This window comes from Paenalcaligenes sp. DL 309 (assembly GCF_057475285.1).
Genome location: NZ_JBYBKW010000005.1, coordinates 57,672 through 114,061 on the forward strand (window position 1 = coordinate 57,672; position 56,390 = coordinate 114,061).

The 56,390-nt window shown below is 46.0% G+C and carries 62 protein-coding genes and 1 tRNA gene (1 of these 63 only partly in view); 30 read left to right on the top strand and 33 right to left on the bottom strand.

Annotated elements, in window-relative coordinates; genetic code table 11:
- Positions 1-74 precede the first annotated feature (74 nt).
- The 9 genes from cheA to flhF all read left to right on the top strand — a co-directional run bounded on the left by cheA (position 75) and on the right by flhF (position 11,538).
- Positions 75-2,180: a chemotaxis protein CheA gene (cheA, locus tag AC2UZJ_RS07960; protein WP_486949613.1), complete on the top strand. Its 2,106-nt coding sequence runs from the start codon at positions 75-77 to the stop codon at positions 2,178-2,180.
- Positions 2,181-2,204: 24 nt separating this feature from the next.
- Positions 2,205-2,711 (top strand): chemotaxis protein CheW, encoded by a 507-nt coding sequence (locus AC2UZJ_RS07965; RefSeq protein ID WP_486949614.1) that lies wholly within the window; start codon positions 2,205-2,207, stop codon positions 2,709-2,711.
- 61 nt (positions 2,712-2,772) lie between these two features.
- On the top strand, positions 2,773-3,618 hold the full coding sequence (locus tag AC2UZJ_RS07970; RefSeq protein ID WP_486949615.1) for a CheR family methyltransferase: 846 nt from the start codon (positions 2,773-2,775) through the stop codon (positions 3,616-3,618).
- Positions 3,619-3,654: 36 nt separating this feature from the next.
- Positions 3,655-4,710, top strand: coding sequence for a protein-glutamate methylesterase/protein-glutamine glutaminase (locus AC2UZJ_RS07975; RefSeq protein WP_486949616.1), 1,056 nt, complete (start codon positions 3,655-3,657; stop codon positions 4,708-4,710).
- A 44-nt stretch (positions 4,711-4,754) separates the two neighbouring features.
- The gene (gene cheY, locus AC2UZJ_RS07980; protein WP_486949617.1) at positions 4,755-5,144 is read left to right on the top strand and encodes a chemotaxis response regulator CheY; all 390 of its coding nucleotides are present in this window, start codon (positions 4,755-4,757) and stop codon (positions 5,142-5,144) included.
- 27 nt (positions 5,145-5,171) lie between these two features.
- On the top strand, positions 5,172-5,822 hold the full coding sequence (gene cheZ / locus AC2UZJ_RS07985; RefSeq protein WP_486949618.1) for a protein phosphatase CheZ: 651 nt from the start codon (positions 5,172-5,174) through the stop codon (positions 5,820-5,822).
- Positions 5,823-5,830: 8 nt separating this feature from the next.
- The gene (flhB, locus tag AC2UZJ_RS07990) at positions 5,831-6,988 is read left to right on the top strand and encodes a flagellar biosynthesis protein FlhB (protein WP_486949619.1); all 1,158 of its coding nucleotides are present in this window, start codon (positions 5,831-5,833) and stop codon (positions 6,986-6,988) included.
- Between the two features lie 2 nt (positions 6,989-6,990).
- Complete coding sequence (flhA, locus tag AC2UZJ_RS07995) at positions 6,991-9,105, top strand: flagellar biosynthesis protein FlhA (protein ID WP_486949620.1); 2,115 nt, start codon at positions 6,991-6,993, stop codon at positions 9,103-9,105.
- A 3-nt stretch (positions 9,106-9,108) separates the two neighbouring features.
- Positions 9,109-11,538, top strand: coding sequence for a flagellar biosynthesis GTPase FlhF (flhF, locus tag AC2UZJ_RS08000; RefSeq protein WP_486949621.1), 2,430 nt, complete (start codon positions 9,109-9,111; stop codon positions 11,536-11,538).
- Between the two features lie 46 nt (positions 11,539-11,584).
- On the opposite strand, the gene AC2UZJ_RS08005 is transcribed toward flhF, so the two are convergent.
- From AC2UZJ_RS08005 to flgA, 3 genes are all read right to left on the bottom strand, one after another.
- Positions 11,585-12,061 carry a flagella synthesis protein FlgN gene (locus AC2UZJ_RS08005; RefSeq protein ID WP_486949622.1) on the bottom strand — a complete coding sequence of 159 codons (477 nt, stop codon included), beginning with the start codon at positions 12,059-12,061 and terminating at the stop codon, positions 11,585-11,587.
- Between the two features lie 6 nt (positions 12,062-12,067).
- The gene (flgM, locus tag AC2UZJ_RS08010) at positions 12,068-12,349 is read right to left on the bottom strand and encodes a flagellar biosynthesis anti-sigma factor FlgM (protein ID WP_486949623.1); all 282 of its coding nucleotides are present in this window, start codon (positions 12,347-12,349) and stop codon (positions 12,068-12,070) included.
- Positions 12,350-12,449: 100 nt separating this feature from the next.
- The gene (gene flgA, locus AC2UZJ_RS08015; protein WP_486949624.1) at positions 12,450-13,151 is read right to left on the bottom strand and encodes a flagellar basal body P-ring formation chaperone FlgA; all 702 of its coding nucleotides are present in this window, start codon (positions 13,149-13,151) and stop codon (positions 12,450-12,452) included.
- A gap of 173 nt (positions 13,152-13,324) precedes the next feature.
- On the opposite strand from flgA, the gene flgB reads away from it, so the two are divergent.
- The 13 genes from flgB (at position 13,325) to AC2UZJ_RS08080 (ending at position 25,186) form a co-directional block, all read left to right on the top strand.
- Positions 13,325-13,741: a flagellar basal body rod protein FlgB gene (flgB, locus tag AC2UZJ_RS08020; RefSeq protein ID WP_486949625.1), complete on the top strand. Its 417-nt coding sequence runs from the start codon at positions 13,325-13,327 to the stop codon at positions 13,739-13,741.
- A gap of 5 nt (positions 13,742-13,746) precedes the next feature.
- A complete protein-coding gene (flgC, locus tag AC2UZJ_RS08025) occupies positions 13,747-14,163 on the top strand; it encodes a flagellar basal body rod protein FlgC (RefSeq protein WP_486949626.1) in 417 nt (138 codons plus the stop codon).
- A 2-nt stretch (positions 14,164-14,165) separates the two neighbouring features.
- Positions 14,166-14,867 (top strand): flagellar hook capping FlgD N-terminal domain-containing protein, encoded by a 702-nt coding sequence (locus tag AC2UZJ_RS08030; RefSeq protein ID WP_486949627.1) that lies wholly within the window; start codon positions 14,166-14,168, stop codon positions 14,865-14,867.
- Positions 14,868-14,900: 33 nt separating this feature from the next.
- Positions 14,901-16,145, top strand: a complete 1,245-nt coding sequence (gene flgE / locus AC2UZJ_RS08035) for a flagellar hook protein FlgE (RefSeq protein WP_486949628.1) — start codon at positions 14,901-14,903, stop codon at positions 16,143-16,145.
- A gap of 20 nt (positions 16,146-16,165) precedes the next feature.
- Positions 16,166-16,912 (top strand): flagellar basal-body rod protein FlgF, encoded by a 747-nt coding sequence (flgF, locus tag AC2UZJ_RS08040; protein ID WP_486949629.1) that lies wholly within the window; start codon positions 16,166-16,168, stop codon positions 16,910-16,912.
- A 15-nt stretch (positions 16,913-16,927) separates the two neighbouring features.
- Positions 16,928-17,713, top strand: a complete 786-nt coding sequence (flgG, locus tag AC2UZJ_RS08045) for a flagellar basal-body rod protein FlgG (RefSeq protein WP_486949630.1) — start codon at positions 16,928-16,930, stop codon at positions 17,711-17,713.
- 19 nt (positions 17,714-17,732) lie between these two features.
- On the top strand, positions 17,733-18,419 hold the full coding sequence (locus AC2UZJ_RS08050) for a flagellar basal body L-ring protein FlgH (protein WP_486949631.1): 687 nt from the start codon (positions 17,733-17,735) through the stop codon (positions 18,417-18,419).
- Positions 18,420-18,450: 31 nt separating this feature from the next.
- Entirely contained in the window at positions 18,451-19,584 is a 1,134-nt protein-coding gene (locus AC2UZJ_RS08055) for a flagellar basal body P-ring protein FlgI (protein WP_486949783.1), read from the top strand.
- Positions 19,585-19,594: 10 nt separating this feature from the next.
- Complete coding sequence (flgJ, locus tag AC2UZJ_RS08060) at positions 19,595-20,560, top strand: flagellar assembly peptidoglycan hydrolase FlgJ (RefSeq protein WP_486949632.1); 966 nt, start codon at positions 19,595-19,597, stop codon at positions 20,558-20,560.
- A gap of 73 nt (positions 20,561-20,633) precedes the next feature.
- The gene (gene flgK, locus AC2UZJ_RS08065; protein WP_486949633.1) at positions 20,634-22,292 is read left to right on the top strand and encodes a flagellar hook-associated protein FlgK; all 1,659 of its coding nucleotides are present in this window, start codon (positions 20,634-20,636) and stop codon (positions 22,290-22,292) included.
- A 20-nt stretch (positions 22,293-22,312) separates the two neighbouring features.
- Complete coding sequence (flgL, locus tag AC2UZJ_RS08070) at positions 22,313-23,221, top strand: flagellar hook-associated protein FlgL (RefSeq protein WP_486949634.1); 909 nt, start codon at positions 22,313-22,315, stop codon at positions 23,219-23,221.
- Positions 23,222-23,296: 75 nt separating this feature from the next.
- Positions 23,297-24,814 (top strand): methyl-accepting chemotaxis protein, encoded by a 1,518-nt coding sequence (locus tag AC2UZJ_RS08075; protein WP_486949635.1) that lies wholly within the window; start codon positions 23,297-23,299, stop codon positions 24,812-24,814.
- Positions 24,815-25,186, top strand: a complete 372-nt coding sequence (locus AC2UZJ_RS08080) for a hypothetical protein (RefSeq protein ID WP_486949636.1) — start codon at positions 24,815-24,817, stop codon at positions 25,184-25,186.
- Here the strand turns inward: AC2UZJ_RS08080 and fliR are convergent.
- From fliR to AC2UZJ_RS08180, 20 genes are all read right to left on the bottom strand, one after another.
- Positions 25,183-25,971: a flagellar biosynthetic protein FliR gene (gene fliR, locus AC2UZJ_RS08085; RefSeq protein WP_486949637.1), complete on the bottom strand. Its 789-nt coding sequence runs from the start codon at positions 25,969-25,971 to the stop codon at positions 25,183-25,185. The two genes, AC2UZJ_RS08080 and fliR, sit on opposite strands and share 4 nt — an antisense overlap.
- A 14-nt stretch (positions 25,972-25,985) precedes the next feature.
- Complete coding sequence (gene fliQ / locus AC2UZJ_RS08090) at positions 25,986-26,255, bottom strand: flagellar biosynthesis protein FliQ (protein WP_486949638.1); 270 nt, start codon at positions 26,253-26,255, stop codon at positions 25,986-25,988.
- A gap of 43 nt (positions 26,256-26,298) precedes the next feature.
- Positions 26,299-27,060, bottom strand: a complete 762-nt coding sequence (gene fliP / locus AC2UZJ_RS08095; protein WP_486949639.1) for a flagellar type III secretion system pore protein FliP — start codon at positions 27,058-27,060, stop codon at positions 26,299-26,301.
- Entirely contained in the window at positions 27,041-27,379 is a 339-nt protein-coding gene (gene fliO / locus AC2UZJ_RS08100) for a flagellar biosynthetic protein FliO (protein ID WP_486949640.1), read from the bottom strand. Before fliO ends, fliP begins: the two co-directional genes overlap by 20 nt.
- A 13-nt stretch (positions 27,380-27,392) precedes the next feature.
- The gene (fliN, locus tag AC2UZJ_RS08105) at positions 27,393-28,004 is read right to left on the bottom strand and encodes a flagellar motor switch protein FliN (protein ID WP_486949641.1); all 612 of its coding nucleotides are present in this window, start codon (positions 28,002-28,004) and stop codon (positions 27,393-27,395) included.
- Positions 27,988-29,010 (bottom strand): flagellar motor switch protein FliM, encoded by a 1,023-nt coding sequence (gene fliM / locus AC2UZJ_RS08110; RefSeq protein ID WP_486949642.1) that lies wholly within the window; start codon positions 29,008-29,010, stop codon positions 27,988-27,990. The genes fliN and fliM overlap by 17 nt, the downstream gene beginning before the upstream one ends.
- A complete protein-coding gene (locus AC2UZJ_RS08115; protein ID WP_486949643.1) occupies positions 29,011-29,655 on the bottom strand; it encodes a flagellar basal body-associated FliL family protein in 645 nt (214 codons plus the stop codon).
- Between the two features lie 98 nt (positions 29,656-29,753).
- Positions 29,754-30,980: a flagellar hook-length control protein FliK gene (locus AC2UZJ_RS08120; protein ID WP_486949644.1), complete on the bottom strand. Its 1,227-nt coding sequence runs from the start codon at positions 30,978-30,980 to the stop codon at positions 29,754-29,756.
- Between the two features lie 12 nt (positions 30,981-30,992).
- The gene (fliJ, locus tag AC2UZJ_RS08125; protein ID WP_486949645.1) at positions 30,993-31,442 is read right to left on the bottom strand and encodes a flagellar export protein FliJ; all 450 of its coding nucleotides are present in this window, start codon (positions 31,440-31,442) and stop codon (positions 30,993-30,995) included.
- Between the two features lie 4 nt (positions 31,443-31,446).
- Complete coding sequence (gene fliI, locus AC2UZJ_RS08130) at positions 31,447-32,886, bottom strand: flagellar protein export ATPase FliI (protein WP_486949646.1); 1,440 nt, start codon at positions 32,884-32,886, stop codon at positions 31,447-31,449.
- An 18-nt stretch (positions 32,887-32,904) separates the two neighbouring features.
- Entirely contained in the window at positions 32,905-33,672 is a 768-nt protein-coding gene (gene fliH, locus AC2UZJ_RS08135; protein ID WP_486949647.1) for a flagellar assembly protein FliH, read from the bottom strand.
- Complete coding sequence (fliG, locus tag AC2UZJ_RS08140; protein WP_486949648.1) at positions 33,665-34,663, bottom strand: flagellar motor switch protein FliG; 999 nt, start codon at positions 34,661-34,663, stop codon at positions 33,665-33,667. Before fliG ends, fliH begins: the two co-directional genes overlap by 8 nt.
- Positions 34,656-36,383 carry a flagellar basal-body MS-ring/collar protein FliF gene (gene fliF, locus AC2UZJ_RS08145; RefSeq protein ID WP_486949649.1) on the bottom strand — a complete coding sequence of 576 codons (1,728 nt, stop codon included), beginning with the start codon at positions 36,381-36,383 and terminating at the stop codon, positions 34,656-34,658. The genes fliG and fliF overlap by 8 nt, the downstream gene beginning before the upstream one ends.
- Positions 36,384-36,519: 136 nt before the next feature.
- Positions 36,520-36,867: a flagellar hook-basal body complex protein FliE gene (gene fliE / locus AC2UZJ_RS08150; protein WP_486949650.1), complete on the bottom strand. Its 348-nt coding sequence runs from the start codon at positions 36,865-36,867 to the stop codon at positions 36,520-36,522.
- Between the two features lie 2 nt (positions 36,868-36,869).
- Positions 36,870-37,178, bottom strand: a complete 309-nt coding sequence (locus AC2UZJ_RS08155; RefSeq protein WP_486949784.1) for an EscU/YscU/HrcU family type III secretion system export apparatus switch protein — start codon at positions 37,176-37,178, stop codon at positions 36,870-36,872.
- Positions 37,168-38,247, bottom strand: coding sequence for a flagellar hook-length control protein FliK (fliK, locus tag AC2UZJ_RS08160; protein WP_486949651.1), 1,080 nt, complete (start codon positions 38,245-38,247; stop codon positions 37,168-37,170). Before fliK ends, AC2UZJ_RS08155 begins: the two co-directional genes overlap by 11 nt.
- Entirely contained in the window at positions 38,244-38,570 is a 327-nt protein-coding gene (locus tag AC2UZJ_RS08165; protein ID WP_486949652.1) for a flagellar protein FliT, read from the bottom strand. The genes fliK and AC2UZJ_RS08165 overlap by 4 nt, the downstream gene beginning before the upstream one ends.
- A 2-nt stretch (positions 38,571-38,572) precedes the next feature.
- Positions 38,573-38,986 carry a flagellar export chaperone FliS gene (gene fliS / locus AC2UZJ_RS08170; protein ID WP_486949653.1) on the bottom strand — a complete coding sequence of 138 codons (414 nt, stop codon included), beginning with the start codon at positions 38,984-38,986 and terminating at the stop codon, positions 38,573-38,575.
- A 3-nt stretch (positions 38,987-38,989) separates the two neighbouring features.
- Positions 38,990-40,384 (bottom strand): flagellar filament capping protein FliD, encoded by a 1,395-nt coding sequence (gene fliD, locus AC2UZJ_RS08175; RefSeq protein ID WP_486949654.1) that lies wholly within the window; start codon positions 40,382-40,384, stop codon positions 38,990-38,992.
- Positions 40,385-40,432: 48 nt separating this feature from the next.
- Positions 40,433-40,843 carry a flagellar protein FlaG gene (locus tag AC2UZJ_RS08180; protein ID WP_486949655.1) on the bottom strand — a complete coding sequence of 137 codons (411 nt, stop codon included), beginning with the start codon at positions 40,841-40,843 and terminating at the stop codon, positions 40,433-40,435.
- A gap of 192 nt (positions 40,844-41,035) precedes the next feature.
- Between AC2UZJ_RS08180 and AC2UZJ_RS08185 the strand changes: the two genes are divergently transcribed.
- Positions 41,036-41,800, top strand: coding sequence for an RNA polymerase sigma factor FliA (locus AC2UZJ_RS08185; RefSeq protein WP_486949656.1), 765 nt, complete (start codon positions 41,036-41,038; stop codon positions 41,798-41,800).
- A gap of 40 nt (positions 41,801-41,840) precedes the next feature.
- Here AC2UZJ_RS08185 and AC2UZJ_RS08190 read toward each other — a convergent pair whose 3' ends face one another.
- The 6 genes from AC2UZJ_RS08190 to AC2UZJ_RS08215 all read right to left on the bottom strand — a co-directional run bounded on the left by AC2UZJ_RS08190 (position 41,841) and on the right by AC2UZJ_RS08215 (position 49,172).
- Positions 41,841-42,080, bottom strand: coding sequence for a type II toxin-antitoxin system Phd/YefM family antitoxin (locus AC2UZJ_RS08190; protein WP_486949657.1), 240 nt, complete (start codon positions 42,078-42,080; stop codon positions 41,841-41,843).
- Positions 42,081-42,164: 84 nt separating this feature from the next.
- Positions 42,165-43,004, bottom strand: a complete 840-nt coding sequence (locus AC2UZJ_RS08195) for a flagellin N-terminal helical domain-containing protein (RefSeq protein WP_486949658.1) — start codon at positions 43,002-43,004, stop codon at positions 42,165-42,167.
- Positions 43,005-43,097: 93 nt separating this feature from the next.
- Positions 43,098-43,334 carry a BrnA antitoxin family protein gene (locus AC2UZJ_RS08200; RefSeq protein WP_486949785.1) on the bottom strand — a complete coding sequence of 79 codons (237 nt, stop codon included), beginning with the start codon at positions 43,332-43,334 and terminating at the stop codon, positions 43,098-43,100.
- Between the two features lie 39 nt (positions 43,335-43,373).
- Complete coding sequence (locus AC2UZJ_RS08205; protein WP_486949659.1) at positions 43,374-44,744, bottom strand: UDP-glucose dehydrogenase family protein; 1,371 nt, start codon at positions 44,742-44,744, stop codon at positions 43,374-43,376.
- A 2-nt stretch (positions 44,745-44,746) separates the two neighbouring features.
- Positions 44,747-48,100 carry an O-linked N-acetylglucosamine transferase, SPINDLY family protein gene (locus tag AC2UZJ_RS08210; RefSeq protein ID WP_486949660.1) on the bottom strand — a complete coding sequence of 1,118 codons (3,354 nt, stop codon included), beginning with the start codon at positions 48,098-48,100 and terminating at the stop codon, positions 44,747-44,749.
- 199 nt (positions 48,101-48,299) lie between these two features.
- Positions 48,300-49,172 (bottom strand): flagellin N-terminal helical domain-containing protein, encoded by an 873-nt coding sequence (locus tag AC2UZJ_RS08215; protein WP_486949661.1) that lies wholly within the window; start codon positions 49,170-49,172, stop codon positions 48,300-48,302.
- 507 nt (positions 49,173-49,679) lie between these two features.
- Here AC2UZJ_RS08215 and AC2UZJ_RS08220 point away from each other — a divergent pair.
- Entirely contained in the window at positions 49,680-49,937 is a 258-nt protein-coding gene (locus AC2UZJ_RS08220) for an AbrB/MazE/SpoVT family DNA-binding domain-containing protein (protein WP_486949662.1), read from the top strand.
- Positions 49,937-50,332, top strand: coding sequence for a type II toxin-antitoxin system VapC family toxin (locus tag AC2UZJ_RS08225; protein WP_486949663.1), 396 nt, complete (start codon positions 49,937-49,939; stop codon positions 50,330-50,332). Before AC2UZJ_RS08220 ends, AC2UZJ_RS08225 begins: the two co-directional genes overlap by 1 nt.
- Positions 50,333-50,403: 71 nt before the next feature.
- Here AC2UZJ_RS08225 and AC2UZJ_RS08230 read toward each other — a convergent pair whose 3' ends face one another.
- Together AC2UZJ_RS08230 and AC2UZJ_RS08235 are read right to left on the bottom strand one after the other, a co-directional pair.
- Positions 50,404-50,547, bottom strand: a complete 144-nt coding sequence (locus AC2UZJ_RS08230) for a hypothetical protein (protein ID WP_486949664.1) — start codon at positions 50,545-50,547, stop codon at positions 50,404-50,406.
- Between the two features lie 161 nt (positions 50,548-50,708).
- Positions 50,709-52,349, bottom strand: a complete 1,641-nt coding sequence (locus AC2UZJ_RS08235; protein ID WP_486949665.1) for a methyl-accepting chemotaxis protein — start codon at positions 52,347-52,349, stop codon at positions 50,709-50,711.
- 202 nt (positions 52,350-52,551) lie between these two features.
- On the opposite strand from AC2UZJ_RS08235, the gene AC2UZJ_RS08240 reads away from it, so the two are divergent.
- The 5 genes from AC2UZJ_RS08240 (at position 52,552) to AC2UZJ_RS08260 (ending at position 56,068) form a co-directional block, all read left to right on the top strand.
- Positions 52,552-53,490 (top strand): NUDIX hydrolase, encoded by a 939-nt coding sequence (locus tag AC2UZJ_RS08240; protein ID WP_486949666.1) that lies wholly within the window; start codon positions 52,552-52,554, stop codon positions 53,488-53,490.
- A 110-nt stretch (positions 53,491-53,600) separates the two neighbouring features.
- Entirely contained in the window at positions 53,601-54,455 is an 855-nt protein-coding gene (gene nadC / locus AC2UZJ_RS08245) for a carboxylating nicotinate-nucleotide diphosphorylase (RefSeq protein WP_486949667.1), read from the top strand.
- On the top strand, positions 54,452-55,462 hold the full coding sequence (locus AC2UZJ_RS08250) for a tripartite tricarboxylate transporter substrate binding protein (RefSeq protein ID WP_486949668.1): 1,011 nt from the start codon (positions 54,452-54,454) through the stop codon (positions 55,460-55,462). The genes nadC and AC2UZJ_RS08250 overlap by 4 nt, the downstream gene beginning before the upstream one ends.
- 51 nt (positions 55,463-55,513) lie before the next feature.
- Positions 55,514-55,590 (top strand) — tRNA-Met (locus tag AC2UZJ_RS08255).
- A 175-nt stretch (positions 55,591-55,765) separates the two neighbouring features.
- Positions 55,766-56,068: a DUF4298 domain-containing protein gene (locus AC2UZJ_RS08260; protein ID WP_486949669.1), complete on the top strand. Its 303-nt coding sequence runs from the start codon at positions 55,766-55,768 to the stop codon at positions 56,066-56,068.
- Positions 56,069-56,117: 49 nt separating this feature from the next.
- Here the strand turns inward: AC2UZJ_RS08260 and AC2UZJ_RS08265 are convergent, their stop codons facing one another.
- Together AC2UZJ_RS08265 and AC2UZJ_RS08270 are read right to left on the bottom strand one after the other, a co-directional pair.
- A complete protein-coding gene (locus AC2UZJ_RS08265) occupies positions 56,118-56,315 on the bottom strand; it encodes a hypothetical protein (protein WP_486949670.1) in 198 nt (65 codons plus the stop codon).
- Positions 56,312-56,390, bottom strand: the 3' portion of a protein-coding gene (locus AC2UZJ_RS08270) for a hypothetical protein (RefSeq protein WP_486949671.1). 251 nt of this gene lie beyond the right edge of the window; the window shows 79 of its 330 coding nt (coding positions 252-330); the start codon falls outside the window, past its right edge; its stop codon occupies positions 56,312-56,314. Before AC2UZJ_RS08270 ends, AC2UZJ_RS08265 begins: the two co-directional genes overlap by 4 nt.

Sequence of the window (56,390 nt, forward strand, 5' to 3'; positions counted from 1 at the left end):
AGGCAATATAAATGTGTAAATGTTAGATTTACTACAAATTGTAATGTAATAACCCCGTTGCGAAGGAAGCATCTATGAGTTCCGGCGTTGATTTAAGTCAGTTTTACGATACCTTTTTTGACGAAGCAGATGAGCTGCTTGCCGATATGGAACGGCTCTTGTTAGAGCTAGACATAGATGACCCAGACGGCGATATGCTCAATGCTATTTTCCGTGCTGCACACTCCATTAAAGGGGGCGCTGCTACTTTTGGTACCTTTTCGCACTTAGCAGATACCACTCACTTACTTGAAAATCTACTCGATTTTATTCGTGATGGTGAAATGGCGCTAAATCAAAGCTTAATTGATTTGTTTTTAGAAACCAAAGATATTTTAAGTGACCAGGTTTTAGCGTATCGTGCAGATGAAGCACCCGACGCAGAGGCCTATGAGCGCATTTGTACGCAATTGCGTACTATTACTGATGCGCACATAAAAGGGGATGATGCTGCAAGTGTGGCGGAAGTGGTTGCTATTTCACCGCCTGATTTACTCATTGCGCCTAAAGAAGAGACAGAGACTACAACGGCTGATAACGCGGCTCCAAAAGCGTTGCGATTAACCGTCTCTAATGCCTCGGATAAAGATTTAGCCGTGCTACGCGATGAGATGGCCTTGATGGGCGATATTCTTCATGAGAAGAAAGAGGGGCAGAGTCTAAGTCTGTGGTTAGATACCACCGTTTCTGCTGATGATTTGGAGGCGGTTTGTTGTTTTGTGGTTAATGAGGATCAGCTGGAGTTGGTCTATGAGGCCGTGCCTGGTCAAGAAACAGAACACCCACTAGCACCGGTAAAAGAGCCTGTTGGTATGGAGCCGTCGGCTGCCAAAGAGACGCTTAAAGTCACAGAAGAACCCGTTACTAAAACAGAGCCTGAGCCTGCATCACAGGAAAAGGCTGCAACCAAAAAGAAGGCGGCCCGCCCAGCCAGTGCAGGTAGAGCGGAATCTACCACGTTGCGGGTAGACGTAGAGAAAATTGATCAGATCATTAATCTGGTTGGGGAGCTCGTTATTACTCAAGCCATGCTTGTGCAAACGGCCTCCACCCTAGACCCTGTTATTCACGATAGACTGCTCAATGGCATAGAACAGCTAGAGCGTAATGCCCGTGATTTGCAAGAGTCTGTGATGTCTATTCGCATGATGCCTATGGATTATGTGTTTAGCCGTTTCCCGCGTGTGGTGCGTGAAAATGCGGCGCGTATGAATAAAGAAATACGCTTGGTTACTAAAGGAGCGGCCACGGAGCTTGATAAAAGTTTAATTGAGCGCATTATTGATCCTCTAACGCATTTAGTGCGTAACAGTATTGATCACGGCATTGAAATGCCAGATAAACGCGAGGCTACCGGTAAAGATCGAGAAGGCATACTCACTTTGTCTGCTCAACACCAAGGTGGGCATATTGTGATAGAAGTTAAAGACGATGGTGGTGGTTTAAATCGTGAGAAAATTCTCAAAAAAGCCTTGGCTAATGGGCTAACTACAAATGAAAATATTCCAGATGAAGAGCTGTGGCAGCTGTTGTTTGCGCCCGGCTTTTCTACGGCTGAAGAAGTGACTGCTATTTCTGGTCGTGGAGTAGGCATGGACGTAGTACGCCGAAACATTCAAAGTATGGGTGGCCATGTGCAAATGTCTTCACGTGAAGGGCTAGGTACCACCACGCGTATTGTTTTACCTTTAACGTTGGCTATTTTAGATGGTATGTCTGTGCAGGTAGGTGAAGAAACCTTTATTTTACCGCTCAGCCACGTAACTGAATCTATGCAGCCTACTGAAGAACAGATGCGTAGCATGACAGTAGACGATCACGTTATGTACGTACGTGGTGAGTACTTGTCAGTGGTTTCATTAGGCGAGGTTTTTTCTGTAGATGGCTATGAAAAAGACTTAAAAAAAGCCATTGCTGTGGTCTTACAAGCTGAAGACATGCGTTTTGCTCTTGTTGTAGATCACTTAATTGGTCAGCATCAAGTAGTAGTGAAAAATCTAGAAGCAAATTATCGAAAAATCCCCGGCATTTCTGCTGCCACTATTTTAGGTGATGGTAGTGTGGCCTTAATTGTAGATGTGTTTGCTTTACATCGTTTAACCCGTGAGCGCAGCCCCGCAGCGGCCGCCGCGCTTAGCTAATTCCTATACGGAGTGAATGTATCCATGAGTCAAAACCTAGCAGTAGGCGTAGAGAGAAATGAAAGCAGTGGCAAAGAATACCTAGTCTTCATACTCGCTGAGCAAGAATACGGTATTGATATTCTAAAAGTACAAGAAATTCGCGGCTATGAGGCCCAAACAGTGACGCGCATTGCGAATGTACCGCCTTTTATTAAAGGGGTTACCAACTTACGCGGTGTTATTGTTCCTATTGTGGATTTACGCATTAAGTTTAATTTAAATGAAATCTCGTATGACCATCAAACCGTAGTGGTTATTTTAAACTTAGAGTCCCGAGTGGTGGGTGTGGTTGTGGATGGTGTTTCAGATGTTTTGATGTTGCAAAATAGTCAAATTAGTGATGCGCCGCAATTTGGCAGCTCTGTATTGTCTACTGAGTATCTAACGGGTATAGGCACTTTAGATGAGCGTATGTTGATCTTGGTTGATATAGAAAGATTAATGACTAGTGAAGAGATGGAATTAGTCGATAATGCCATTGAGATGTAAGGCTTCAAATAGCCTAGATAATTATACTTATGGAGCGCTAGAGTAAGTGCTAGCAGGTTTTATGACAAAGTCATCCGAATCCTTTGTTTATTCATTGCCGGGGGTACCGGCAATGACACCGCATGACTTTGATCGAGCAACACGCTTAATCAGAGCTCGTACAGGTATTGTGTTGGGTAACCACAAAGAAGATATGGTTGCGCGTAATCTGGGGCTCTATACTAAAAAGTTAGGCTTACAGCAGGTGAGTGAGTATTTAGATCACTTGGAATACAATAACGCCTCCTCGGAGTGGGAGCGTTTTATTAATATTTTCACCATTAACCACACCGCTTTTTTTAGAGAGCAGCACCATTTTGAAATATTGGCAGAGTTTGTCAAAGGTAGGCAGAAACCGATTTCAGTTTGGAGTAGTGCTTGCTCTACGGGTGAAGAAGCTTACTCCATCGCCATCACTCTAAAAGAAAGTATTGCTGTGCCTGAAAACGGCGTACAGGTTTTAGCTACCGATATTGATACAGTGGCTGTGGAGCGTGCACGTCAAGGGGTTTACACCCTAGACCGAGTGCAGCCAGTATTACCGCCCTTATTAAAAAAATATTTTTATAGAGGAACCGGTAGTTTTAATGGCATGGCCCGAGTCAAGCCCGGTTTACAAAACATGGTGGAGTTTGATGTGGTTAATCTTATTTCGGGTGAAGGTTGGCCGCGAGGGCGTACCTTTGATGCGATTTTTTGTCGAAACACGATGATTTATTTTGACAAGCCAACACAAATACAGCTATTAGAGCGTTTCGCCACAATGTTAAAGCCGGGCGGCTTACTTTTTGTGGGGCATTCCGAGAACTTCTCCCACATGACAACGGCCTTTAAGTTACAAGGTCAAACTGTCTATGAGCGTGTCTAAGTTAGCTTCGTTATTTATTAATTTTATATTGTTGTCATGAAGAAAATACGTGTTTTATGTGTGGATGATTCTGCCTTAGTCCGCAGTTTAATGGTGGAGATTATTAATAGCCATGTAGATATGGAAGTGGTAGCGGTAGCGCCTGATCCCATAGTGGCTCGAGATTTAATTAAAGAATATAATCCTGATGTACTTACCTTAGATGTAGAGATGCCGCGCATGGATGGCTTGGATTTTCTTGAGCGCCTTATGCGTTTACGCCCTATGCCGGTGGTGATGGTATCTTCTTTGACCGAACGCAACTCCGACATCACCTTACGTGCTTTAGAATTAGGGGCCGTGGATTTTGTCACTAAACCACGTTTAGGTTTACGTGATGGACTGATGGAGTATTCGGACTTAATTGCTGATAAAATACGAGCGGCAGCTATGTCTAGACCCCGCCGCCGTACAGCAGAGGCTACAAAAGTGGCCCCGAAGACCTTAACGCGCAGTTTTTCTACCACTGAAAAGTTAATTATGATTGGCGCCTCTACGGGTGGTACAGAAGCCATTAGGCAGGTGTTAGAGCCATTGCCATCAAACAGCCCTGCGATCATGATTACGCAGCATATGCCGGCTGGTTTCACCAGCTCTTTTGTGCAACGCCTGGATTCTCTATGTCAAGTGAAGGTGCATGAGGCTGTGCATGGCCAGCGTGTGATGCCAGGAAATGTGTATTTAGCCCCTGGGGGCATAGCACATATGAAATTAGCTCGTTCTGGCGCTAATTATGTGGTGGAGTTAGAAGACAGTGAGCCGGTAAACCGTCACAAGCCTTCAGTTGATGTGTTGTTTAACTCTGCTGCAGAACTCGCAGGACGAAACGCCGTAGGCGTATTATTAACAGGTATGGGTAAAGATGGTGCTCAAGGTATGCTCGCTATGAGAAATGCAGGCGCAGCAACTTTTGCCCAAGATGAGGCAAGTTGTGTGGTATTTGGTATGCCGCGTGAAGCCTTATTGATTGGAGCCACAGATGAAGCCGTACCATTATCAGAAATGAGTGAACGCATTCTCGCGAGTGTTGGATCTTACGGTCATCGTGTATAACAGCGTGATTCAACACCTATAAATTGTTCTTGGAGAGTATTTGAGTGGCCAATAAAAATTTAAAAATTTTAGTTGTAGATGATTTTCCTACTATGCGTCGTATTATCCGAAATCTATTAAAAGATTTAGGATACGAAAACGTCGATGAAGCAGAAGATGGTGCCATGGGCTTAGAGAAACTACGTAATGGCAGTTTTGATTTTGTGGTGTCTGACTGGAATATGCCCAATCTTGACGGCTTAGAAATGCTTAAACAAATTCGAGCTGATGACAGCTTAGCTAAGTTGCCTGTGCTGATGGTTACAGCAGAAGCTAAAAAAGAAAACATCATTGCTGCAGCGCAAGCTGGGGCCAGTGGATATGTGGTTAAACCCTTTACTGCCGCTACACTTGAAGAAAAATTAAACCAAATTTTTGAGAAAATGGGCTCTTAATTTTTAATCTGTTAAGGAGTTAAAAAGATGGATGCCTTCGATCAAACGGCAAAGGATAAACATAACGAACAGTCTTTAGATGTGGTGCAGCGCATTGCACGTCTAACGCGTATGTTACGTGAGAGTATGCGTGAATTAGGCCTGGATCACGCCATTAAAGACGCGGCTCAATCTATCCCAGATGCTCGTGATCGTTTGCGCTATGTAGGGAGAATGACAGAGCAAGCAGCAAACCGGGTTTTAAATGCCGCAGAGTTAGCACAGCCTTTACAAGAAGAAATGGCGGCTGATGCGCAATCATTACAGCAGCGTTGGAGCCATTTAGTAGCGCATGAGGAAAAGGCTATTGCAGCTACGCAGCAAGCGGAGCTTGTTGCAGACACTCGTCAGTTCTTACAAGATATCTCTAGCAAGACGCAACAAACACAAGATAGCCTCATGGAAATCATTATGGCCCAAGACTTCCAAGACTTAACCGGTCAAGTGGTACAGGGTATGCTGGGCGTAATTGGCACCCTAGAAACCGAGTTGGTTCAGGTGCTATTAGATAGTGTGCCAATAGAAAAACGTGAGGAAACAGAAACTTTACTCAATGGCCCAGCTATTGATAGCAGTGCAGATAATGTATTGACAGATCAAGACGAGGTGGATGATTTGTTATCTGGTCTTGGGTTCTAAGTTTATAAATGTCTGAAAGTGATGTAGAAAAAACGGAACCCGCCTCACCTCGGCGGCTTGAAAAAGCCAAAGAAGACGGTGAGGCGCCGCGGTCACGAGAGCTCAACACCTTTATGCTTTTAGCCTTAGGTGTGGCAACGCTATGGGGTATTAGTCAAGGTTTATATACAGCGCTTAAAGGTGTAATTCAACGCAGTATGTGGTTTGACCCCCCTTTAGCTAGAGACGATACCCTTATCGTAAACACTTTAATATTATCTGCTCAGCAAGCGTTTGCCGCCATGTTACCGCTTTATGTGGTGCTAGTGGCGGTGGCTATTTTCTCCTCTGTAGCTTTAGGAGGACTACTCATATCCGGTAAACCTTTACAACCAAAATTTGATAAGCTAAACCCGCTTAAAGGGATTAAGCGTATGTTTTCAGCACAAACATTGGTTGAGCTCTTAAAAGCTTTAGGCAAAGCGTTTTTAATTGGCACGGTATCTGTGCTGGTTATGTGGCATTATCGAGGCGAGATGATTGGTTTAATGTTTCTCTCGCCCACGGAAGCCATGGTCAAAGGGTTGGGTTTGGTGGCCCTATGCTGCGCTTTGATTATATCTAGTCTTTTGCTGATTGTGGCTATAGACGTACCTTGGCAGATTTATAGTCATCATAAAAAACTGCGCATGTCTAAGCAGGATTTAAAAGATGAACACAAACAAAGTGATGGTGATCCTCACGTTAAAGGGCGTATACGATCACAGCAACGCGCTATGGCGCAAGGGCGTATGATGTCTGCCGTGCCAGATGCCGATGTGGTCATCACTAACCCCACGCATTATGCAGTGGCATTAAGCTATGCCGAAGGTGTGGCATCAGCGCCCCAAGTGGTAGCTAAAGGTCAAGACTTAACGGCGCTGCGCATTAAAGATGTGGCGACTGAACATAGGGTACCGCTTTTTGAAGCACCCGCTTTAGCTAGAGCCTTAAATCATCATGTAGAAATTGGGCATGAAATACCAACTGAACTGTATGCAGCGGTAGCAGAGGTCTTAGCTTGGGTTTATCAATTACGTAATTGGGAACAAGGGCAAGGCACCATGCCTGAAACACCTACGCAGTTACCGGTTCCGGCTGAGATGGACCCGCAAGAAAAGATCGTAACAATGGGCAGACAGCATTAAGTATGAATAATTTTTTAGCGTTTTTACGATCATCAGGTGGAGATCAGGCCAAACTGTTAGTTGGGCCTGTGCTTATTTTGATGATCTTGTCCATGATGGTGTTGCCGCTGCCGCCATTTTTATTGGACTTACTCTTTACCTTTAATATCGCTGTTTCCATTATGGTGCTGTTGGTAGCGATGTTTACGCGTAAACCTCTGGATTTTGCGGCTTTTCCGTCAATATTACTGTTTTCCACCTTATTGCGCTTGGGCTTAAATGTGGCTTCCACACGAGTGGTACTGCTTAAAGGGCATGAGGGGCCAGATGCGGCAGGGCAGGTGATTGAAGCCTTTGGTCATTTTTTGATTGGTGGTAATTTTGCCGTTGGTTTAATTGTATTTTTCATTTTGATTATCATTAACTTTATGGTGATCACCAAGGGTGCTGGGCGTATTGCAGAGGTAGGAGCGCGTTTTACCCTTGATGCCATGCCCGGTAAGCAAATGGCCATTGATGCGGATTTAAACTCGGGCTTGATTGGTGAGGATGAAGCTCGTAGACGTCGTACCGAAGTGGCGCAAGAGGCTGACTTCTACGGCTCCATGGACGGTGCAAGTAAATTTGTACGCGGTGATGCGATTGCTGGCTTATTGATTATGGCCATTAACGTAATTGGCGGTTTAATCGTGGGGATGGGCCAGTACGGTTTGTCTTTTGGCGATGCAGGTCGTATATACACAGTGCTTACTATCGGTGATGGTTTAGTGGCTCAAATTCCTGCGCTGATTATTTCTACGGCAGCAGGGGTGGTGGTGTCACGTGTGGCGGTAGCAGATGATGACGTAGGCACCCAGATGGTAGGGCAGTTATTTGCTAACCCTAGTGTGATGTTTTTAAGTGCAGGTATTTTAGGTGCTATGGGGTTAATTCCTAACATGCCGCATGTGGCCTTTTTAACGCTAGCCGCTGCTATGGCTTCTATTGGTTGGTACGCTCTCAAGCGCCAACAAGATGAGATTCTCGCTGCCGAGCAGGCTCCTGAGGATTTAGTGATAGACCCCGCTGAGGCCGCGGCGGCTGAAGCCAGTTGGGATGACGTGACTTTGGTTGATCCTTTAGGTTTAGAGGTGGGGTATAGATTAATTTCTTTAGTTGATCATGCTCAAAGCGGTGAGCTACTGCACCGTATTCGCAGCTTACGTAAAAAATATGCTCAAGACATAGGATTTTTACCCCCCGTGGTACATATACGCGATAATCTTGAATTAAAGCCTAATAATTACCGTATTTTGCTGCATGGTGTAGAAGTGGGGCACGGTGCAGCCATGCCCAGCCAATGGTTAGCGATTGATCCGGGTGGCGTATCTATGAAACTACCCGGTGCCGCTACCACAGATCCAGCTTTTGGCTTGCCAGCATACTGGATTGATGTGAGTTTGCGTGAGCAAGCACAAATTGCCGGTTATACGGTGGTAGATGCTAGTACAGTCATTGCCACCCATTTAAATCATTTATTACACCGTTTTGGCTCACAATTGCTTGGCCGCCAAGAGGTACAACAGTTATTGGATCGAGTTTCCCGAGATTTACCACGTTTGGTAGAAGATTTGGTGCCTAAAGTGGTGAGTATAGGCATATTACATAATGTATTACGTGGTTTACTCGAAGAAGAAGTACCTATACGTGATATGCGCACTATCTTAGAGGCTTTAGCTGAGCAAGCGCCCCTAGTGCAGCAGCAAATTCAAGCCGGCACGCAGTTAAATGAAGGGGCGGAACTGTTAGCGCAGGTGCGTTTAGCCTTGGGTAGAGCGATTACTCAGCAATGGTTCCCGGGAGATAGTGAAATGCGCGTTATTAGTTTAGATGGCCGTTTAGAAAATGTACTCACACAGGCGTTGACCACCAGTGGTGCTTTAGAGCCCGGGTTGGCAGAAAGTTTATTAACTGAGGCCGCGCGGGCGGTTGAGCAACAGGAAGCGGTAGGCGATCCGGCAGTATTAGTAGTAAGTCCGGTGTTACGCCCCTCTTTATCACGCTTTTTACGTCAACAGCTGCCACAGTTGGGTGTGTTGTCTACCCAAGAAGTTCCTGAAGAGCGTATGATGCGTGTTACCGCTGTTATAGGTAGTTAATCCATGAGCATAAGTCGTTTTGTAGGTGCCACTAGCCGTGAGGCCATGCGTCAAGTGCGTATGGCCCTTGGGCCCGATGCCCTGATCATCTCAAATAAACGCATTAATGGGGGAGTAGAAATCTTAGCCACCGATTCTACCGATGAAGCGGCTGCCCATGCGATGGCGGCATCTAAAACCACTGTCGCGTCTAACCCAGCGGTATCATCCTCTACCACCAGCTCAGGCTCACGCCCGCCCATGACGCCTCCTCCGAGGCCGCCTTCTTCCACGCAAGAAGTGATGAGTGCCATTCAATCGCTCAAAGGCTCCTTAGAAGGGCGCATTGAAGAGGTGATGTGGAGCAATCAATTACGCGTCAATTCTGAGCTGTTGAGCCTATTTCAAAATCTTTTGGCCTATGGGTTTAGCATGGCCTTATTACGTGCCATGTTAAAGCGATTACCTGCTGGCTTGTCGTTACGCGCTGCTATGCAGTGGGTGCGTAAAGAGTTAGATACGCATTTACCGGTCTTAAAAAGTGAAGATCATCTATGGCAACCCGGTTTAGCTTTGGCATTAGTGGGCCCCACTGGCGTGGGTAAAACCACTACTATTGCTAAACTAGCTGCCCGCGCTGTGCGTAAGTTTAGTTCTGAAAATGTGGTTTTAGTGACTACAGACACGTATCGAATAGGTGCGCATGAGCAGTTAAAAATTTATGCAGACCTGCTGCACATCAAAATTCATGTGGTACAAAAGCCCCAAGAGCTACGCCAAGTTATTTTAGGCTTGCGAGCTGATCAAGTGATCTTAATTGATAACGTAGGAGTGAGTCAGCGCGATAAATACGTGCAAGATCAGTCCATGATGTTAGCCAGTGCCGGGCGTCGAATCCAGCGATTGTTAGTCGTCAATGCCGCCAGTCATGGTGACACCTTAGATGAGGTGGCTCGTATGTATCGCAAAGACGCGGGTACGTCTTTAACGGGCTGCATTATTAGTAAAGTGGATGAAGCCAGCCGTTTAGGGGCAGCTTTAGATATTGCCTTGCGCTATCAGCTGCCCATTCATTACGTGTCTGATGGTCAGCGCGTGCCTGAAGATTTGCGCTACCTCAATGCCAGTCAACTGGTCGATATGGCACTTTCCAAAAGTCCAAATAACCGCGCTTTGTTTGCACCCACTACCGCTGATTTAGCCGCATTGATTTCGGCTAATGAGGTGCAAGAGCAAGCAAAAACTAAAACACAAAACACAAGCAGTCATACGCAGATGCTGCAACAAATCATCGCGCTAAGTAATAGTTCAAACGAGGTCGTGGATTTAGACCAGTTACGCCATGTGGCGGGTTTAATTGATGAGGCCGCTTTTGCTTCAGCGGCTTTTGACTTGTGGCGTGATAGCAAGAAAAAGCATCAGTTGCCGGATTTACCTGAACGTGCGGCCACTCAGTTACGCGATAGTGTTTTAGAGGCGAATAGTGTTGCAGCAGGGCAGCCCGTAGTAGTGCATCACATTAAGCAACGTCTGAGTACTGAAAAAGCGCAGCTTTATGCCTCAGTAGTAGGTGCTGGAACGGGTGAACTCTTAGCTATGCCTTTATTGCAGCTAAAAGAGCAAAGCGCTTGGTATACCAATAGTGGTATTAATCAGCGTGTAGATATAGAGAAAAAAACCAAAGCTACCACTCATGGTGTTTCCGGTCGCTTTGAACTTGAGCATGCATTGCACTGGGTACAAGAAAAAAGCCCACCCAGTGCAGTAGTGCACTGGGTAGAAGAACATAACAATGAGCTGTGGCAGCAGTGGCAGTACAACAAAACCAATGTGATGGTTTTAGTCGCCCCCTCTACGCGCTGTTGGCATGTGGATGGTCATAGCACACCGGCTGCAATAGTTAAGCAGCTTAATTTTTACGCTCTTAATCATCATAAAATGTCACTGCCTTATCGTAGAGTGATGGATAAAATGTATGCAGAACAGCGTTTTTGGTATGCCCAAACCCCTATAGAGTTACGCGTACGTGGTGGGGAAGTAGTGCGCTTACAGCTCTATGCCTTACAGGTTTTAGATGCCAAAAATCTCACTGAGATTAAAACCCATTATGCATTTTGCTTAGTAGATAGCTTGCTGGAAACTAGCCCCGAACAAATGGCAAGGTGGTTTTTGCAGCACACAGAAGCTAAGCGCGTATTGCGTTTTGTAGGACGCGCTTATCACCATCAGGCTTTACAGAATTTTGTAAAGCAACAACGTTTAGATAGGGAGCTGGGGTTGGAGTTAGCAGCGTTATTTGGTGCTGCGGCGTGGGAATTAGAGCAAGAGACGGCGCTGGATGCAGTTAATACCTTGTTACTCGCTTTGTCAGGGGACGGCGCTTTACGTCAAACGCAAGTAACAGCTTCGTTGTTAAAATTATTTAATTTAAAAGACTTATTGCAACAACATTGAAACAAAAGTATTACAATGGGTTAACGTTTTTTAATACAGGTAAAAGCTAAGCGCGGTTAATACCACGGCGTACACTGGCTGCAGAGCGAGTAAGGCCTTTAGCGTCATAGACTTGCGAGCCTGAGCCTGCCGGGTTGGCTTCACTTAAGGCTTCTAAGGCCTCTACGCTGTATTTCAAATAAGTTTGAATTAATAGGCCGTTTTCATCGTTGAGTACTCGGGCTTTTTCAGCGGTATCAAGTAGATTTTGGATAGGTTCATGCAGCGTTTCGTATTGTGTTTGTGCGGCTAATAAACCGTCTCTACCTACAGGTAGCTGTAAGTTGCTTAGGGCATGATCGCGTTGCTCGGCAATTTGGCTCAGTTGCTCGGCATACTGATTTTTTAGCTCAGTTAAATCAAATAAGTCATCGTTACTGTAGCTGTCTAGAAGTAAAGCATGCTCTTTTTCTAATGAGAAGAGAAAATGCTCCATGAGCTCAAGTTCAGCTTGTAGTAGAGGACGTAAATCAGTAAACAGCATAAGAGATTACTTTAAAAGTTCGCGAGTGCTCGCAATGAGATTATCAGCAATACGATCCGTATTGATTTCCATGGTGCCATTAGCAATGGCTTCACGTAACGCTTGTACGCGGCTCATGTCTATATCGCCCGCACTCGATTGTACTTGCTGTAAATGGCGCGCGGTAGAGCTAAGCGCAACGGCGGAGCTGCTAGGTTTTGGATTACCCGACGTGCTTTGCTCTTGTGGGTTTTTCTGCTGCGAACGTTCGAGTTGAGGAAGGGTGTAAGTATTAGGAGTTATTTTCATGTGAGCCTCTGAGCTGAGTGTTTAGTTCTACATAACTCGGTTACGGCAAACCTAGATAATTCTTTAGGGCGGTAAAAAGAAACAGTTTGTTTGATGCAGATCAAAACACTTGTACTGTTTGTGCATCAAGTACCGTGCCACTAATGATTTTACCTGAACTAACACGTACTTGTATTTGGCTACCGGGTGCGCCGCTTTGTAAGGCGGTGCCTTCTCCAGAAGCGGTAAAGCCAGTGCCGTAAGCCACGGTGCGCACGGCTTGGCCACGCTCTATAGATTGTGGATCCCGTAGGGTATTAGCCCGAATGGTATTGCCTGATTTTACGCGTTGTTTTGTGATATAGCCCACGATAAGGCTAGGGTCAGTTATTACATTCGCGGGTAGACGTAGCAAATCGCCTTCACGCGGCACTAAATCGTCTAGGCTAATAGCATGCCCCACGTCTAAGGTACGGTTACTTACGTAATAGTAGCCGTTAATGGCTATCTCCGCCTTTACGCGTAAAGTCCAGGGCTCAGGCGCTTGGCAGCGCACAGAGACAGTCATCCTAGAGCGTAGCTTGGCGCCTGAGGGCAAATAGGGTTGTAATTGCTCACAAGCGGTTTGGTTACGGATACTGGGCTCGCTTACATGTATAGAGGCTGTGCCTGGATAAAGGCTGGCTTGGGCATGTAAAAACTCTTCTACTACACTAACAATTTGTGTTGGGTTTTGTAGGGATTGGGCTTGTAGCGGATTGTATAGAGATAGGCTACTTATCAAGCTTATTAGTAGTAATACGAAGAATCGTGGTTTTATCATAAGTCCCAGAATAAATAGTTAGGGAATGGTTAAGGTTTACTTGTTGTAATCGTAGTTTAACTTGAGATATCTCAGGTTACTATGACAGTAGTTTGGGGTAGAGTGTTTTACATAGGTATTAGTAAGCTTTACCAGTTCTTGTGAAGTGTAAAATTTGTTATTATGTTTTAACTATGATTGATCGACTAAACAACCATTTTGCTTTTCAGCAAACCGCCTTGGCCTTACGTCAAGAGCGTCAAGAGGTGCTAGCTGCAAATATTGCCAACGCTGACACCCCCAATTACAAGGCGCGTGACTTTGATTTCTCTAAAGCCTTAGAAAATGCCATGGGGGGTGGCACTAAGCCTACCGTAGGCCCTACCCACCTTACTCTCACCGCAGCCCGTCATATACCAGGGGTGGCTTTTCCTGCCCCAGACACCAAGCTGTTATATAGGCAGCCACTGCAACCTTCTTTAGATGGTAATACCGTAGATATGGATATAGAACGCATGGCTTTTGCTGAAAACACCATGCAGTATCAAACCGGTCTATCACTTATCTCTCAGCGCATTAAGGGCTTAACGGCTGCTTTACAGCAAGGTTAATAGTAATGAGTTATTCCATTTTTCAAATTGCGGGTTCTGCATTGACTGCGCAGTCTCAGCGCATGAACGTTAGTGCAAGTAATATCGCTAACGCCGATAGCGCTGCTGGCCCAGATGGTCAGCCGTATAAGGCGCGTCACGTTGTGTTTCAAGTGACTCCTTTAGCGAATCCAGCCGCACAAGCTGCAGGTATAGGTGGTGTGCGCGTGGCGTCAGTACAACAAGATAATTCGCCCGGTAAGTTGCAGTACGATCCCCATCACCCGTTGGCAAATGAAGCGGGCTATGTATTAATGCCAAATGTGGATGTGGTCGCTGAAACTGTCAATATGATATCGGCATCTCGTTCCTATCAGGCAAATGTTGAAGTGGTTAATACAACTAAAAATCTGATGATGCGTACGCTCAATATAGGTCAATAATTATGCCTACATCTATAAACAATAACGGCGTCAATCCCAATCCGGTTGGTGGCGCCTTAGCCTCTGCTCGTAATACTGATTTGTTGGGTGATACTCAAGATCGGTTTTTGACTATGCTTATCACACAGCTTAAAAACCAAGATCCCATGAATCCCATGGAAAATGAGCAAATCACCAGCCAGCTTGCGCAGCTCTCCACCGTGCAGGGTATACAACAGCTAAACGATACCTTACTGGCGCTCTCAGGGCAGATGGATATGTCTCAATCCATGCAAGCGGCGGGTCTTATTGGTAAAGATGTGTTGGTTCCCGGGTCTAAGATCGCTTTAGGTTCAGATTCCAGTAATCCAGAAATCAAAACAGCCACGCCCTTTGGTATTGATCTAATGGCTGCTGCTACCGATGTGAATGTCAAAATTATGGATGGTAGTGGGCGAGTGGTGCGTGATATGAAGGTAGAGGTCACTGAGCCCGGGGTGTATTCCTTGAACTGGGATGGTCGGGATAATAATGGCGTAGTGCTGCCTGATGGTGCGTACAGTGTGGAGGCTATGGCGAGTATTGGTGAGAATAACTCGCCTGTGGCCATAGAGGCTTTGCGCTCAGGAAAAGTGGATAGCGTGGCGTATACCACCCAAGGTTTACGTTTGAATTTAGGTCTAGCTGGTGATTATTCCTTGCTAGATATTCGCAAAATAATGTAATAGATTTTTGAATTTGGTTGAGAGAGGTTAATTATGGGTTTCGGACAAGGTTTAAGCGGCCTTCGGGCAGCTTCAGAGAATTTAGATGTGATTGGCAATAACATCTCAAACTCTAAGACGGTAGGTTTTAAGGCGTCTACTATTGCTTTTGCTGACGTATATGCGAATTCGCGTGTGGGTTTAGGGGTACAGGTAGCGGAGATCAATCAGCGTTTCACTACGGGTAATATTAGTACTACGGGTAATCAGTTTGATATGGCCATTGATGGCGCCACGGGTTTGTTTCGTTTAACGGATCAAACAGGTGCCGTTATGTATTCGCGTAATGGTCAGTTCCATGCGGATAAGGATTTTAATATTGTGAATGCCCAGGGGCAGCGGTTGACGGGTTATAAGGCTGATAATGAGGGTAATATCACTAATGAGCTTGTTGAAGTTAAGGTGCCAGTGGGTAACATTGCGCCTCAGGCTACAACTGAAGCAACTGTAAAAGCTAACTTTGATTCGCGTAAATCGGTTATTACAGATGCAACGGCTACAAACGTGACAGAGACAGATAAGCACACACACTCTTTACCTATGACGGTTTATGACTCATTAGGCAATTCACACCAAGTAACGCAGTATTTTGTGAAAACTGCAGCTACAGCTACAGAGAGCACATGGAAAGTTTTTAATAAGTTTGATAATAGAGATCCAGTGGAAGGAGCAACACTGACATTTGATCAGAGCGGAACCTTGATAACCCCTACGGATCCTGTTGATTATGATGTTACAGGCATAGGTGCTGCAGATACGAGTGTAACGCCTAATATTCCAGCTAGCTCTCCTGCTGCAGACTTAAAAATAAAGATAAATTACGCTGGCTCCACTCAGTTCGGTGGTGATTTCTCACCTAAGTTTACCCAAAACGGTTACACCACGGGTGATTACAGCAGCATGTCTATTGCCAGTAATGGCGACATTGTAGCTAACTACACCAATGGCGAAACGAAAATAATGGGCGCGATTGCCCTTGCTAACTTTAACAACCTCAATGGTTTACAGCCCATAGGTGGTAATGCGTGGATAGAAACGGCGGCTTCGGGGCAGCCTGTGTTGGGGCAGCCGGGCACAAACGGTCTAGCTACCCTTAAAGGCCAATCCGTAGAAGAATCCAACGTAGACATGAGTGAAGAACTGGTGAATATGATCATCGCGCAACGTACCTATCAAGCCAACGCGCAGACCATTAAAACGCAAGACCAGATCCTACAAACCCTCATCACATTACGTTAATTCGTTACAGGTAAGCCGCTATGGATCGCATTATTTACACCGCCATGAACGGCGCTCAGCAGCTGCTCCAGCAGCAGTCTGCCGTGGCAAACAACTTGGCAAACGTCAACACCACAGGCTTCAGAGAGCAGCTGGCGATACAGCGCGCTGTGCCCATGCAGGGCGGGGCGCTGTTTCCTACGCGGGTATCTACCGTAGAAGTCACGCCGGGCACTAGCCATAAAGAAGGACCGCTTGCTGAGACAGGTAATCCTTTAGATGTGGCGATTGATGGTAGAGGTTGGTTTGCCGTAGAAACGCCGGGGGGCGAGGCCTATACGCGCGCCGGTGATTTCAGCATCAATGCAGATAATATGCTGGTGACCAAACAAGGTTATCCAGTGCTCTCGGTAGAAGGCGGGCCTATAGAGCTGCCCGATCGCGGTGCGGTCACCTTTTCTACCGATGGCCAGATATCAGTCATTGGCGCCGGTGATAACCCGCGTGATATTCAAAACGTGGGCCAGTTGCGTTTGGTTAACCCAGATGAAAATGTCTTGCAGCGTGGCGATGACGGTTGGTATCGCTTAGCAGAGGGTGCAGTGGCGCTACCTGATCCCACCATTAATATTGCTCCAGGTTTTGTAGAAAAAAGTAATGTGAATGCCGCAGAAGCCATGGTCGCCATGATCAATAACTCGCGTCATTTTGAAATGCAGATGAAAGTCATCACCGATGCCAGTTCGCGTGAAGAAAAGGCCAACAGCATTCTGGCTACTAACAGTTAATACTAAAGGTTTTATATGATTCGCTCGCTTTGGATTGCTAAAACAGGCCTAGAAGCCCAGCAAACAAACTTAGACGTCATCTCCAATAACTTGGCTAACGTGAACACCGCGGGTTTCAAACGTAGCCGCCCTGTTTTTGAAGATTTAATGTATCAAACCATCCGCCAGCCTGGTGCTCAGGTGGGTGATGCAAACCAGCTGCCCACCGGCTTACAGCTAGGTACCGGTGTGCGCACAGCAGCCACCGAGCGTATTCATAGCCAAGGCGCCTTAAATAACACCGGTAACTCCTTAGATGTGGCTATTCAAGGACGTGGGTATTTTGAGGTGGAAATGCCAGATGGCACCTTGGCCTACACGCGCAACGGTCAGCTGCAGTTAGACCAAAACGGCCAACTAGTAACTGCCGGCGGTTACCCTTTACAGCCCCCCATTAATATCCCTGAGAACGCCCTACAGATTGAAGTGGCCCGTGACGGTACGGTATCGGTCACACAGCCTGGGGCAGTGGGAGAAAGTATTGAAGTAGGGCAGTTGCAATTAGCCACTTTTGTAAACACCAGTGGCTTACAAAGCATGGGTGAAAACCTTTATGTGGAAACCGACTCTTCAGGCCCCGCAAACTTACTGCAGCCTAGCATGGACGGGGCCGGCTTAATTCTCCAAGAATACACTGAAACCTCTAATGTGAATGTGGCCGAAGAGTTAGTGAATATGATTACTGCCCAACGTGCCTATGAGATGAACAGCAAAGCCGTACAAACCTCTGATCAGATGCTGGGTCGTCTAACGCAGATCTAAGATAAAGGCATAAATAGTTATGTGGTCTAGTTTGTATAGAATCATTGCGCTAGCTATGGTGAGTTTTTTGGGGGCATGCGCCATGGTGCCTCCTGAGCCGGTAGTGGTAGGCCCTTTAACCGCCCCTCCGCCGGCACCCATGCCACCACAGGCGGTGGCCAATGGGGCCATTTATCAGCCTACGGCTTATGGTAATTATCCGTTGTTTGAAGACCGCAGACCACGTAACGTGGGTGATATTGTCACCATTATGATTCAAGAGAAAACCAACGCCGCCAAAAACGTCTCTACCGATACCAATCGTAGTGGTGAGGCGGGCATGGATATTGGTTTAGCGCCCTCTATTTTGCCCGGTGAGTTTGGCTCTAGACAAAACTTTGGTGCCACAGGGAATAATTCTTCGCAGGGCACCGGTAGCAGTCGCGCTGATAATATGTTCTCCGGCACGTTAACCACCACCGTAATAGGGGTGATGCCCAACGGTAATTTACAGGTAGCAGGTGAAAAACAAATCGCCATTAACCGGGGCAGTGAGTACATTCGCTTTTCGGGTGTGGTAGACCCACGTTCTATCACTGGCTCAGGCACTGTAGCGTCTACGCAGGTAGCCGATGCGCGTATTGAGTACCGTAGCCGTGGAGTGATGGATGAAGTGCAAACCATGGGGTGGCTACAGCGCTTTTTCCTTAATGTGGCTCCTTTTTAGTGTAAATAATTAAATTATTAAATAGTTAATGATGAAAAATAACCGCATCGCTAGTACTGCTGGCGCTTTTTTTAAGGCTGCTGCTATTTCTTTGCTACTACTTGCCGCACCGCTGGCACAGGCTGAACGCATCAAAGATTTAGCCTCCATCCAAGGCGTGCGTGAAAATCAACTATTGGGTTACGGCTTGGTAGTGGGTTTAGACGGTAGTGGTGATCAAGTACGTCAAGCGCCTTTTACCCAACAAAGCTTGACCAATATGCTGTCACAGTTGGGCATTACGATTCCCCAAGGTAGTAATATGCAGTTAAAAAACGTGGCAGCGGTGATGGTGACTGCGCGTTTACCGGCGTTCGCGCGTCCAGGTCAGAGTTTAGATGTGGTGGTGTCTTCGTTGGGGAATGCTAAAAGTTTACGAGGCGGAACGTTATTGATGACTCCTCTTAAAGGAGCGAATGGGCAGGTGTACGCTATGGCCCAAGGTAACCTCTTAGTGGGTGGGGCTGGAGCGGAATCGGGAGGCTCCAGTGTGCAGGTTAATCAGCTAAATGGGGGGACTATTCCACGTGGTGCCATTGTAGAGCAAGGTGTGCCTACCACCTATATTTATGATGGCGCGCTGACTTTAGAGCTAAATAGTACTGACTTTGGTACGGCACAAAATATGGCGGCTGCTATTAATCAACGTTTTGGCACCGGCACTGCCATAGTAGAAGACGGACGAGTAATTCGAGTTAATACACCTATGGATCAAGCCGCACAGGCTGCATTTCTTTCACAAGTGGAAAACTTACAAGTTAAGGTGCCACCGGCACGCGCTAGAGTGGTGATTAATGCGCGTACGGGTTCTGTGGTGATGAATCGCACAGTGACTATTGATGAAGCGGCTATTGCTTACGGTAATTTATCGGTCACTATTAGCAAAGATGCCGATGTGAACCAGCCCGATACGCCCTTTGCCGGGGGCCAAACCGTGGTTACTGATCGCACCGATATTGAGCTACGCAGTGAAGGGGGTAGCTTACAACGTGTGTCTACTAGTGCAAATTTAGCTGATGTGGTGCGTGCTTTGAACTCCTTAGGTGCCACCCCTCAGGATTTGCTGTCTATTTTACAAAACCTAAAAAGTGCAGGCGCATTACGTGCCGATTTAGAAGTGATTTAAAAGGTGACTTATGCCTACGCATTTTTATCCCCGTCCTGGCGTTAGTCAGCCCGTATCTATTTTTGACTCCTCCCAGCTAGCTACCTTACGTAAAGGTGTAACGGGTGATCAGGCGAATAATCCTGAGGCGCAACGCGAAGTAGCCCAGCAATTTGAAGCCTTATTTATTCAACAGTTACTAAAAAAAGCACGAGAAATGGCGAGCGGTAATGGCTTATTTGATAGCGATGCCGTGCGTATGACGCAAAGTATTGCTGATGAGCAAATGGCATTGAATTTGTCCAAACCTGGTTTTGGTTTAGCGGATGCCCTCATGGCGCAAATGCAGCAGTCGCAAGGGCTACCTTCGCAAAAAAATATGAATGTAGACAGCACACGCGTAGCGCATTTGCGTTCTGGCGTGGGGCCCGAGGCGCGTATTATAGATGCGTCTTCTTTAACCGCATTAATTAAAAAACTTAGCGGCTCAGGGGTTATAGATAGAGTGGCCAACGCAGTGCGTGGTGCGCCGCAGCATATTTCTGAGTTTGTAAATAAAATGCGTGATGCGGTGCAGGTGGCATCAGAAGAAACCGGTGTGCCGGCCAAGCTTATTATGAGCCAAGCGGCGTTGGAATCGGGCTGGGGTAAGCGTGAAATCCTCTTAGATAATGGCCAAACCAGTCATAACTTATTTGGTATTAAAGCCACTGGTGGCTGGAAAGGTAAGGTCACTCATATTATGACCTCCGAGTTTGTGGATGGGAGAATGGTGAAAATGAAGCAGCCCTTTAGGGCCTATGACTCGTATGCTGATTCTCTCACTGATTACGCCCGTCTCATAAGTACTAGCCCACGCTATGAGTCGGTGCTACGAGCCTCCACAGCAGAAGAAGCCGCACGCCGCGTACAAGAGGCGGGTTATGCCACCGATCCTAACTACGCCGATAAGCTGATATCCATTATGGCTTATTTCGATCCCGGTGCCTTGCCCTAAAAAAACTAAAGAATCTCAGCAATGTGTCGTTAAAGTACAGACACAATTGATTAGAAAATAAACGGAACACATCATGAATTTATATGGCCTTGGATTATCGGCATTAAATAATGCGCAAAACAACCTAACAACCACAGGGCATAACATCAGTAACGCAGACGTAGAAGGTTACAATCGCCAAACGGTGTTGTCCGAAACCCGCGGTGCTAAAGCCACCGGTGCGGGCTATATTGGGCGTGGTGTGCAGGCCGTTACCGTGCAGCGGGCTTATGATAGTTTTTTGCATAATCAATTGGTGCAATCCCAAAGTAAAGGCGAGGCTTTGGTGACGTATGGTAATGAAATTAAGCAATTAAACGATTTATTTGCTGACCGCACCGTAGGGATTAGTCCTGCCATTCAAAAATTTTTTGATAGTGTGAATGCGGTGGCGTCTACGCCGGCAGATCCGGCTGCGCGCCAAGAGATGATTGGCCGTGCAGATAGTTTGGCCACGCAGATTAATGAGGCAAATCGCTTCATTGATAATCAGCGCAGCGATATTAATACGCAGTTAGACACAGTGGTGTCTCAAGTTAATAGCTACATTGAACGTATTGACGACATGAACCAACAAATCACTAAAGCACGAGCTTCCGGCACGGGTAATCACGCGCCTAATGATTTACTTGATCAGCGTGATCAGCTGGTGAGTGAGCTGAATCAGTTGGTTGATGTAAAGGTCTTAGAGCAAGACGGTAATTTTAGTATTACGCTAGGTTCGGGACAGGTGCTATTAGGCGGCCCTACCATCTATCCTTTAGCCTCAAGACCCTCAAACGATGACCCCACCCGTAACGTCATTAATGTGACTACGGGCTTCAATAATGGTGAACCCATTTATAACGAAGTATCCGATCTTTCCTTTAAGGGTGGTAAGTTAGGCGGTTTATTGCAATACCGTTCTGATACCTTAGATCAAGCGCAAAACTCCTTAGGGCGTTTGGCTGCAAGTATCGCTTCGGAATTTAATGCCGTGCATAAAGAGGGTTATGATTTAGCCGGCAATGAGGGCAAAGATTTCTTTTCCTTTGCGCTTGATAACCCCATTGCCGCGAGTTCAAACCAAGGGAGTGCGGAGTTTCAAGTTACCTTAAATGATGCCAACCACTTAACAGGAGGTGAGTATGAAATTCGTGCTAAATCGCCTGATAGTTTTGAAATTCGCACTCTCCCAAATGGTGGCTTTAATGACTTTACGCCAGGTGATAGCATTGGTGGCGTTACTGTTTCTGTGCCCGTGGGTGCTGCGGTTGCAGGCGATACATGGCGGCTAGCCCCCACCCGCAATACAGCAGGCAGTTTTAGTGTAGAAATAACAGATCCTGCTAAGATTGCGGCGGCAGGGGGTGAGAATGGGGTGTCGCTGGGTACCGCTAACGGTGATAACGCCTTGAAACTAGCTCAGCTACAAACGAGCAAAACTATGGGTAATGGCAGTTTGAACTTTAACGATGGTTATTCACAAATTGTGAACCGCGTAGCCGTTAATTCGCAGCAAAACAGCACTGCTGCTAAAGCACAAGTGAACCTGATTCAACAAAACTATGCGGCTCAACAATCCGTATCTGGTGTAGACCTAAACGAAGAGTATTTGAACTTAGAGCGTTATACCGATCAGTTCCGTGCGGCCTCCCGAATGATTGATGTGGCTTCTTCCATTTTTGACACCATACTAGGCCTACGCGCTTAAATAATAAGGAATTAAAAATTATGATGCGAATTAGTACCGCCTTTTATTTCCAAACTGGGCTTAACTCGTTAAATAGACAGCAGGGCGATTTAGTCCATGTATTTCAACAGTTGGGTAGTGGCAAGCGTATGATTACGGCAGCGGATGATCCACTGGCTGCCGCCCAAGCCCTACGTCTTGGGCAATCTCAATCTATGAATGCGCGTTTTTCTGAAAACCGTGAAGTGGCCATGCGTGCTTTGGGTGAAGAAGAAAATGCATTGATGTCATTAATTCCGCAGGTTAATGAAGTCAAAACACGCCTCATAGAAGTTTCTAACGGCACCTTATCATCAGAAGATCGTAAAACCATTGCAAATGTTTTAACCGAAATGAAAGAGTCCATTCAAGGACTGATGAACGCACAAGATGGGAATGGTCAATATTTGTTTAGCGGCTCTGTTGGCGACGAACCACCCTTTGTAGTAGAAGGGGGGAAGTATACATATAAAGGCAATGAGCAGCCACGAAATATCCAGGCTGATCAAACCCGCCAAATTGATAGCGCCGATAATGGTCAAAAGCTATTTGGCGGTGATGATAATATTCTCAATGTAATGCAGAATGTCATCACTGCTCTAAACAGTGATGACCCCGCCACCGATTATCAGGAAGTGGTTAATGATGGCATGCGAGCAGTTGACACAACCTATAACCAAATTCTCACGGTACGCGCTTCTGTAGGGGCACGTATGAATGAAATCGAAGCCATAGAAGATTCAGGACAAATGCAAAAATTGCATTTAACCTCTGAAATTTCTCGATTAGAAGACTTAGATTTTTATAGCGCGGCCTCGCAGTTAGAATTACGCCGTGCCGGCTTAGAAGCGGCTTCCATTGCCTTTCAGAAAATTCAAGCTACTAGCTTATTTGCCATGAATTCACGCTAATTAATTGATAATTACCTTTAATTTGATTGGCCTTTTAAACCTGCTCCTTTTCTTTTGTGTATATGAGAGTCTTACATGTTGAATAACGTGAAATTAAGAACAGCAATTGCTGTGCTGTTAGTGCTGTTTTTGATATCTATTGTAGCTAATGCGGTATTAAGCCTTATTAGCTTGCGTAGTATGATGACGGAGCTGCATGCGCTAGCGAGTCAAAATGACGCGTTAAATTCAGTGGCTAGACTCACTGAGCAGCATTACTCCAACACAGTTATTCTGGCTATTATTTCTACAGTTCTAGCCATTGCTTTAGTGGTGGTAACGTATTCAATCATAACTAAAGGAATCTTAGGGCCGTTGCGTAGTTTGTCGAATCACTTTAATGCCATTGCGGGTGGAGATTTAACGCAGCATGTAGAAGATCAAGGCAGCAATGAGATTGGCCAAGTGTTTGAGTCTTTACGCCAAATGCAAAACACCTTAGCTAAAACATTTGGGCAAATACAGCAAAGTGTACGTCAGATTAGTGATGGCTCTGAAAACATGAGTAGCGGTAATAACAGTCTAAGTTCACGCATTGACGAACAAGCCGCTGCTTTGCAGCAAACGGCTGCTAGTATGGAGCAGTTATCCGGTACGGTGCGTCAAAACGCAGACAATGCCCATCAGGCTAATCAGCTAGCTACTACGGCTTCTACCGTGGCTCAGCGTGGTGGTAAGGTAGTGGGTGAGGTGGTAAATACCATGCAAGAAATCTCAAACAGCTCCACTAAAATTGCTGAAATCGTGGGTGTTATTGATAGTATTGCCTTCCAAACAAACATCTTAGCTTTGAATGCCGCCGTTGAAGCGGCGCGGGCCGGTGAACAAGGACGGGGCTTTGCGGTGGTAGCTTCTGAGGTGCGAGCCTTGGCGCAACGCAGTGCTCAAGCAGCACGTGAAATTACCGATCTAATCGAAGATTCAGGTGAAAAGGTCAAAGAGGGTTCAGGCCAAGTAGAGCGTGCAGGTGTCACCATGCATGAAATTGTGGATTCCGTAAAGCGGGTTACAGACATTATGGGTGAGATCAGTGCGGCGACTATTGAGCAGTCCAGTGGCATTGACCAAATCAACATGGCGGTAAATCAGTTGGATTCTACCACCCTACAAAATGCAGAGATGGTAACAGAAAGCGCCAAAGCCGCTGCTGACATGAATCATCAAGTGCAGCAACTTAATCGCATCCTCAGTGGCTTTCAGGCAGATGCAAATGTGATTGATAGTACGGCACGCCCTGTTTCCCAACCATTAAGACCAGCCACCGTCCCAACCAGAAAAGTGGCTTCTAGCCACACAGCCACTAAACCGCGGGCAGCATTAGGCAGTGCGCAGCCAAGCCCAACCGCTCGGGCCGCGCATAAAACAAAAACCGCAACCCCCGTAAGTAAAACCTCAACAGCCAACAGCCCAACCGCAGCATCTAGAAAAAAAGCTGCGGATATTCCTGGTATGAATGTGACGTCTAGTGGGGGTAAAGATGCGCCGTTATTACGCCCTGACTTAAGTAATAAAAAATCCACCACTTCTGCTGAAGACGATTGGGTGGAGTTTTAAGTGCAAATAAACCTTTTACTAGGCCGTTTACGGTATGCGTTGCTGGCTGGGTTCTTATTGTTAGTAAGTGCTTGTTATAGCACAGGCAATAATTTCAGCTCAGCTGGCTTGAATAAATTGCAGCCTGGCATTTCTACTTTTCATGAAGTGGTACAACTTTTAGAAGCCGATCCGGTTAATACTTATTACCGCACAGATGGCACGTATATGGCTCGTTGGGCGCATGTGAATAGTTTATTACCTGATGCGATTTATATGGATAGAGAGCTATGGCTTGATTTTGATGCGCAAAACTACTTTATTCGCGTTGTTAAACGCCATAATGTTTCGTTGCCCGTTGAATCCAAACCAGATCGTGATATTAACTATTAATTGCCCGCAAAGCCGTGCATGAGACGAGCCATATTTTCATAGCCGGTTTCCATAAGTTGTACTAAAAATGGCGTCATTTGAGGCACCACAATAATTAAAAGAATCAGCCCCGTGCTCAAAGTAATAGGAAAACCCACCGCAAAAATCGTAATTTGTTGAGCAGTGCGGTTGAGAATACCAAAGGCTAAGTTCATGGTGAGCAAAACTATGATTAAGGGTAAGGCTAAAAGCAAGCCCGATAAGAAAATATCTTTACTGGCATCCATAATCACGCCCCAGCCATCTGCATGCAGGGTAGCGGGAGCAATAGGAAACATTTCAAAGGTATAAATAAAGGCTTGCAGCATCACTAAATGGCCATTCACAGCCAAAAAAATCAGCATAGTCACTATATTCAATAGACGAGAGATAACGGCGGTATTAGAGCCTGAAGACGGGTCAAAGAAGGAAGCAAAAGATAGCCCCATTTGAAAGCCAATGAATTCTCCTGCCACCAGCACAACAGCAAACACCAAACGCATAACAAAGCCTAATGCTATGCCTATAAGTATTTGTTGTAAGGCCAGCCAAAGCGCCTCCCAAGAGCCTGTAGGTATAAAAGGCATAGGGGGCAGCGTAGGCGCAATGGCTAAGGAAATAACCACCGCCGCGCCCACCTTCATCTGCGGTGTGATGCTGGATTCGCTAAATAGGGGGGCGGTGGCAAATAAACCTAAAACACGAAATAGCGGCCAAATAAAGGCATTAATCCAGCCATAGAGTTGATCAGCGGTAAATTCGATCATTTACATTTGTAAAACTACATGACCAAATCAGGAATGCCGATAAATAGGCTCTGCATATAATCAATCATAGTGGTGAGCAGCCAAGGGCCTAGTATGACCAATACAATGGCTACCCCTAAGAGTTTAGGAATAAAAGTGAGGGTCATTTCATTGACTTGGGTGGCAGCTTGGAAGATACTCACGGTTAATCCAATCACTAAGGAAGTCAGTAAGGTTGGACCTGCCATGCTTAGGGCTATACGCAGCGCCACATGCGTCATGCTCATAACGGTATCTGGAGTCATAATAAATACCTAGTAATGATGATTATTTGATTTGCTAGTGTTGTTATTGATAAAAACTACGCGCTAAAGAGCCAAGTAATAAATGCCAGCCATCTGCTAATACAAATAGCATCAGTTTAAAGGGCAGGGAAATGGTAACCGGTGGCACCATCATCATCCCGAGCGCCATCATGGTGCTGGCGACGACTAAATCAATGATTAAAAAGGGAATGAAGATGGTAAAGCCAATTTGAAAGGCGGTTTTTAGTTCACTGGTAACAAAAGCGGGTACTAGTATACGTAAAGGTAGATCTTCTGGTGTTTGTACCTCAGTGACGTTTGCCATATCGGCAAATAGCATCAGATCGGTTTCACGGGTTTGATGCAGCATAAAGGTCTTTAGCGGTTTTGCGCCCGCACCTAAGGCCTCTTGTAAGTTAATTTCATTTTTTGCTAACGGTTCGTAGGCTTGCTCATAGACCTCATCAAACACCGGTGACATGGCAAAAAAAGTAAGAAATAAGGCAATGCCAATGAGCACCGGGTTAGGTGGTGAGGTGTTCGTTCCCATCGCATTACGTAGCAAACCCAGCACAATAATAATACGCGTAAACCCCGTCATCATCATTAGCATAGCGGGTAGAAACGACATCATGGTGAGCAACACCAAGGTTTCTACCGATAAAGACCACGTTTGCCCCCCATCGGCATTGGGATTGCTAGTAATAGAGGGCATACCCAATTGCTGCGCTTGTACCCCTAGCGGCAGCCAGAGTACTAACAGCAAAAGCAGCCAAAAGAAGGGCTTAAGACGCGTTGTTTTCACTCGCTTCAGTAGTCTCAGTTGATGATGTTTTAGGGAGCAAGGCTTGTTGTAGTGTGGATGCAAAAGCAGCATCTTCGGGTAAGGTTTGCAACAGGTTGATTTGATGCTGCGTAATACCAAGCACCATGCGTTTTTTTTCTACCTCAACCACCACAATACTATTGCGTCCACCTAAAGACTGGGAGGCGATGATTTCTATGGTGGCTTGGCCGCGGTTACGTAATAAACCACTGCGGCGTGCTAACCACGCTGCAGCAAAGATTAAAACAATAACTAAAACTAAACTAAGTGATAGCCGAAGCAGGTCAAGCTGTTGCATTGCTAGTCATTAATTAACGGCGGCTGTTGAGGCGCTGGATACGATCAGAAGGCGTGACGATATCAGTAATACGAATACCGTATTTTTCTTCTACCACCACCACCTCACCTTGAGCAATCAGATAGCCATTAACGTAAATATCCATGGGTTCACCCGCTAAACCATCCAGTTCAACCACAGAACCTTGACCCAGTTGCAAGATGTTTTTTAGTGTTAGTCGTGTGCGGCCTAGCTCTACAGACAGTTGGACGGGAATGTCCATAATCATGTCTATATCACTCGTGCTACCGTCTTTGCCTTCGTCGAAAGGTTTAAAAAGACTGGTGTCTGCAGTGGCCTGAGGCTGAGCAACAGCTGGTTCTTCTGCTGTTTCGGAAGCTGTGGTATCAGCGCTATCATCTATGCTGCCTGCTGTTTGCTCTGCTAGGGCGGCGGCCCAGTCATCATCTAAATCACTCAAACCTTCGGCTTGGGTGCCAGAACGGCTTTCAGAAGATTCAGAGGTTTCAGTTTCAGCTGCTTTTTCAGCTGCTTCACCGGCCTGTTGCTCTGCCATGGCGGCAGCCCAATCGGCTTCGAAGTCGTCGCTGTCTTGTGGTTCGTTAGCTTTATTCGGATCTGTCATGGGGTTTAGCCTTGTGGAAATCGTGTTCTTTACTAGCGAGAAATTTATTGACGCGCAGGGCGTACTTGTGATTAAAGGTGCCGTAAGAGCCCTCTAAAATCGGAACGCCATCAACATGGGCTGTGATTTTCTCAGGAATCTCTACGGGAAGTACATCATTAACTTTTAAATTAAGCAGCTCACGTACTGAGCTATTAATCTTGACAAAATCAGCAATTAAATCCACTTCTGCACTACGTACTTGACGTGAAAGCTGCTGGGACCAGCGTTGATCGATGGCGTCACCACTGGTGTCTTGTAGGGGCCGTATAAGTAAATCACGTACTGGCTCAATCATGGAGTAGGGCAAACAAATGTTTAAATTGCCGCCTTGTGCACCAAATTCTATATTAAATGAGGTCACTACTACCAGCTCATTGCCAGTACTAATGCTGGCAAATTTCGTATGCATTTCAGAGCGTATATATTCAGCCTCAATCTTATATACGGGCTCCCAAGAAGAGCAATAGCTCTCTAGCGTAAGCTCGAGTAAGCGTAAAATGATGCGTTGCTCAGTGGTGGTGAAATCTCTACCTTCAATCCGCGTATTATATCGACCATGTCCGCCAAATAAACTGTCTATAATTAAAAAGACAAGGTTGGGGTCAAACGTAAAGAGAGAAATACCCCGTAGCGGCTTCAGATGCACCATATTTAAGTTACTCGGAACGGGTAAATTGCGTTCAAAGTCACTGTATTTGAGGATATTAATAGAGCCTACGGTGATGTCTGCGTTGCGGCGCATAAAGCTCAGCATAGTACTACGCATACGGCGTGCAAAGCGCTCATTAATGAGCTCCAACGTTTGCATACGGTTACGAATGACGCGATCGGGCGAGGCCAAATCATAAGGGCGCACACCATCAGCATCTACCGTCTCTTTGCTTTTATCGCTAGACTCATCGCCAGAAACGCCTGCTAAGAGGGCATCGACTTCGTCTTGAGAGAGAAAACTTTGATACGACATTTATTGAATCACAAAAGCAGTAAATAGCACATTTTGTATGCGTGGGGTGGTGGAAGGGCCACCATAAGGGCTACTTAATACATGAATAAGCGAATCCACCAGCTGCTCGCGCCCCTCTGGGGTTTGTACATGGGCCGGGTGCTGTTCAGAAAGCGTCTTTAATATTCTATCTCTTACCACCGGGTTATATTCTTTTAAAAGACTAACGGAGCTTTCATCCAAAAGTTGTAAGGTAATGGCAACGTGTAAAATTCGCGATCTAGCACCGCCCTCACTAATGGTGACGGTAAAAGGAGCCAGATTTGTAAAAATAGGCCGCTCAGCAGGGGCAGGTTCAGGTGTAGGCTTTTCTACCTCATGGGCCACAGGCGCAGCAGGCTGTGCGGCTAGTTCTCCATTTGTCTCTTCTTCGGCTGTGTCTATGTTTAAGAGGGTATCTAGGCCGAGTAAATTTGCTCCAGCCGGCCAAGTGTAATACAAGGTAGCGCCTACGCTGGCTGCTATCACAATAAGTATGAGCAAAAGCATGCGTATTAAGCGCTTAAATTTAGAAGGTTTACGCTTGCGACGTGGAGGGGTTTCCTCAGAAGTAGGGGTCGCATTACGAGCCGTCTTGCGGCGGCGAGCGTTAGTAGATGTAGCCATAATAATAAACTGCAGCCCTACACAAAAAGGGTAACTAGATTAAAAAATAACGGTAGCAATCAGAGTAAATCCGTGTCATGTAACAAAGTATTTGCTTATTAAGCAAAGGTGTCAATTATAGCATCGGGATCCGTGTTTTGCTTTGTATTTGCTGTGAGTAAGGCGTCGGTCTCAGGAGCTTGGTCTAGGCCATGCAAGCGGAAGCTTTCAGAGTTTTCTCCTTTATTTTGCTCAGATTGTTGTTCCGACTGAGCAAAAAAGTGTTGATCACTCACATTCGCTTCACCTAAACTCAAACCCGACTGCGCTAATTGCTGCTGTAACTGAGGAATAGAAAGCTCAATCGTTTGCCTAGTTTGGGCGTGAGCCGCAAAAATCATCGCATTGGCTACGCCTTCATTAATAGAGAGCATAATACGCAACGGCCCTAACTCAGGGGGATCTAAGCGGATCTCAGCCGTTTGTAAACCGGGTTGGTTATTTTGTCCCGCTTGCTGACTCATTTGCACCATTACACGGCCGAAATCAGCGCCCCATTGGGCGGTTTGGCTTAAGGGCGTGGTAATTTGTGCACTATACGTGGGATTAAATGAATTGGCACCCAAAGTTGCGTTATTTTGGGCCGTATGGCTTTGAGCAGATAAGCCACTTAGTTCTGAAAGTAAGGGGCTGCTTGCGTTAGAGACAGTTGTTTTTGCCCCTTCAGTAGCGGCATGCAATGCTGATTGAAAATTGTTTAGGTTGAAGGTATTTGCGGTTTTCTTTTCAGCAGCGCTAGAGTTGTTTAGATCAAAGCGTACATCAAAGCGATTATCCGGTTTTTTGTCTTTATCGAGGCTAAAGCGTGAAGACTGGGCGGCGTCTTGGTGTAGGCTGGCCAAAGCCGCCTGAGCAGAGCGTATGGCTTTGGATTCATTGGCAATAAACAGTGTGCTACTGATGAAGTCAGCCGCGTTTTTAACGTCTTGTTTTGTTGCTAGCAATGCATCGGTATTAGCAGGCTGCGATTGGCGCAGCAGGGCGAGTAACTCTTTAGGATCATCCGTGCTTTTAAACTGCTGTAAGAGTTTATTCAATTGGTCAGAATCCACTCCCAAGTCTTTTAACTGGGCTAAGAGCTCTTTTTGTGCTTGCGGATCTAGGCCTAGTGCGGCCAGCATATCAAGCAATTCGGGGTCTAAGGCATCTGCTTGTTGACCTAATAACTCTGCAAAAGACGCACCCACACCTGCACCATGCGCGTCTGCGGCTTTAGTTTGCAGGGCTCCTATGCCAGACTTGGCGGGTGCGGCATGAGATAAAACGGTTAGCAGCTGTGCGTTCATGTATAAACCTAATTAATTAATATGATGTAAGCGATAATGCATGGCAGCAGAAAGCTCATCGTTATCGCGTTGCTCTTGGCGCGCTAGGCGCTGGGCTTGTTCGGCATCACGGCGATCCTGCAAGGTTTGGTATGCGTTAAGACGCTGCTTAGCCTCTAGCCATTGTTTTTTCTGGGCTTCAATCTTGGGTGTGAACTGCTCTATGACGGCGCTTTGCTGAGTGATGGCTTTATCTAGGGTGCCAATGAAGCGGTAAAAATTATGGTAATTAGCCACTGAAACGCCATTTTTACTGGTTTCAAGTAAGCGTGCCGTGTAATCCTCACGGTATTGCTTGAGCATAGTGAGCTGTTCAGAGGCTTTAGCTTGCTCTGAGTTTAGCTTGCCTAAGCGTTGTTCTTCTTGATCTACATCGTTAGTTGTTAACTCAATGAGCATTTTTATGGAAGCGTTATTAGGCATGGGGCTAGGCTCCTAAAATAGCGTTTAACTCATTGACGGACTGATCAAAACTAACCGGTGTTTCTACCGCTTGGCGCAAATACGATTCTAACCACGGATGCCGCTCTATGGCTTCATCAATAGCCGCATCATTGCCACGCTGATACGCTCCTACCGCAATTAAATCACGATTACGCTGGTAGATAGACATAATTTGCTTAAATTTATGGACTCGCTTGACGTGCTCAGGGCTTACCACCGCAGACATCACTCTAGAGATAGAAGCTTCTACATCAATAGCGGGGTAGTGCCCAGACTGAGCTAATGCCCTTGATAATACCACGTGACCATCTAATATGGCACGCGACGCGTCCGCAATAGGATCTTGTTGATCATCGCCTTCGGTGAGTACGGTATAAAAAGCCGTAATCGATCCTGAAGCACTGCCATCGTCAGTAATGGCGCCATTACCGGCCCGTTCTACTAAGGCAGGCAGCTTATTAAATACAGAAGGGGGATAACCTTTAGTGGCTGGGGGCTCTCCCACAGCTAGAGCAATCTCACGCTGTGCCATGGCATAGCGCGTGAGAGAATCCATAATGAGCAACACATGTTTACCTTGGTCGCGGAAATGCTCAGCAATGCGGGTGGCGTATACCGCACCTTGTAGTCGGAGTAGGGGAGAAACATCCGCGGGAGCTGCCACCACTACCGAGCGTTTTAAACCCATTTCCCCTAAGTTGTCTTCTATAAACTCTTTAACCTCACGACCACGCTCACCAATTAAGCCCACCACGATCACATCGGCCTCAGTGTAGCGAGCCATCATGCCTAAAAGCACACTTTTACCCACCCCAGAGCCCGCAAATAAGCCCATACGTTGGCCGCGTCCCACGGTAAGCAACCCATTGATAGCCCGCACTCCAACGTCCATGTGACGGGTGACAGGGATGCGTTCCATGGGGTTAATAAAGGTGGCATTTAAACTGGCTTTAGGGCCAATGCTTAGGGAACCTAGACCATCTAGCTCAGCCCCTGAAGCGTCCACCACACGGCCCAGTAGGTGATCACCTATGGGCAGTTGTTGTGCTAAGGCCGGAGGCTGTGGCTCTTGCACTTGTGCCTTTTTATTAAGAGTCACAGGCTCTTCGGTCAGTGGTTCTACGGGCAGCACCAAGGCCCCTGAGCGCAAGCCCATGGTTTCATGGTAGGGCATTAAAAATAAGGTGTCACCTTCAAAACCTACCACTTCGGCATCGGCCCATATGCCCAAGCCTTCAGATAACTGAATACGGCAAGAAGCCCCTAGTGGCAGCCGTAAGCCGGTGGCTTCCAGTACTAAGCCGGTGGCTTTGGTAATACGCCCACTGCGTGCAATGGCATCACTGCTTTGTATGCGCAGGCCGGCTGTTTGCAGCTGTGCTAGCCATTGAGCAGTCGGGGAGGCAGGAGCAAAAGGCTTCATAAAAGGTAGATGATAAATTTAGAGAGCGTTTTTGGCCGCGGCCGCCACGGAAGGCCCTAGTCGGGATAGCGTGCGGCGCCAGCGTGTTTCTAAGGTGGCGTCAATATGGCCCAGTGCTGATTTTATTTCTAAACCACCTGCACGAATGCTTTCATCGGTTTTAAGACGCCAGGCGTTGTGCTTTAAATCTTCGGCTAAGTGTTGCTCCACTAAAGGAAGGTCTTCGGGGTGCAGCAACAAAGTCACCGCTTGATCCCTTTGCTCTACATCTTTGAGCGTTTCTTTGACTAAAGGCAGTAGCTGTTCAGGGTAGTGTTTGAGCTCAGTGTGTAACACATGTTGAGCAATATCTACCGCTAAGGCTAATAGAGCTTGGCCTACGTCTTCATGCAGCTGATTAAGCGCGCTACCACTGCTGGTGGCGAGTTCAGCTAAACGAGTGGCCTCGGCTTGGGACTTTTCTGATCCCTCTTCATAGCCGGTTTTGTAGCCTTCGTCATAGCCTTGTTTATGGCCTTTGGCATGACCTTCTTCAAAGCCTGTTTTAAGCCCTTCGCTGCGGCCCGATTCTACGCCTTGTTGATGCCCGGCAGCATAGCCTTCGGCTTTGGCTTGCTGTAGCGCCAACTCTTTAAGCTCCGCAATTTCCGCCAATAGGGCTGCCGCGTCGACTTCTTCAGGCGTGGGTTTAGGTGCGTGGGGATCATCCGGAGTAAAATCAAAGGGCTCCATCTGCCAACGCTGCCAATGCTTGTCGGCATATGGCGAGTTGTCTTGATCAGACATACTCATCACTTCCTAGGCCTGTTAAGGTGATTTGATCCGACTCGGCTAAGCGGCGGGCCACTTCCACCACGGATTTTTGCTCTTCTTCAACTCGCGAGATGCGTATAGGCCCTTGGGCCTCTATGTCTTCGCGCAGCATATCAGCCGCACGGTTTGACATGTTTTTGAAGAATTTCTCACGTAATTCTTCCGCCGCTCCTTTGAGTGCCACAGTAAGGGTAGTGGTTTCCACTTCTTTAAGAATGAGCTGTATGGCGGAGTCTTCCAAATCCAGTAAGTTGTCGAAGACAAACATTTCTTCTACGATGCGTTCGGTGAGATCGGCATCCATACTGCGTAAACTGCTAACAATGGCTTCTTCGTTGGCGGTATTCATGTAATTGAGCATCTCAGCAGCGGTACGTGGGCCGCCCATTTTGCTGCGTTTGGCGCTTTGACCTGTGAGCATGGCGTTTAATACTTCGGTGAGCTCATGCAGCGCATTAGGCTGTACGCCGCCAAAAGTGGCAATGCGCAGCACCACGTCATCACGTAACCGCTCGTTTAGCTCTACTAAAATATCGGCCGCTCTATCGCGTTCTAAGTGCACTAAAATGGTAGCAATAATCTGCGGGTGTTCATCCGCAATCAGTTCAGCCACACTGGAAGCATCTAACCAGTTAAGAGCATCAATGCCGCTACCAGCTCCCCCATCTGAGTCTAAGATGTCTTCAATAATACCGGCGGCACGGTCTGAGCCCAGCGCTTTAGTGAGCACCGAACGTATGTAATCATTGGAATCTAAGGTAACGGCCATGAATTGGTCGGCTTCTTCGCGGAAGTCTTCCAGTACTTGGTCCATATCATTACGGGTGAGTTGTTTGAGGTCAGCCATAGCGGCGCCTAACTCTTGCACCTCTTTGGGGTTGAGGAATTTAAACACTTCCGAGGCGGCATCTTCGCCTAGTGCCATCATTAAAATAGCGCTATCACGTAGACTTTGCTTACTCATTCTCTTCCTCCTCTTCATCCGCTTCTTTGTTTATCCAAGAACGCAACACCATGGCCACGGCGCGAGGGTCTTTTTCTGCCATACTGCGGGCGGTGTTAACGTTATCCTCATATCGATTAATTTCAGCCGCGCGCTCTTTAGCAATTTGTTCACGCTCTAGGTCTTCCTCGACTTCTTCACGCACCATCAAGGCTTGAGAGCGAGCTTGTATAAGCCCCTGAATAATGGGGTTTACCACCACGCGCCAAAATACAAAGAACAGCACAGCAATTAAGAAATATTTTAACAGCGACATGGCAGTCTCTATGTAGGAGCTGTTTTTCCAAAAGGGCACGGAGTAGTCTTCTGGAGCGGTAAAGCGGCTATTGACTACACTTAGGGTATCGCCACGCGTGGCTGAATAACCCACTGCTTCCATAACGAGTGAGCGTATGTTTTCTAGCTCTTGAGGCTCTAAAGGGGTGAGTTCTTTGTCAATGTAGCGGTCATTAATAACTACAGCAACGGACAGGCGCTTAAGCTCACCCGCTGGCCCTTTCACATGACTAATGGTGCGATCCACTTCGTAATTAATGGTGCTATCAGTGCGGGCATTACCGGTAGGAGAAACCAGTCGGGCTTGGGCTTCAAGGGTGCTTAGACGGCTATCGAAATTGTTTTGGTCCTGATTTTGTTCGTTTTGATTTTCCGCTTGTGCTTGATTGGCGTTTGCCACTTGTTCTTGGGTCACAGCCACCGCATTTTCATCCACAATGGGCGCTACCGGATCGGCAGGCGGTTCATTGGTGAGCGCACCGGGTATGCCGCCGTCTGGTCTGACGCTATTTTGGATGGAAACACTACTTTGCTCACTACGTATAGAGGCTTCGCCGGGCTTTTGATTAGGTCTATAGGTTTCAGAAGTTTCTTCGCGACTGGCAAAATCCACTTCGGCACTGACCTGCGCGCGCACATTGCCAGGGCCTAGGAGCGGGTTTAATATAGTTAAAATACGCTGTACAGCACGGTGTTCTATATCGGCGGCGAAGTCACGTTGGGCAATTACCCCGCCTTCACCATCAGGGGGCGTTAACAATCTGCCATCTTGGTCAACAATTGATACATTATCCGCGTGCAAAGAGGGCACGCTGGAGGAAACCAGCCAGCGTATAGCGGCTACCTGACCTTCAGATAAGGTGCGGCCGGGGTATAAAGTAACCAGTACGGAGGCGGTGGGTTTTTGACGGTCGCGTACAAATAAAGTTTCACGCGGTATGGCCAAGTGCACGCGGGCATTTTCTACCGCATGCACTGCCATCACCGAATTCGCTAACTCACCCTCTAGCGCACGCTGGTAAGTGACTTGTTCAGTAAATTGGCTCGCACCAAAACGGGATTCATCTAAAAGCTCAAAGCCCACATTGCCGCCCCGCGGCAAACCTTGGCTAGCAAGTTGCATGCGAGCTTCGTATACATCGCCTTTAGGTACCAGAATAGCCGTGCCACTTTCAGAAAACTGATAGGGGATATTCATTTGGCCTAGGGCATTAACAATAGTGCCACCGTCTTTATCATCAAGATTAGAGAAAAGCACTTCATAGTCTGGCGTGCGCGACCACATGGCCACCACGACGATAACAGCCACAATCGCTGCAGCCGCCCCAATTTGAGCGGTGCGGGGGAGGGTGCGCATGAAGTTTAGGCCAGGGAATCGTTCAAACAGTTGGGCAGCCTGGCTCATTTAAAAAAACTCGTAAAAGATAAATAGAAATACCTAAACGGCATGCCCGAGGAATAGTCGAAAGATACATGCGGAAAACGGTAGGAATTATACAAAAACGAAGCGCAGCAAGCAAAAAGGCTACAGCATGCCTTAATTAGACGGGCATGCTGGCAATGGATTGATACGCCTGCACAAAGCGATTACGTGCCTGCACGGTGGTTTGAAATGCCAGACTCGCTTTTTGGAGGTCAATCATAACATCATTTAAAGAGGCTGTTGAGCTTCCTGCGCTAAAGGCGTTGGCTTGATTATTGGCAGCATTTTGTGTAGAGGCTAAACGATTCAAGCTGCGCTCTAGCTCAGCAGCAAAGTTACTGCCGCTAGCCGCGTTGGCTTCAGAGCTTGAGGAAAGAGGGGTGGCGTTGGCGCCAGCAGCGGCATTTTGTGCCACGTTGCGCATCTGCGCTAAAAGGGCATCCATGGAAGAAGTAGAGATAGACATGGTTACAAACTCGTAGGGAATAAACGCTCCGTATCGGAATCGTCAGACTCTAAAGCATATAACCAAGCGAGTAATTCTGCAATCACCAGATACAATTCAGGCGGTATATGTTGGTCTAAATCAACCTGCATCAACAAACCCACTAATTCTTTAGATTCATGCACATACAAATCGTGCTCTTTGGCTGTGGCAATAATAGCATCGGCCACATGGCCGTAACCCTTGGCGACTACGCGTGGGGCGTTATCGGCCGTTGGGTCATAGCGCAGAGCAATCGCACTATTTGGTGGGCGATTTTTATTATGGCTCATCATGAATCTCACTTGGAGCCACTTGTAATTGTTCTATATCTATGCCTTGCGCTTGTAAGCGCTGCACTAAAGGCTGTAAATTTATATTTAGGTGCTCAGCGGATTTGGGGGCGCGCAAATGTAAACGTAAAGCGTTTTCATTCATATATAACCGGGCCTCTACTTCCCCCAAGTTTGGCAGCTTTACACGTAACCGCGTTTGCCACGGGGTGTGATTTTCATCTTCTGGATTGAGTTCTTGGTCAGTATCGCCTTGTTCTTCTTGGCGGCGCTGGACCTCTAATTCCATAGGGGCCCCAGGCCAGGCCTCACCGCGCCACGCAAACAACTGATTCGCCAGCACTTCTAACTGCTGACGCACAATCTGTTGAGTAGAAGGATCAATACCGGATTGTTGCAAACTGGCCGCCGTTTGCGCGGCTTGTAGACTTTGTTGGGCCTGTTTGGCACCGCTGGTTTTACCGTCTGCATCGGATGCCGCCTGTAAATGGGCTTGTGCCTGTGGCTGTTGTTGTAATTGCGAAAGCGTAGTTTGCCCTTTAACTAACTGTGCTAAGTGTGATTCATAAAACATACCACTTTGCTGCACATTTTGGCTTAGCGCTTGCATAAACACACTGGCTAAGGCCGTAGGCCCGCTGGCAGCCTGCGCTAATTGGCGTGGCTGCAATAAAGGCGCTTTACCTTGTACGGGTTGATTGCCTTGCTGCGTAGACAGTAAGGCTAAAATGGTACGTGCGGTGCGCCCAAGGGTAGTGGGGGCGGATTGGGTAAAACGGCTATCGGTAATAAAACGCTGCAGCTGGCTAGCCACCCGCGGATCTTGGCGCCCAATCTCAGCGCCTTTGTCGCGTTCCCCGGCTTGAGCCGCTTTATCACCCAGCGCTCTATCGGCCTGCTGACCGCGCTGGTTTTGATTTTCTGTAGGAATTAAGCGATTTGTGGGCTGCGTTTGCCGTAAGGCATCCGGGTGCGCACCGGTGCGCGCCTGCCCAGATTGACTAATGCCTAGAACGGTGTCTAGGCGTTGGGCAAGTAAATTACCGAGGGAAGAAGGGCCCAGGCTCATTGATTCATACTAGGGCCGCAATAGGCTTGCACCACATTTTTGTGGCGCTGCGTATCACCCAATAAGCCCCCTAAGCGCTGTAGTTCAGGTGCCACTAATTCTTGGATTTGTTTATCGTTTTCAATAATGCGGCTGAGCAGCTTTTGCTGCGCTTCCGTATCGGCATCCGCCGTTGCTGGCGCAGGCAGGCTTTTGAGTTTTTCCACGGCAGCTACGTAATCCGCACTTATCGCGACTACTTGCTCCCATTGGGCATGATGCGCCTCTGCTAGCATGCGGCTAGTAAGGTCTAAGAGGAGTTCGTAGTGCTGTAGTGGCGTCATAATTACTTTTGATTGGTTGCTTCTTTCCACGTATCACCTAAAGATTGCAGCATCTCTTGGGCAATGTTTAAGCCTTTGGCATCGGAGTGCAAATTGGCTTGCATGAGGTGATAGATGATGAGGTCGTAATTGGCAATAAGTTGCGTAGCCACTTCACCGCCTTTTTCTTGATCTACCACGCTTTTAAGCCCAGTATCTACTATATCAATAGCTTTGGATATGGCCTTACCGCGCTCAGCGATATCACCATTTTCCAAATGCATTTTTGCCTTAATAACTGAAGACCTAGCACCATCGATGAGCATGGTGATGAGCTCCTCAGGGGTCGCGCTAAACACTTCAGTTTGTAAGCCTATGGTGGCGTAGGAGTCAATGGAGTGGCGTCCTACGCCGGGCCTGCGTCCGTATGTAGTCATAATTTACTTCTTGGGTGCGTTCATGTTGGCCAACATGTCTAGCTGTTGGGTAAGGTAAGTGCTCATACCGTTCATCTGGTTTACCATTACGTCTAGCTGAGTAAACTGTTTACGGTAGTTTTCCATTTTTTGATCAATGCGGTCAGACGTGCTTTCATACTGAGTCTTTAGCATGCGAATATTGCTGTTGATGCTGTCTTCGCTGTTACTAATTAAGCCGCCCGATTTAATGAACTGATTTGCCGTGCTATCTACCTTGTTAGCTAAGCCGTTGTCACCTGTTAAAAAGTTAGTTACATCATTTAAGTTGTTTTTAACGGCGGCATCTAGCTTATCTTCATCAATTTCTAATTTACCGGTTTTGTAGTCAGTGGTAATACCCAAATCTGTAAGGGTACGAATGGCACCAGAACCTTCAGCATTACCAAGAGCAACTCGCATTTGTGATTCTACGCGTCGTACTAAAGAGTCACCTGTTAATACACTGCTTTGACCTGCTTCCACATCAAAAGAGGTTTGCTTTTTGATGGTGTCTAAAAGAGCATTGTACTCTTTAACGAAGTCTTTAACGGCGTTGGTAGCTACAGAGTCATCGCGGCTCACACTGAGTTTAAACTCGGTATTCGCTTCGGTGGGCATGGCTTTGAGGTCTATGGTTACGCCTTCGATCGCGCCTTCAATTGTGTTGCTTTGGCTAGTAATAGCGATACCATTCACTTTGACGTTCGCATCTTGGGCCGCCACGCTATCATTGTAGTTAGCGGTGTTATTAGCGGCGTCATAGGCTAAAACACCATTTAAATCATCATTACCTGTAACGCTAATATTAGTAACAGCCGCTTCAGTACCGGTGTCTTTAGCGGTAAACATGAGGCGATAAGGCGTGCCGGAGCCATCATTGACCATAGTGGCCTGCACACCCAAATCTGAGTTGGCATTGACGGCTTTCATAATGCCCTCTAAAGAGGCATCATCACCTAACTCAACCTCTTGTGCATTACCGTTAATGGTAAAGCTAATGGTACCGCCACCACCACCTATGTTTTCGGTACGGCTCTCTCTACCATTTGCTACTAAAGACTGTTGAGTGGCTAGGTTATCGATTTTTACATTGTAATTACCAGCAATAGCACTGTTATCCGCTTTAATGCCAATGATATCTTTATTGGAAGAGCTGGCCTTAAGCGCGCCGAACTTTTCGGTATCGCCTAGCGCTTGAGCTGCTTTTTGTAAATCAGTGACCGAGCTTTTAATAATCCCGTAGCCCGATAAACGAGCCTCAGAGAGTTGCTGGCGCTGTTTAATTAAATTTAAGGGCTGGCTTTCAGCTTTGCGCAGATCTGTGAGTAATTGGTCTAACGGTAGGCCTGAACCTACGCCGATGGATGAAATAGCCATATAGAGCTCCTTAGCTTCTTTGTATTCTGTAATTAAATTGTAATGCGTTTACGCTTTGGTGTTAATGCTGTTGCCCTGGAATTTTGCAATCATTTTCGAAATTTGCAGAGCGGCATCAGAGGGTACGGCACGAATCACTTCGCCGGATTCGGTATCCACTAAAGACACCACTAACTTTTGGGTATCATCATCCACATCAAAACGTAAACCGGTGGACCACGCCTTCATATTTTCATTCAACTGCTCAAGCGCTGTATCTAACGAGCTTTTTTCCGGCTCGATGAGGTCCCCCATGGGCGGGCGGTGGGGCCAGCGCTGGTATTCTTGACTTTGACTGCGGCTCTCTGCGCTAGCCTGCACCTGTACTGCCGCATTTTGCTTGTGAGGCAGCGTTTCAGTATCAGAGGCTGTATTAGGCATTATTACGGGCAGGGCCTGTGGAGAAACTGGGTTTACCATGGATAGCTCCTGAGAGTAAAAAATGACAAAATCACCTACTTTGTATATGTACGGCAGTATTTACGGAAAGTTTAGTTTTCTTTGATTTACAAAGCTTATACCGACGATTAGCTATAAAAGGCGCCGCATTTGCTTACATATAAGGCATAATAGAGGTCTAATACGAATTGTGTTTTGAAGTGTTATTTGCTTATGTCACTCTCTGAAGACGCTCTGGTAGGGCAGTATGCTCCCTTAGTACGCCGTCAAGCTTTACAGCTGCTGGCACGCTTACCGTCGAACGTGGAGCTGGATGATTTAATCCAAGCTGGCATGATGGGCTTATTAGATGCCATACGCCGCTATGAGGCAATGGCAGATGCGCAGTTTGAAACCTACGCCATCACTCGCATACGCGGCTCTATGCTAGATGAGCTGCGCAGCCAAGACTGGCTCTCACGCAGTGTGCGCGCCAAAGCCCGCCAAATAGAAACCGCCATCCACACCCTACGCCAACGCCTCATGCGCCAGCCCACCGAGCAAGAGGTGGCCACCGAGATGGAGTTAGAGTTGGATGAATACCAGCTGCTCTTAGAAGATGCCAGTGGTGTGCAAGTGATTCATTATGAGGATTTAGGGCGTTATAGTGAAGACGGGCAGGGGGATGCCTTGGATTTTCTCAGCGCCACGGATGAGACGGGCGATGCCGGTAACCCACTCCATCACTTGGTGTCTCATGATTTGCGCGTCGCACTGATAGAAGCCATTGATGCGTTACCTGAGCGTGAAAAGTTACTATTTGCGTTGCAGTTTCAAGAAGATTTAAACCAAAAAGAAATTGCCGCGGTCATGGAAATCACCGAAGGCCGCGTGTCGCAATTACGTTCGCAGGCTATAGCGCGTATACGGGTGCACTTAAAGGCGGCGCATTGGCAAGGGGGGAGGCCGGATGAGACGGAGGGGCAGGTGATATTTTAGGCTTCAATAGTTAAAACTTTAGGGTATTGCAATATATTTATCACTTATCCCCTGCAAAAAGCTCAGTAATACTCTCATTATCTTGATCGATAGTATCAGGTACTTTAAATTTGCCTTCCGCCACACCCAGCCGCTTTTTAGGCTGTTTAGAGAGTGCCACTAGCTTTGCTGCAGGGTGGCCATGCCTAGCAATAATATATTCTTCTTTTTCACCAGACTCTATAGCTTCAACTAGCTGAGACAGTGATGATTTGGCTTGATGCATATTAATATGTTGCATAGTGCGAATCCTTTAACCGTGATTATTGCCATAGGTCAACTAATTATACACTGTTAGCTAAGGTTGGCTAATAGCCTAAAAACACTATCTTCCTAAACTCTGCTGCAACAACGTCAATATCAGATTCGGTGTTTGATTGGCTTGGGCTAGGGCCCACATGCCGATTTGCTGCTTCACTTGGGCGCGTAGCATATTAGAGATTTCTACGGCGTAGTCAGCGTCTTGGATGCGGCTGCGGGCAGCGGAGAGGTTGATTACCATATTATTATTGGTATTAATTACCGATTCAAACCGGTTTTGAATAGCTCCTAGATGGCTGCGTAAATCATCGACCTTTTGTAGAGCATCATCCAGTTTTTTCAAAGGATCAGCGGTGGGGGCGTTGCCGTCTTTTTCAGCTACGGTAAAGCCATCTAAGCCTAAGCTATTCTTATTAATCGTAGAAAATTCAATCTCAATGGTCTGCCCATCGTGCGCACCTACTTGAATGGCGATATTTCTAGCGCCATTACCTAATAAATTAATACCATTGAAGTGGGTTTGCTCAGAAATACGGTCTATTTCCTCTAAGCGCTGCTCAATTTCCTGCTGTATAGAGGTACGGTCTTTATTCGTATTGCTACCATTTGCCGCCTGCACCGACAGCACCCGTATACGCTGAATGTTTTCATTAATCTGATCCAGCGCCCCTTCTGCCGTTAGCGCCATAGAAATCCCATCATTGGTATTACGTGAGGCTTGTGTAAGCCCACGGATATTGGCTGTCATACGGTTCGCAATGGCGAGCCCCGCCGGATCATCTTTGGCACTGTTAATACGCAAACCCGACGACAAACGCTCAATAGCCGTCCCCAGAGCCGATTGGGTCTTCGCCAAATGGCCCTGTGCAATGAGAGCAGGGATGTTTGTGTTTAGGGTGAGCATATGCCGTTAACGGCATAATGGGCTAAGTGTTTAATAAGAATGCCCCCCGTAGATGCCCGCTATGAGCGGGCATCTACGGGGGGCTAATTAGAGTTATGAGTGCTCAACTAGCCATTCTTTTAGCGCTTCATCTATACGTGATTGCCAGCCCGCCCCTTTAGCCTTAAAAGCTTCTACCACTTCAGGTGATAGCCTAATGGTGATGCGTTCTTTAGTAGGTTTGACCTGAGGACTACGGCCGCGAATGCCGAGCTTGGTTTGTAGTGAGGAAGGCAGCACTTCTGTGGCAGGTTTTAAGCGCTGGAAGTCTTCGGCTTCTAGCTCTAGTATCTAAATCTATGCTGAAAATTCTGTGAATTTTAATATTCACTATTGGCCGAAATCTGGTTTTACAGCCAGAGTTATTGATTTAACTTCTTTTCTACCGATGGAAATATATGTGATCCCTTGTTGTGAAAGTCTGTTCGGATCGTAAAGATTACGCCCATCAAAAATTAATGGAAAGTTAAGTTCTTGCTTTATTAAGTCAAAATCAGGGGCTTTAAAAACCGACCAGTCAGTTACGATAATAAGTGCATCAGCCCCTTTTAATGCGGTTTCTTTCGTGCCACACAGAGTTAAATCATCGCGTGAACCATAGAGACGTTGAGTTTCATCCATCGCTTTTGGATCATAAGCTCTGATTGTGGCACCCTTACGCCATAATGATTCCATTAATACACGGCTTGGTGCTTCTCGCATATCATCGGTTTTTGGTTTAAAGCTAAGTCCCCAAATAGCAAAAGTTTTATTTGTGATCTCATTATCGAAGTAATCCATGATCTTTTTGTATAAGACTTGCTTTTGTAATTCGTTGCGAGACTCAACGGCCTTGAGTATTTTTGGATTAATATTAATTTCTTCCGCTGTTTGTATTAGCGCTCTAACATCTTTTGGAAAACAAGAACCTCCGTACCCAGCTCCTGCATAGATGAAGTGATAGCCTATTCTAGGGTCAGAGCCTATACCTTGTCGAACCATCTCTATATCTGCCCCTACGGTTTCAGCAATTGCAGATATTTCGTTCATAAAACTAATCTTTGTAGCAAGCATTCCGTTTGCTGCGTATTTAGTGAGTTCGGCACTGCGCGTATCCATGACAATGATTTTTTCATGGTTTCGGTTAAAAGGAGCATATAGTTCCCGCATTAATGCTTCAGACTTAGCGTTATTTGTACCGATAATAATTCGGTCGGGGCGTGTACAGTCTGCGACTGCAGAACCTTCTTTGAGAAACTCTGGGTTAGAGATCACATCAAAATCTAAAGATTCAAGTCCTCGATTAATTAACTCTTTTTTAATCGTATTTTTAACCAAGTCTGCTGTGCCTACAGGCACCGTAGACTTGTTAACGATTAAAGATGGGCGCGTGATGTGCTGACCAATCATGTGAGCAACGTCAAGTACATGGCTTAGATCAGCTGAACCATCTTCATCTGGTGGTGTACCCACAGCGATAAAGAACAGTTCTCCATGCTCAATTCCTTCTTTCATTGAAGTTGAAAAGCTTAGTCGGCCAGCGGATAGGTTTGATTGCACCATGGTATCTAGGTTTGGCTCATAGATGGGAATGATACCTTTGTTTAAACCATCAATTTTATGTGTATCAATATCAATGCACATTACCTCATGGCCGACTTCAGAGAAGACGGTTGCCTGAACTAAACCTACATAGCCAATTCCAAAAAAAGTTACTTTCATATTTAGCGACAATCTTTATTGTAAATATTTATTTTCTTATATAATTCTTTTATATTTATATTTGGTTTAACTTTAAATACTGCTGCCGTATCTGTTGACTCAGTTTCATCTAGGAAGTTTAAAACTTCTTTATAATATTCTCTTCCCCAAAAATCATGAATAAAAATTATAGTATCGTTTTCACTTTTATAATTTAGGATATGAAGGATTGATTGAAGTGCACATGCCACACGGAAACGGCCATCAATTAAAATAAAATCATAATTTAGATCTGATTTATGTACAGCTTCACTGTATAAATGAAATTTATCCTGAAATGAAGAGTCAATAGGATAACCCCATTCTTTTGTTGGACCTATATTTATATATTCTATGTTACTATTTCCTATTTCTTTTTTTAATTGCTCTAACCATTTAAAATCACTTTCTACACCATTAACAATTAACCCCATTTTTGCAGCTAATTTACTAGATCCTCCACTTCCAAATTCAAAGTAATTTTGACTTCTTTTAAGATGTTTTTTTAATAATTTAGTCTCTCCTAAACTCATAGCAGGGGAGTCGGGAATAATATATTGATCATTGCTTAATAAAGATTGCTGTAGAGAGGTTGGTTTTTGATTAATTAAAGGGTTTTTTACAGGCTTATTTTCGTAGAGATAGTTTAATGCTCGTTTTTGATTATCAATTGATAAAATATGATAAACAAAATCTTTTATTTTATAAGCACTGTATAAAATAAAAGCAAGTTTTTCACGCTCACTTGCTGTTAAGCTCTGAAGCTTTTTTTGATTAGGCACAAATAATAAAGCGTATTCTTTGATGTGAGTATTTGTAGGCATATACTCTGTATCATTATCAGTTACTTTATCTAAGTAATTATAGTGTGATATGCCTTCTATCCGGTATAGCTCAAAGCCAAAAATAGCTAAATGATTAGTAATCTCATCAATAGTAGATTGATTTTGATATAGGGGTTTTGCTGGTACATTTACTTGTACTACTAACATATTGCTCGTTAATGCATTCTTCTCGCTCAGTAAAGAAAGTACCTTGTGATGAGCACTTAATAATAACCAGTCCACTCCATTTAAGCTGGCTAGTTCATCTGTTTTTACTGTAGCAATTGGAATTTCCGCAATAACAGCATTTTTTTCATTATCTGTAGATGAGGCATTATTTAAAGGTGGGAGAGTGCTTGACAGAGTTGGGTCTATAGTAGCAAAAAGTGTTCTTGGCTCGCCATCACCTAAGGAATGATAAGGGAAAACTTGGATTGAATGCTCTAGATCAATAGGCAGATTCTGCTTGTTAATCGCCCCAGCAGGGTCAAATATAATAAAAGAAAATGCATTTTGATTATTTAACTCAGAAAAGTTATTCCTTAATGGTAAGAGAGTTCCATTATCTACAGTAATAACTTTGCCTTGTAGTTGAAAACTAAAAGTTTCTGAGCTGTTGTCTGGTGTAAATGAAGGAAGTAGTTTCTCGTTTGATGGAGCAGGGTGAGTTATTTCCGTGGGCGTTTGCTCATCAGCAAAATGTGCTACTAAATTTTCATCTAGTGTTAAAGCCTCAGGAGATTTTCCTGAGCAATGCCTTTGCCAGATGGCACGCATAGCGTTACTAAAGCTCTGTGCAAAGCGTTTTGCGTCACATAGTGGGGATTGTAGAACGATAGTCCGTAGGTTTTGTCTAATGATGTTTAGGCTCTCTTGATCATTAGCTAAATCAAGAGCTAATTGCTGATAATGCTCCCAGTTATCAGCTACTAATTCAGGCATGCCTGCATTCACTAGGTGAGTGGCAGAGTGTCTTCCGGCAAAAGTTGGGCCGGGTAGAGTAATAACTGGCACCCCCATAATTAATGCTTCACAAGTTGTTAAGCCACCTGAGTAAGGCCATGGATCAAGGGCAATGTCAACATCGTTATAACTTTTGAGAAGCTCTAGGTGTGGAGAACTTCCTTCTACTCTAATTCGATCTTCAGCAATATTATGTTTTGAGAAAAAGTCGTAGATATGTTGGTGTAAAGAACTACTTGCAAAACCGTGACTTTTTAAAAAGAGGCGAGAATTGGGCACACTATTTAATATGTTAGCCCACGACTCTAAGAGCGTATCATTAATCTTACTGGCGTTATTAAAGCACCCAAACGTAATATACCCATTTTTATTAAAAGGCAAGTCGTTAATAGGAGGGGTGTAAAAGGGAGGTTTGAAGCAAATGTAATCGTCAGGTAAGCGAATGAGTTTTTCGGTGTAAAGAGAGTCTGCTCCTGCTGGTGTTTCAATATGATCGCTAAGTAAATAATCAATAGCATCTATGCCTGTACTGCTAATTAAACCTCCAACCCATTTGACAATGATAGGGGCAGGTTCCATCATTATTGTTTTCATTCTTGAATTGGTATTATAGCCGCTAAGGTCTAGAAGAATATCAATGTTATCTTTACGGATAAGTTGATCTAAGTCTTCATCTGAGGTTTTTTTTATTTCTCGCCAATATGCACATCTTTCTTTGATTTTTTTAGTAATATTATCAGAAGTAGAGCTTGAGCTGTAAGCATAGAACTCAATTTGCTCAGACGGTACAGCTGCTAGTGCGTACGTAATCATTGATCCTACTGGATGAGTTCTAAAGCCGTCTGAAATCATACCAATACGAATTTTTTTATTACGATCAGGATTTGCTGATTGAGCGCGAATAATAGGAAGATTAGGGCGAAAATAGTTTTGGTAATTTCTACACTCTTCTAATATTTGTGAAGGATTATAGTTTGGGCTGTAATGCATAGAGAAAATTAAATTTCCATACATTTTTTCATCATTATTATCTAAGTGAAAACAACCCTTAAATGTCTTAATTGCTTCATTAATATTAGCTGATTCGAGTTGTGCTATTCCATAATAACTTAATAAATAAGGATCTTTTCTTATGCTTTCTTTGTGGTTGTTGAATAGTGTAAAGTAATCATCGAAGTTTTTTGATTTTATATAAGCTGAGGATAAAAGTTGGAGGGATTTGGTATCGTTAGGTTTTTTTTTAATAATTTTTTCTAAAATAGGAATCGCCGAAGAGATATTTTTTTTATCTATATTTAAATTTGCTTTTGTACGTAAAGCCCAAAGGTTATCAGGTTCGTAAGTTAAAGCGTTTTTAAGGTATATGGAAGCAGATTCAAATAGCTCTAAAGCTCTAGCAGAATCGCCAGCGAGAGTTAGAAGTATTACATTTTTAGGTTGATTTTTTAAAAGTTTTTTTGCTTTTTCTAGTGTTTTCTTAGGATTTAAAGTAGAAGTTTCTATGAGTGATTTTAGTTTTTTTTTAAATAAAAAAGTAGTATTTACTGTCATTTTATAAGATTACTTATTAGGTTTTTTACTAATTTGATGAATATAATATAAAAATTTTTCGAATATTTAAAGAAAAAGAACCAAGTTTGACGTTACATCAAACTTGGTCCTTGATAAGCTAGCAGTAACTAGAAAGTGAAAGTTTTCTGCTAGCTGAGAACGTATTTGTTCTTAGTGATTCTTTTATAACTACTAGATATTAACCTAGTAAGGATAGTACAGACTGAGGCACTTGGTTAGCTTGCGCTAATACGGAGGTCCCCGCTTGTTGTAGGATCTGTGCGCGAGTCATATTGGAAACTTCGACTGCGTAGTCGGCGTCTTCAATACGGCTGCGGGCGGCAGATAGGTTTGTTACAGTATTATTCAAGTTTGCGATGGTAGACTCAAAACGGTTCTGAATTGCACCTAGTTCAGAGCGTTGAGTGTCAACAGCTTTTAGGGCATCGTCCACGCTCTTTAATACATCAGCAGCCAATACGTCAACGCCACTATGCTCTACTTTACGTGCAACCTCTGTCCCAGTACCTAAATATCCTTGTGTACCACTAGCTGCTGCAGTGTGTAAATTCCAGCTTGAGTTTGCTGCAATCTTAATATCAATTTTTTGAGTGTCATGGGCACCTACTTGGATAGAAATTGTTTTATCACTCGTGGTATTTAGTACATCTATTCCATTAAACTGGGTTTCTTCAGCAACGCGTTTGATTTCATCTAAACGCTGGTTAACTTCTTGCTGAATGGAGTCTACATCTGATGTAGAGTTTGTTCCATTTTGAGCTTGAACTGAAAGTTCACGGATACGCTGTAAATTATTATTAATTTCATTTAATGACCCTTCAGCCGTTTGCGCAATGGATATACCATCATTAGCGTTACGAGTTGCTTGTGTTAAACCCTTGATGTTTGCGGTAAAACGGTTAGCAATGGCTTGACCCGCGGCATCATCTTTAGCGCTGTTAATGCGCATACCAGAGGACAAACGCTCAATGGCAGAACCCAAAGCGGATTGGGATTTTTGTAGATTGTTCTGTGAGGACAGAGCTAATACGTTGGTGTTAATAACAGACATATTATTTCCTTATATTACGTCGTTGGTAATGAATTTGGTTATTTCAATCTAAGTTACGACTAGCCTGCTTAAAACTTTAGGGTGGGCCGTGAACTTTTTTAATTTGGTGACGGGGGCTGTCGCAGATAGGGTATCGGGCATGGCCCGATACTCACGGGTGGCAATCCCATCGTCTTGTTATGGTTACGGCAGGGGTGGGGAGAAGTTTAGCGATTGGTAGTGAAATTTGCATTTGGTGACAGTTGGGAGAATAATCCGAACGCAGGAGCGGGCCATGCCCGCGATTGACACAGCACACCCCTGTAGAGGTATTGGGCATGGCCCAATACTCACTGGTGATAATTGGTAATATTGGTGGAGCTACCCCCCGTGAAGATCGGGCCATGCCCGATCTAACCAATTACCAGCCAGCTTCCACTAGCATCCATTACCTTGTGTGATTAAGATGTTTTCTCTTGATGGTAATGTAAATCATCATTACTATAGGAGTGAATACTAAAGGAGAACATGATGACTACATTATCGATTACATCTAAAGGGCAGATTACTCTAAAGAGAGATTTGTTACAGCACTTGGGTATACAGCGAGGGCAGAGAGTGGAGGTGATAAAGCTCCCCGATGGTGAGTTACGTATTAAAGCTAAAGAGTCCGTGCAACCCATTAGTCATGTATTTGGTTTGCTAAAAGATAAAACATCGGGTGAGGTGGTGAGTATAGAAGAAATGAATCAAGCGATAGCAGATGGGTGGGCGGGTGAAAAATAATGGAAATCATTGCTGATACGAATGTGTTAGTTCGCGCCATCGTTGCTGATGAGCCCAAACAGGCTGCAGCAGCTCAAAAACTGTTGTCTGAGGCCAGCTTAGTGGCTGTTTCACCTATTGTTTTTTGTGAGCTCAATTGGGTTTTGAGTAGAGCCTACAAGGTTTCAGATACGGATATTGAAGCGGCGATTTATGCTTTAGTAAGAGCAGCTAATGTGCGTACAGACATTGCAGCAGTAGAGGCGGGTCTGGTGTTTATGCAAGAGGGAGGGGATTTTGCTGATGGGGTATTATGGCATTTAGGTATGGAGTTAGGCGGCAAAATCTTCGCCTCCTTTGATAAGAGGGCTGTCAAAATAGCGAAAGCGCAGAAGGCAACGGTTCAATTACTATAACAACCCCACCGCATTCTCCAACACATAATTACAGGCCATGCCCGCGATTATTGCGATTCTTCGATGTTCGTTTAACCACAATTGTGGTAAAGATGCTCTAGCTGCTCCACAGCCGATTGACTTTGTGCCAAGCCTTGGGTTTGTTCGGTGGAGGAGTTGGCGATTTCGGCGATGGTTTGGGTGACGCGCTCTACAGCAGCGACGATGTTTTCCATGATTTGGCCGGCTTGCTTGCTCGGCTTGGCCTACGCCGGTGCTGATGCGGTTGACGGCGGTTTGCAGTAGCTCTTTGATTTCACCGGCGGCGCTGGAGCTGCGTAGGGCGAGGTTGCGGACTTTGTAAGGTTTCCCAGAAGTCTTTAAATACAGCAGGAGGTTAGCTTGCTTTCAAGGTTCTATTTGCCTGTATGTTTGTAGAAGCACTGTATATGTGCCCTGCATTCAGCACCCTAATCGCCTGCTCTAATAGCTCCGCCTGAGTGGCTAGTTCAGCCACTGAGCCGCCTAAATGGCTAACTAGGCTGGTGTTTTGCTCGGTGGCCTCATCAATTTGGGCAATGGCTTGATGGATTTGATGTAGGCCGGTGGCTTGTTCACCGGAGGCTACGGAAATTTCGTCGATAATGTTATTCACTTGTTGTACCGACTGCACAATATCGCTCATGGTGGTGCCCGCGTGCTCGGCTTGCTTTACACCGGTTTCCATACGGGTTACTGACCCTTCGATCAGCTCTTTAATCTCACCGGCGGCCTGAGAGCTGCGTTGGGCTAAATTGCGTACCTCGCCGGCTACCACGGCAAAACCACGGCCCGCTTCACCCGCGCGGGCGGATTCTACGGCGGCATTGAGGGCTAATATATTGGTTTGAAAGGCAATACCCTCAATGAGGGTGACGATTTCCGCGATTTGGCGCGCACTTTGGTGTATGCCTTGCATGGTATCTACCATGTCTTGCACGGCGCTGCCGCCTTGTTGGGCGGTACTCATGCTGCTTTGGGCTAAGCGTGTGGCTTCGGTGGTGTTGTCGGCGTTTTGTTGCACGGTAACGGTGAGCTCTTCCATGCTGGCAGCCGTTTGTTGTAGTGAAACAGCTTGGTTTTGGGTGCGTTCAGCTAAAAGTTGATTATCTGCGTCAATTAACTCTGAGATTTGCTTAGTGGCTTGAATGGCCGCGTGGGTATCACTGGAAATAACGGTGAGCCCTTTACGCATTAGGTCTAAGCAAAAATACAAATGTGCGGTTTCGTCGGAATCTTTTTTGGCATCATGATGTACCTCTAAGAGTAAGTTACCCGCTGCAATTTGCTGCGCCATGAGCGCTGCATTTTTAAGGGGCTCTGTCATGCCTTTGGAGATACGCCAGCCATAAAAATAAACAATGGCCAATAATACTGCTAATACCGCACCCACCCCAACACGGTAAGACTCAGGTATACCACCACTAAAAGCAAAGTAAGCCATGATGGCGGTGGCTAAGGTGCCGGTATTCACCATACGCAGCATACTGGCGGGTAAGCTGCGTTTAAAGGGGGCGCGTAACCAAGGTAGAATACGACGCCAGCCCGTAGGAACGAGTACACCTTCTTTAAGGGTATAGCCTTTAAGGGTGTTGTTATTGATTTTTTCATACAGCGCTTCTGCGGCACGAATTTGTTCTTCTGAGGGGCGTACTCGTACCGAGGCATAGCCAGTGACCACTTCATTTTCAAAAATAGGAGATACCAGCGCGTGTACCCAGTAGAAGCCACCATCTTTACGGCGGTTTTTGACAATGCCGGTCCAAGGCTTGCCTTCCTGTAGCGTATCCCAGAGATCTTGGAAAGCGGCAGGGGGCATGTGAGGGTGGCGCACAAGATTATGCGCTTTACCCATCATCTCTTCGCGGCTAAAGCCACTGATTTCCACAAAGGCGGGATTGGCATAGGTAAAGCGGCCTTTGAGATCAGTTTTGGAAATTAAGTATTGATCGTGGCGTAGTTTGCTTTCTATGGCGGTAATGGGGTAGTTTTTTCTCATGCGCTTGGCTTTGTCTATAGTTTTTATTTGTTAAGGTGTATATCTTAGGTATGTATGTTTCGTAGGAACCATACATAAATATACGACATATAACAATACTTAACATTCCTATAAGCATATAACTGATCATTCACTGAGTTAACTCAAAGGTAGGTGGCTCAGTTATAGTAGAGGCGTAATTCATAATTAGGAAGTTTCACTAGTGACAAACACCACATTATCTGCCGAGTTGGTTGCTGTATTAGTGGCCGTCACGCAGGCGCAACCCCGCGTTTTAACCACCCAATGCGCGCGCGCTTTGCCCGCTGGCCCTTTGCAGCATACGCATCAATCTTTACAAAATGGCCTACGCCAATGGGTAGAGCAGCAAACGCATCATGAGTTAGGTTATGTAGAGCAGCTGTATACCTTTGCCGATAAAGGGCGTTTTCATGCCTCGGGCGCCCGCGTTATTTCGGTGAGTTATTTGGCGTTAACGGTAGAGGGCAGTACAGAAGAAGTCGATGAGGTGGGGTGGCAGGATTGGTATCGCTATTTTCCTTGGGAAGATCAGCGTCAAGGCATACCCGAGTTATTAAGTGATCACCTCATTCCGGCTCTTACCGATTGGGCGCATTCTGACGCTGGATTACAGTGGCATCGTTGGCAGCGCGTGGCTTATGCTTTTGGTTTAGAAGGCTCCACATGGAATGAAGACATGGTGCTACAGCGCTATGAGTTGCTTTTTGAAGCCGGTTTAGTGCCTGAGGGCCAGCGCCAAACGCATCAGATGGGTGATATTACCGCGGATGCGCCTTCAGACTTGGGGCTATCTATGAGCTACGATCACCGTCGTATTCTTGCCACCGGCATCGCGCGCTTACGTGCCAAAATTAAGTACCGCCCTGTGATGTTCGAGCTCATGCCTGATGAGTTCACTTTATTACAATTACAACAAACCGTAGAAGCCATCGCTGGCCGTGTATTACATAAACAAAACTTCCGTCGTTTAGTGGAGCAGCAAAATCTGGTGGAAGAAACCGGTGCCTTAACCACCGGTACTGCTGGCAGACCCGCAAAATTATTTCGCTTTAAGGGGGATGTGATTGTGGAGCGGGCCATAGCGGGGACAAAATTGCCGTTGGCGAAACAGGCACGGTAGGGGGCGGGGGTCCCCAGTGGGTATCGGGCTATGCCCGATATTTCTATTGCAATTATTTATGCTCAATGCTAGCATAATCATTATCCCTTAATACTCCGAATGAGCATAATATGAAAACAGCAGTACCTGCTTTACCTCATTTATTAATCGACCCCTTAGTGCGTAGCACGCTGGCCGAAGATTTAGGCCGGGCGGGAGATATCACCAGTCAAGCCATCATTGGGCCTGAGGTGCAGTCTGAGTTGTATTTGGTGGCGCGGCAGGCAGGCGTGCTGGCGGGGTTAGATTTAGCGCGTTTAGCTTTTGAGCTCATGGATGCCCAGCTGCAGTTTGACCCTTTATTGAATGATGGCGCAGATTTAGAGCCGGGTAGTCGTATTGCGCGTATTAGCGGTTCGGCGCTGGCTATTTTGAGTGCGGAGCGCACCGCGTTGAACTTTTTGTGTCACCTAAGTGGTATAGCCACGGCCACAGCTGAGATTGCTAAAGCCATTGCCCCCTTTAACTGCAAGGTAACCTGCACCCGTAAAACCACGCCTTTATTACGCAGTGTAGAAAAATACGCGGTGCGCGTAGGCGGGGGGACGAACCACCGTTTTGGCTTAGACGATGCCGTGCTCATTAAAGATAACCACATTGCCATTGCCGGTAGTGTAAGCACAGCCATCGAACGCGCTCGAGCTAATGTAGGTCATATGGTGAAAATTGAAATAGAAGTGGATACGTTAGCGCAATTAGACGACGCCTTAGCTGTGGGCGCGGAGGTCGTTCTTTTGGATAATATGGCGCCAGCTGTTTTAGAAGAAGCGGTGCGTCGCATAGATGGCCGAGCGATTAGCGAAGCCAGTGGGGGTATTACTCCAGATACAGCGGCTGCCGTGGCGGCTACGGGCGTGGATAGAATTGCGATTGGTTGGATTACCCACAGTAGCCGTATTTTAGATATAGGTTTGGATGCATTATGATGAAAAAATCACGTATATATATGGCGTATGTGGCCGTGCTGTTGTTGGTGCTAACGGTGGGACTCGCACTGTGGCGTTCTACGGTACACGCATCTGATTCTGCCGCTACAGCGAGCTTTCCCGCTAAGCCTATGACTATTATTGTCACCTTTCCTCCGGGGGGCGGCACCGATTTACTCGCCCGTAAACTGGGTGATGCCTTAGAAAAGCATTGGCAAATACCGGTGGTAGTAGAAAACCGTCCCGGTGCTAGTGGCAATATAGGAGCGCGCTATGTGGCAGAAAGTAACGCCGATGGGTACACCTTATTGATGGTAAATAGCTCTTTTGCTGTTAACCCGGGCGTGTATAAAGAGTTAGGCTTTGATCCTAAAGCAGATTTTGCTCCTGTGATTAACGTGGCCTGGATACCTTCAGTGGCTGTGGTAGGAGCAAAAAGTACTGCCACCACTCTGGAGCAAGCCTTAACGCCGGTAGGGACAAATAACAATGTGGCTTTTGCCTCGTGTGGTAATGGCACGCCGCAGCATTTAGCCGGAGAGATGCTCGCTGAGCGCACCGGAGCCGCTTTGCTGCATATCCCTTACAAAGGCTGTGGCCCGGCAGTGGCCGATGTGGCTTCGGGCCAAGTGCCCTTGGGGTTTGTCACCATTTCAAGTGCCATGAGTTTTGTGCAAAGCGGTCAGCTACGTCCCTTAGCTGTTACCTCACCTGAGCGTAGCCCGGTGATGTCTGAAGTTTCTACTGTGATGCAAACCGGCGTAGAGGATTACGAACTAGATCAATGGCACGGTTTATTAGCCCCAGCAGGCACACCAGCAGAAACCATAGAAACGCTAAACGCCGCTTTGGTGGAAATAATGAGTGCTGAAAAAATGCAAGACGAATTGCAACTTTTAGGTTATACTCATGCACGTAGTACAGCAGCAGAGTTTACTGAAGTGATTCATACAGACATAGATCGTTTTAGCGCCTTAACTCAGCGCATCGGTTTAAAAATGAATTAATGCAAAAAACACTTGCACAAAATAAATAAACCATGCTATATTACATTTTTTGGCTCATTAGCTCAGTTGGTTAGAGCAATGGAATCATAATCCAGAGGTCCCCTGTTCGAGTCAGGGATGAGCCACCAAGAATTCTGCAAGCTGCCCCGTATCAATTTGATGCGGGGCAGCTTTCGTTTAAGCCCCCCGTAGAGACCGGGCCACGCCCGGTCTAACCGTGGCACCCCCGTAGAGAGAGGCCACGCCCGGTCTAACCATACCCCCTCAGAGCCACGCCCGGCCTAAGGTTGCCCAATTCGTTATATGACCAAACAAATAAAAAACATCCAACACCAAGAAGCCACCCTAGACAAAGGGGCAGAGCTAGTACGCCGCTTGGAAGCGCTCATCGCTGAATGGCAGCGTTTTCAGCCCGACTTTAGCGAACTTATGGCGTATTACGGCAGTGCGCAGTGGCACGAGGACGTGAAAGCGAGCAACGAAGGCGCTTTAGAAGGCGTTAAGTGTGGGGTGTTGAGCGAAGACGCGGTGCACGATTTGTACGGGGAGCAGCGTGCATTGAACTTGAAAATGATGCGAGTGGCGTTGGGTTATTTGGAGGGGTAGTGAGGGATTGGTGGTGAGATATTGGGCATGGCCCAACATCTACATTTCGTTACTTGGCACTTTCTTTTGAAATCAGGGCTTCTTGCTTTAATTCAGCGGCTGAAACTCTCACTATTTTGCCATTTCTTTCTACGATAATACCGGTATTGGTTTTAATGGCATCGTGACGAGCTAGTTGTGCTGAGCGCAATAGAGCTGCCGAGACTTCGGCTTCAAAAAGAGCGAGGTTGCTAAATTGGGTACTCACTGGTTTTCTCCGCTATCAATCAATTTCATCGTGTCATTAGAATTATCATACAACATCCAAGCGTTTACTATGTGC

Coding starts and splice junctions, on each gene's coding strand:
- cheA (WP_486949613.1), top strand. CDS start 75: ATGAGTTCCGGCGTTGATTTAAGTCAGTTTTACGATACCTTTTTTGAC.
- AC2UZJ_RS07965 (WP_486949614.1), top strand. CDS start 2,205: ATGAGTCAAAACCTAGCAGTAGGCGTAGAGAGAAATGAAAGCAGTGGC.
- AC2UZJ_RS07970 (WP_486949615.1), top strand. CDS start 2,773: ATGACAAAGTCATCCGAATCCTTTGTTTATTCATTGCCGGGGGTACCG.
- AC2UZJ_RS07975 (WP_486949616.1), top strand. CDS start 3,655: ATGAAGAAAATACGTGTTTTATGTGTGGATGATTCTGCCTTAGTCCGC.
- cheZ (WP_486949618.1), top strand. CDS start 5,172: ATGGATGCCTTCGATCAAACGGCAAAGGATAAACATAACGAACAGTCT.
- flhB (WP_486949619.1), top strand. CDS start 5,831: ATGTCTGAAAGTGATGTAGAAAAAACGGAACCCGCCTCACCTCGGCGG.
- flhA (WP_486949620.1), top strand. CDS start 6,991: ATGAATAATTTTTTAGCGTTTTTACGATCATCAGGTGGAGATCAGGCC.
- flhF (WP_486949621.1), top strand. CDS start 9,109: ATGAGCATAAGTCGTTTTGTAGGTGCCACTAGCCGTGAGGCCATGCGT.
- AC2UZJ_RS08005 (WP_486949622.1), bottom strand. CDS start 12,061: ATGCTGTTTACTGATTTACGTCCTCTACTACAAGCTGAACTTGAGCTC.
- flgM (WP_486949623.1), bottom strand. CDS start 12,349: ATGAAAATAACTCCTAATACTTACACCCTTCCTCAACTCGAACGTTCG.
- flgA (WP_486949624.1), bottom strand. CDS start 13,151: ATGATAAAACCACGATTCTTCGTATTACTACTAATAAGCTTGATAAGT.
- flgB (WP_486949625.1), top strand. CDS start 13,325: ATGATTGATCGACTAAACAACCATTTTGCTTTTCAGCAAACCGCCTTG.
- flgC (WP_486949626.1), top strand. CDS start 13,747: ATGAGTTATTCCATTTTTCAAATTGCGGGTTCTGCATTGACTGCGCAG.
- AC2UZJ_RS08030 (WP_486949627.1), top strand. CDS start 14,166: ATGCCTACATCTATAAACAATAACGGCGTCAATCCCAATCCGGTTGGT.
- flgE (WP_486949628.1), top strand. CDS start 14,901: ATGGGTTTCGGACAAGGTTTAAGCGGCCTTCGGGCAGCTTCAGAGAAT.
- flgF (WP_486949629.1), top strand. CDS start 16,166: ATGGATCGCATTATTTACACCGCCATGAACGGCGCTCAGCAGCTGCTC.
- flgG (WP_486949630.1), top strand. CDS start 16,928: ATGATTCGCTCGCTTTGGATTGCTAAAACAGGCCTAGAAGCCCAGCAA.
- AC2UZJ_RS08050 (WP_486949631.1), top strand. CDS start 17,733: ATGTGGTCTAGTTTGTATAGAATCATTGCGCTAGCTATGGTGAGTTTT.
- AC2UZJ_RS08055 (WP_486949783.1), top strand. CDS start 18,451: ATGAAAAATAACCGCATCGCTAGTACTGCTGGCGCTTTTTTTAAGGCT.
- flgJ (WP_486949632.1), top strand. CDS start 19,595: ATGCCTACGCATTTTTATCCCCGTCCTGGCGTTAGTCAGCCCGTATCT.
- flgK (WP_486949633.1), top strand. CDS start 20,634: ATGAATTTATATGGCCTTGGATTATCGGCATTAAATAATGCGCAAAAC.
- flgL (WP_486949634.1), top strand. CDS start 22,313: ATGATGCGAATTAGTACCGCCTTTTATTTCCAAACTGGGCTTAACTCG.
- AC2UZJ_RS08075 (WP_486949635.1), top strand. CDS start 23,297: ATGTTGAATAACGTGAAATTAAGAACAGCAATTGCTGTGCTGTTAGTG.
- fliR (WP_486949637.1), bottom strand. CDS start 25,971: ATGATCGAATTTACCGCTGATCAACTCTATGGCTGGATTAATGCCTTT.
- fliQ (WP_486949638.1), bottom strand. CDS start 26,255: ATGACTCCAGATACCGTTATGAGCATGACGCATGTGGCGCTGCGTATA.
- fliO (WP_486949640.1), bottom strand. CDS start 27,379: ATGCAACAGCTTGACCTGCTTCGGCTATCACTTAGTTTAGTTTTAGTT.
- fliN (WP_486949641.1), bottom strand. CDS start 28,004: ATGACAGATCCGAATAAAGCTAACGAACCACAAGACAGCGACGACTTC.
- fliM (WP_486949642.1), bottom strand. CDS start 29,010: ATGTCGTATCAAAGTTTTCTCTCTCAAGACGAAGTCGATGCCCTCTTA.
- AC2UZJ_RS08115 (WP_486949643.1), bottom strand. CDS start 29,655: ATGGCTACATCTACTAACGCTCGCCGCCGCAAGACGGCTCGTAATGCG.
- AC2UZJ_RS08120 (WP_486949644.1), bottom strand. CDS start 30,980: ATGAACGCACAGCTGCTAACCGTTTTATCTCATGCCGCACCCGCCAAG.
- fliJ (WP_486949645.1), bottom strand. CDS start 31,442: ATGCCTAATAACGCTTCCATAAAAATGCTCATTGAGTTAACAACTAAC.
- fliI (WP_486949646.1), bottom strand. CDS start 32,886: ATGAAGCCTTTTGCTCCTGCCTCCCCGACTGCTCAATGGCTAGCACAG.
- fliH (WP_486949647.1), bottom strand. CDS start 33,672: ATGTCTGATCAAGACAACTCGCCATATGCCGACAAGCATTGGCAGCGT.
- fliG (WP_486949648.1), bottom strand. CDS start 34,663: ATGAGTAAGCAAAGTCTACGTGATAGCGCTATTTTAATGATGGCACTA.
- fliF (WP_486949649.1), bottom strand. CDS start 36,383: ATGAGCCAGGCTGCCCAACTGTTTGAACGATTCCCTGGCCTAAACTTC.
- fliE (WP_486949650.1), bottom strand. CDS start 36,867: ATGTCTATCTCTACTTCTTCCATGGATGCCCTTTTAGCGCAGATGCGC.
- AC2UZJ_RS08155 (WP_486949784.1), bottom strand. CDS start 37,178: ATGAGCCATAATAAAAATCGCCCACCAAATAGTGCGATTGCTCTGCGC.
- fliK (WP_486949651.1), bottom strand. CDS start 38,247: ATGAGCCTGGGCCCTTCTTCCCTCGGTAATTTACTTGCCCAACGCCTA.
- AC2UZJ_RS08165 (WP_486949652.1), bottom strand. CDS start 38,570: ATGACGCCACTACAGCACTACGAACTCCTCTTAGACCTTACTAGCCGC.
- fliS (WP_486949653.1), bottom strand. CDS start 38,986: ATGACTACATACGGACGCAGGCCCGGCGTAGGACGCCACTCCATTGAC.
- fliD (WP_486949654.1), bottom strand. CDS start 40,384: ATGGCTATTTCATCCATCGGCGTAGGTTCAGGCCTACCGTTAGACCAA.
- AC2UZJ_RS08180 (WP_486949655.1), bottom strand. CDS start 40,843: ATGGTAAACCCAGTTTCTCCACAGGCCCTGCCCGTAATAATGCCTAAT.
- AC2UZJ_RS08185 (WP_486949656.1), top strand. CDS start 41,036: ATGTCACTCTCTGAAGACGCTCTGGTAGGGCAGTATGCTCCCTTAGTA.
- AC2UZJ_RS08190 (WP_486949657.1), bottom strand. CDS start 42,080: ATGCAACATATTAATATGCATCAAGCCAAATCATCACTGTCTCAGCTA.
- AC2UZJ_RS08195 (WP_486949658.1), bottom strand. CDS start 43,004: ATGCTCACCCTAAACACAAACATCCCTGCTCTCATTGCACAGGGCCAT.
- AC2UZJ_RS08205 (WP_486949659.1), bottom strand. CDS start 44,744: ATGAAAGTAACTTTTTTTGGAATTGGCTATGTAGGTTTAGTTCAGGCA.
- AC2UZJ_RS08210 (WP_486949660.1), bottom strand. CDS start 48,100: ATGACAGTAAATACTACTTTTTTATTTAAAAAAAAACTAAAATCACTC.
- AC2UZJ_RS08215 (WP_486949661.1), bottom strand. CDS start 49,172: ATGTCTGTTATTAACACCAACGTATTAGCTCTGTCCTCACAGAACAAT.
- AC2UZJ_RS08220 (WP_486949662.1), top strand. CDS start 49,680: ATGATGACTACATTATCGATTACATCTAAAGGGCAGATTACTCTAAAG.
- AC2UZJ_RS08225 (WP_486949663.1), top strand. CDS start 49,937: ATGGAAATCATTGCTGATACGAATGTGTTAGTTCGCGCCATCGTTGCT.
- AC2UZJ_RS08230 (WP_486949664.1), bottom strand. CDS start 50,547: ATGGAAAACATCGTCGCTGCTGTAGAGCGCGTCACCCAAACCATCGCC.
- AC2UZJ_RS08235 (WP_486949665.1), bottom strand. CDS start 52,349: ATGAGAAAAAACTACCCCATTACCGCCATAGAAAGCAAACTACGCCAC.
- nadC (WP_486949667.1), top strand. CDS start 53,601: ATGAAAACAGCAGTACCTGCTTTACCTCATTTATTAATCGACCCCTTA.
- AC2UZJ_RS08250 (WP_486949668.1), top strand. CDS start 54,452: ATGATGAAAAAATCACGTATATATATGGCGTATGTGGCCGTGCTGTTG.
- AC2UZJ_RS08260 (WP_486949669.1), top strand. CDS start 55,766: ATGACCAAACAAATAAAAAACATCCAACACCAAGAAGCCACCCTAGAC.